Raw genomic sequence first — 53562 nt, 5'->3', positions numbered from 1 at the left:
CTTCCCCCCCCCGCGGCTCTCCGTTTGTGGGTGGCCCTCCTCCCCCGGCCCCCCGGGGGGGGGCCGGATGAGGGCCGGCCGCGCGACGTCCTCACCCGGTCAGCTCGCCCACCCGCCGCATGACCTCGCGGCAGAACGCGCCCACGCCGTCCGGGTCGTCGACGAACTGCGACGGCTTGATGCAGAAGGTGGTGTAACCCTCGGCCATCCGGGCCGGGATGTGCTCCAGGGCCGGGCCGAGCGGCGCGCAGGAGACGGCGTCGGGGAAGACGGCCCGCGTGCCGCCGGCCAGCTCCAGCTCGCCGATGTCGCGACCGGCCGCCTTCATGCCGTCGGCCAGCGCCTTCATGTCCTCGGCGGGCGGATAGCCGAGCGGGTTGAACCCGCTGCCCCACCGGGTCATCCGGCGCAGCAGGTGGGCGCTCATCCGCGCGCCGCCGAACCACAGCGCCGGCCCGCTCTCCCGGTACGCCTTCGGCTCGAAGTACACCTCGTCGAACCGGTAGTGCCGTCCGCGGTAGGTGACCGGCGAGTCCCGCCAGAGCAGCTCCCAGATCTCCAGGTGCTCGTCGAGCAGTTGCCCGCGCCGCTCGAAGGGCACGCCGAGCGCGGCGTACTCGTCGCGGCTCCAGCTCACGGTGGGCAGCACGATCAGCCGGCCCTCCGAGAGCAGGTCGAGCGTGCCGAGCTCGCGGGCCAGCGCCAGCGGGTGGCGCAGCGGGGCGAGCACCGCGGCGGCGGCCAGGCGCAGCCGGGTGGTGACCGAGGCGACGGCGGCCAGCAGGCCCAGCGAGTACGGCCACGGCGTGAACGGGTCCTGGTTGCCGGGCAGCGCGTACTCGCGGGGGTTGGCCATGCGGCCCCGGGCGCCGGCGTCGGGGCCGAGCGCCAGGTGCTCGCTGACCATGACCGAGTCGAACCCGGCGTCCTCGGCCTCGCGTGCCCACCGGACCAGCACCGGCAGGTCGCGGGCCGAGGTCATCGTCCAGTTCTCGGACAGCACGAGTTGCATGCGCGGTTGCTTCATTTTTCTTTCATACCCGAACGATCTTAAACAAGCTAGCTCTTGAACCAGCTCGTTTGGCACCTTACGATCCCTCCACAATCCGCAGAGAGGTCGCCCATGATCGCCATGAGGGCACGCGCCGTCCCGCTCGCCGTCCTGCTCGCCTTCCCGCTGTCGGTCGCCGGGTGCGGCCTGTCCGACGAGCCGCCGTCCGCCTCGTCCGGCGGCGCCGGGAACGTCATCAAGGTGGGCGGCGTCAGCTCGCTGAGCGGCGCGGTCACCTTCCCCGACTCCTCGGCCGCGGCCAAGGCCGTCTTCGACCGGGTCAACGAGCAGGGCGGCGTGAACGGCCACAAGATCGAGTACGTCAGCGCCGACGACAAGGGCGACCCGGCCGCCGCCGCCCAGGCCGCCAGGGACGTCGTCACCAACCAGGGCGTCGTGGCGCTGGCCGGCTCGGCCAGCCTGCTCGACTGCGCCGTGAACGCCCCCTTCTACCAGCAGTCGGGGATCGTCTCCGTCCAGGGCACCGGCGTCGACCCGACCTGCTTCGAGTCCCCGGCGGTCTCCCCGGTGAACACCGGCCCGTACCTCAACATGGCGATCAACCTCTACTACGCCTCCGAGGTGCTCAAACGGGACAAGGTCTGCATGTTCCTGGCGATCCTCGGCAACACCAACGACGCCTACGGCGGGGCCGTGAAGAGCTGGACCGCCCTGACCGGCAAGAAGCTCACCCTGGACGACCGCACGGTCAAGCCGGACTCCGACCCCACGCCGTTCGTGCTGCGGGCCCGGCGGGAGGGCTGCCAGGCGGTCCTGTACAACGGCACCGAGCCGATGGCGATCGCCTGGATGAAGGTCGTCAAGCAGCAGGACGTCACCGGCATCGACTGGCTGATGACCACCGCGCCCTACACCGAGGCCGTCGCCAAGGCCCTCGGCCCCGACGGGGACGGCATGTACGCCAACGCCGAGTTCGAGCCGTTCACCGAGGCGGACTCGCCCGCGCTGAAGGACTGGCGCGAGCTGATGACCGCGAAGAACGTGCCGCTCACCTCCTTCGGGCAGGGCGGCTACCTGGCGGCCACCTACTTCGTGGACACGCTGAGGACGATCAAGGGGCCGATCACCCGGGAGTCGGTGGCGGCGGCGTTCAGGGCGCTCAAGCCCGTCCAGACCCCGATGACCGGCACCCCGTACGAGTTCGGGCAGGCCGCCCGGCACTTCTCCAACCGGGCCGGGAAGATCGTCCGGCTCAAGGACGGCGCCTGGCACGTGGTCACGCCCGAGTGGGTGCGCTACCCCGGGACGCTCGGCTGATGTTCCAGGGCCTGGTCTCCGGGCTGGCCGCGGGCGGCACGTTCGCCGCCCTCGGCCTCCTGCTCACCGCCATGTACCGGCTGACCGCGACGGTGAACCTGGCCGTCGCCGCGACCGGCGTGGCCGGGGTGTACGTGATGGCCGCGCTCGCCGGGACGGGGTGGCCGTACTGGGCGGCGGCCCTGGCCGGGGTGGCGGCCGGGGCACTGGTGTCGGCCGGGTGCGGCCTGGTGATGACGCGGTGGTTCGCCGAGAGCGGGCCGCAGACCCGTACGGCGGTGTCGATCGCGCAGCTCATCGGGATCATCGCGCTGGCCTACATCGCCTTCGGCGACGAGCCGCGGGTGCTGCCGAACCCGGCCGCGGGCCGCGTCGCCACGCTGGCCGGGGTCGTGGTGACGCAGGGGGCGGTCGTGCTGCTCGCCCTGGCCGTCGTGATCGGCGCGGGCACCTCGCTGCTGCTCACCCGGACGCCGCTGGGCCTGCGCCTGCGTGCCATGGCCGAGCGGCCGGTCACCACCGAGCTGCTGGGCATCGGCACCCGCGCGCTCACCGTGACCGTGTGGGCCCTGGCCGGCGCGCTGTCGTCGCTGGTGCTGCTGGTGGTGGCGCCCGTGCGGTCGAGCGACATCCTGTCGCTGAGCATGCTCATCGTGCCCGCCTGCGCGGCGGCGCTGCTGGGCGGGCTGCGGCGGCTGGCCGGGGCGCTGGCCGGCGGGCTCGCGCTCGGGCTGCTGGAGGGGGTGCTCGCGGGGTCGGCGGTGGTGCAGCAGTACCGGGACGTGGTGCCGTTCGCGGCCATCCTGCTGATCCTCGTGTGGAGCCGGCGCAGGGAGGTGTGGGATGCGTCGCGCTGACGGGCCGGTGGCGCGGCGGACGGTCGCGGGCGTCCCGCTGGACGGGCCGGTGGCGCGGTGGGCGGTCGCGGGCGTCCTGGCGGCGGCGGCCGCCTACGGTCTCGCCGCCGGGCTGCCGGCGTACTGGGTGTTCCTGGCGATGTCGGCGGTCATCTCCGGGGTGCTGCTGCAGAGCCTCGGGGTGGTGGCCGGGCAGGCCGGGATGGTCTCCCTGTGCCAGATGGCCTTCGCCGCCATCGGCGCCTGGACCACCGCCCAGCTCAACGTCTGGGGCGTCCCCGGCGGCCTGTACGTCTGGCTGCCGCTCGCGGGCCTGGCCGCCGTGCCGTTCGGGCTGCTCATCGGCCTGCCCGCGCTGCGGCTGCGCGGCGTGCACCTGGCGATCGTCACGCTGGGCTTCGCCGCGACCGTGGACGTCGTCATGGCCGCCAACTCCTTCCCCGGCGTGAGCCAGGGCGTCGTGGTGGGCCGTCCGGCGGGGCTGACCTCGGACCGCCAGTACTTCCTGCTGTGCTGCGGCGTCTTCGCGCTGGTGGCGGTGGCGCTGGCGCTGGTGCGGCGGACCCGGCTCGGGGCGTCGTGGCGGGCGCTGAAGGAGTCGGAACGGGCCACGGCGGCGGCCGGGACCAGCGTGCCCGCCGCCAAGTTGAGCGCCTTCGCGGTGAGCGCGTTCATCGCGGGCGTGTCCGGGGCGTTGCTGGCCGGGCAGCTCGCCATGGTGGTGTCGCGCAACTTCGACCCCGGGCAGTCGCTGGTGGCCTACGCGGTGGCCGTGATGGCGGGCGCCCACCACGCGGAGGGCGCGCTCGTCGGCGGGGCGCTGGGCGTGCTGGTGAGCGAGCTGCTGCGGCGGCTCGGCGTGCCGCAGCAGTGGGCGAACGTCGTGTTCGCGGTGGGCGCGGTGCAGGCGATGACGCAGGGGTCGGGCATGAGCGACGGCCTCCGCGCCGCCCTGCGCGCCCGCCGCGCCCGCCGCTCCGACGCCCGTCACGCCGACACCGGACCGGGCGTGTCCGCGGCGGCCGGACCCGAGGCTCCGGCCCTCGCCGCGGACGGGCGGCGCGCGGCGCTGCGGATCGAGCGGGTGAGCGTGCGGTACGGCCAGGTCGTCGCCGTGGACGACGTCGGCCTCACCGTGCTCGCCGGCGAGGTGCACGGGCTGGTCGGCCCGAACGGCGCAGGCAAGTCGTCCCTGGTCGACGCGATCAGCGGGTTCGTCCCCACCGGAGGCGGCCTGGTCGAGGTCGGCGGCGTCGCCGTCGCGGGCGCCCGGGGCGGCGCGGCGGTCCACCGGCGCGCCAGGGCCGGGCTGCGCCGCACGTTCCAGCAGGACCGGGTGCCGGTGGGCCTGTCGGTGCGCGAGTACCTGCGGTTCGCCGCGCGCCGCGCGCTGAGCGACGCCGAGCTGGAGGAGGGCCTGGCCGGGCTGGTGACGGCCGCGCCCGGCGACCCGATCGCCGCGCTCGACGTGGGCGCCAGGCGACTGCTCGAAGTGGCCGGCACGCTGCTGGCCCGTCCGGCGATCGCGGTGCTGGACGAGCCCGCCGCCGGCCTCGGCCACGCCGAGAGCGAACGGCTGGGCGCCTGGCTGCGCCGGGTCCCCGCCCGGTACGGCGCCGCCGTCCTGCTCATCGAGCACGACCTGGACCTGGTCCGGGCGGCGTGCACGGGCGTGACCGTGCTGGACTTCGGCCGCGTCGTCGCCCAGGGCCCGCCCGCCGAGGTGTTCGCCGAGCCCCGCGTCCTGCGGGCCTACCTGGGCGAGGAGCCCGCCGCGTGAGCGGGCGGACGGGAGGCGACCCCATGGATCTGGTGCTGCGCGACGTGACCGTGGCCAGAGGCGGCCGGCCGGTGGTCAGGGACGTGACGCTGACCGCCGCGCGGGGGCAGGTCACCGTCCTGCTCGGCCCGAACGGCGCGGGCAAGACGACGCTGCTCGAAGCGGTCTCGGGCGTGGTGCCGGTCGCCGGGGGCGAGATCGTCCTGGGCGGGGCCGCGCTGACCGGCCGGCCGCGCACCCACCGGGCCAGGCACGGCCTGGCGCACGTGGAGCAGGGCCGCGCCGTGTTCGGCACGCTCACCACCCGCGAGAACCTGTCCCTGGCCGGCGACCCCCGGCGCGGCCTGGGGCTGTTCCCCGAGCTGGAACGGCGGCTCGACGTGCGGGCCGGGCTGCTGTCCGGCGGCGAGCAGCAGATGCTCGTCCTGGCCAGGGCCATCGGGACCGGTCCCGTGGCGCTGCTGCTCGACGAGATGTCGCTCGGCCTGGCGCCGGGCGTCGTCCGCCGGCTGCTGCCGGTGATCCGGCGGCTGGCCGACGACGGTTGCGCGGTGCTGCTGGTCGAGCAGTTCGCGCACGCGGCCCTGGCCCTGGCCGACAGCGCGTACGTGCTGTCCCACGGCACGATCACCTACGGCGGCGACCCCACGCCGCTGCGCGAGTCGGATGCCGCGCTCAAGCGCGCCTACCTTGGAGACGATTCATGACTGACGCCGATCTTCTGCTGGTCAACGGGCGGGTGCTCACGATGGACCCGGCGCGGCCGTACGCGACGGGCGTGGCGGTGCGCGACGGCGTGATCGCGCACGTCGGCGACGCCGCCGGCTGGACCGCGGCCGAGGTCGTGGACCTGCGGGGCCGCGTCCTGCTGCCCGGGATCAACGATTCCCACCTGCACGCCTGCGGCTACGGCCTGACCCGCCCGCCGTTCTGCCTGGACGTGGCGGTGGGGTCGATCGCCGAGGTGCGGGACCGGGTCGCCGCCGCGGTGCGCGCCGCAGGGCCCGGCGAGTGGGTGCGCGGGATCGGCTGGAACCCCGGCCGGCTGGCCGAGGGCCGCCTGCCCTCGAAGGCGGACCTGGACGACGTCGCCCCCCACCATCCCGTCCTCCTCCAGGACTTCTCCGGCCACACGACGTGGACGAACTCCGCCGCGCTGCGCCTGGCCGGGCTGCCCGAGGACGGCGACGGCCTGCTGCACCACGGGGACCAGGGCGTCGTCCAGCGCCTGGTGCCCCCTCCGCCGGGCGGCCTGACCCGGGTGCTGCGCGAGGTGGTGGCCGAGCTGAACCGGGCCGGGATCACCAGCTTCACCGAGCCGGGCCTCGGGCCGGGCGGCGGGGAGGCGTTCGCGGGCGGCATGGGGCCGGGGGTGCTGGGCGCGTACGGGGAGCTGGCGCGGGCGGGCGGGCTGACCGCGCGGGTGAGCGTCCTGGGCCTGCCGAGCCCGATGTCGGGCGCCTCGGTCGCCGACACCGCCGCCTACCTCGACCGCCTGCCGGACGACCTGGACGGCGTGGACGAGCGGCTGGTCCGGCTGCTGGGCGTGAAGGTGTTCGCCGACGGGATCCCGCCGTCGGAGACGGCCTGGATGCGGGAGGCGTACCCGTCGGGCGGGCACGGCTCGCTGTGCACGCACGGCGGCACGGACGCCGAGCGGGTCGCCGAGCTGGACGAGATCCTGCGCCTGGTGCACGTCGCCGGCCTCCAGGCGGGCGTGCACGTGGTGGGCAGCCGGGGCATCGACGCCGTGGCGGACGCGCTGGCCGCGATCTCCCGCGAGCACCCGAGGGCCGACCCCCGCCACTACGTGATCCACGGCCAGTTCGCCTCCGAGCAGGCGCTGGCCACGCTCGGCGAGCTGGGCTACGGCATCAACCTGCAGCCGGTGCTCCAGCGCGTCGAGTCGGGCACCACGCGCGAGCTGTTCGGCGCGCGGGCGGCCGAGCGGGAGTGGCCGGCGCGTTCGGCGCTCGACGCGGGCGTGCTGACCGCGTGCAGCTCCGACGCCCCGGTGACCGCGCCGGACTGGCGGGCGGGCGTGGCGGCGCTGGTCGACCGCGACGGCGAGGGCATCTCGCTGGAGGAGGCCCTGGCCACCTATACGATCGCCGGAGCACGGCAGGACTTCGCCGAGGGCTGGAAGGGCACGCTCACCCCGGGCAAGGTCGCCGACCTGTGCCTCAGCGCGGCGACGGCGGACGAGGACGTCGTGGCGGCCCCGGTGGACCTGACGGTGTTCGGCGGCCGGGTCGTTTGGGCCCGTTCGTGAATGGCCAGCGCAAAGATTGTTAGGTACCGAATATACTTTCGTGCCATGACGGGACACCACACGCTGCGCCAGACCGAGGAGGCCATCGGCCAGCGGCTGGGCGACCTCAACATCGACTTCGAGGCCATGTGGGCGGTGTCCAACGTCTACCGCGCCTCCTCGGCCATCCGCAACCACCTGGAGCAGACCGTCCTGCGCGACACCGGCCTGACCTGGACGGGGTTCGTGGTGATGTGGGTGGTGTGGATCTGGGGCGAGAGCGAGACCCGCCACGTCGCCGCCGAGGCGGGCATCTCCAAGGGCACCCTCACGGGCGTGGTCAAGACCCTGGAGTCCTACCGCCACCTGCGGCGCTACCCGCATCCCACGGACGGCCGCCGGGTCATGCTGGCGCTCACCGCCACCGGCGAGCGGCTGATGCGCGAGCTGTTCCCGGAGTTCAACCGGCAGGAGGCGTTCGTGGTCAAGGAGCTCGACAGCGATCAGCGGCGCGAGCTGGCCGGCTCGCTCAAGCGCGTCATGGAGCACCTGGAGAGCATCTGACCGGCAGCTCCTTGATGCCGTTGACGAAGTTCGAGCGGATCCTGCGCACCTCGCCGGCGGGCTCGATCGACGACAGGCGCGGCAGCAGCTCCTCGAACAGCACCCGGATCTCCAGCCTGGCCAGCGCGCCGCCGAGGCAGTAGTGCGGGCCTCCCCTGCCGAACGTCAGGTGCTCGTCGGCGTCCCTGCCCACGTCGAACCGGTACGGGTCGGGGAAGACGCGCTCGTCCCTGTTGCCCGAGGCGTACCACATGACGACCTTGTCGCCGGCGGCGACGCGGCGGCCGTTCAGGGTGACGTCGCGGGTCGCGGTACGGCGGAAGTGGTAGACGGGTGAGGCCCAGCGCAGGAACTCGTCCACGGCGCGCGGCATCAGCGCCGGGTCGGCGCGCAGGCGGTCGAGCTGGGCGGGGTGGTCCATGAGGGCGAGCATGGTGTGCGAGATGGCGTGCCGGGTGGTCTCGTTCCCGGCCACGACCAGCAGCAGGAAGTAGTTGTCGAAGTCGCGGTCCGACAGCGGCAGGCCGTCCGCGGGGGCCTGGTTGACGAGCCGGCTGACCAGGTCCGTGCCGTCGCCGCCGCGCCGGCGGGCGGCCAGCTCCCGGCCGTACTCGAAGACCTCCAGGGAGGCGGGGCTGCGGAAGGGCAGGTCCTTGTACTTCTCGCTCTCGCGCAGCCGGTCCGGGTCGGTGTTCTCGATGATCTGGTTGCCCCAGTCGATGAGCCGCTGGGTGTCGGGAACGTCGAGCATGCGGGCCAGCACGTTGATCGGGAAGTCGGCGGCGACCTCCTTGACGAAGTCGAACTCGCCCTTGGGCAGGGCGGCGTCCAGGGTCGTGGCGGTCAGGCCGCGCAGGAAGACCTCGTAGCCGGCCACCGCCCTGGCCGAGAAGTCGCGCAGCAGCAGCCGCCGCAGCGCGTGGTGGCGGGGGCCGTCGGTCTCCAGCATGGAACGCCGGATCGCGGCCTGCCGCTCGTCCACCTCCTCCAGGTTGGTGAAGCCTTCGGAGGTGAACGTCTCCGGGTCGCGGCCGACGGCCACGATGTCGGCGTGCCGGGTGACCGCCCAGAAGCCCTTGCCGTGCCCGTGCTCGTCCTGCCAGTGGACGGGTGACCGCTCGCGCAGCACGTCGAACATCCGCCACGGGGTCACGCCGTCGGTGAACCTGCCGGGGTCCGCGAGATCGACGTCGGCCAGGCGCATGGGCTCTCCTCATCGGTCGTTCGGCATCAAACATTACGTATGCGGGTTGGGGGCGAAAAGTGTTCTCGTCGTTCGTATGGCCCCTAATGACGGGCCGCGCGTCGGGCGGTCGTCCTGAATCGGGGCCGGCGGCGTGGTTACAGTGATCGGGTGACCACCGACGAGCACGGCCTGGCCATGACCGGCGCGAGCGCCGCCGCCGCCCGCCACTACGACCGGGCGATCCACGAGCTGCTGCACTTCCGGGCCGAGGTCGACGCCGAGGCGACCGCCGCGCTGGCCGACTCCCCCGGCTTCCCCATGGGCAACGTCCTGGCCGCCTACCTCGACCTGTTGACCACCGAGGCGGCGGACGCCCGTAGCGCGCGCACCCGGTTCGACGCCTTCCGCCGCCAGGCCGACGAGTCGTCGCTGCTGCCCCGCGAGCGCGCGCACCTGGCGGCCGTCCAGGCGCTGCTCGACGGCGACCTGACCGCCTGCGGCGCGCTGCTGGCCGAGATCACCGTCGCCCACCCGCGCGACGCGCTGGCCCTGGCCGCCGGGCACCAGATCGACTTCTTCACCGGCGACGCCCGCTCGCTGCGCGACCGGGTCGGCGGCGCGCTCACCGCCTGGCACGACGACGACCGGCACTACGGCCACCTGCTCGGCATGTACGCCTTCGGCCTGGAGGAGGCCGGCCACTACGACCGCTCCGAGGAGGTCGGCCTGCGGGCCGTCGAGCTGAACCGGCGCGACGTGTGGGGCATCCACGCGGTCGTGCACACCTACGAGATGCAGGGCCGCTTCGGCGAGGGCGTGCGCTACCTCGACGCCCGCCTGGACGACTGGTCCACCGGCACGTTCTTCAACGTCCACACCTGGTGGCACTACGCCCTCTACGCCCTGGAGACCGGCGACACGTCTCGGGCGCTCGGGGTGTACGACGCGGCGCTGGCCGGCGGGCGCACGTCCATGGAGCTGCTGGACGCCGCCGCGCTGCTCTGGCGGCTCCTGCTGGAGGGGTCCGACCAGCCCGGACGCTGGCGGGCCCTGGCCGACGCGTGGCCGCCGCTGGTGGCCGAGCCGTTCTACGCCTTCAACGACGTGCACGCGGTCATGGCGTACGTGGGGGCCGGGCGGATCGGGGAGGCGGAGAAGCTGGTCGCCTCGCGGGAGGCGTACGCGCTGGAGTCCCGTCCCGGGGTCACCAACGTCGCGATGACGTCGCGGGTGGGGTTGCCGGTGTGCCGGGCCCTGGTGGCGTACGGGCGGGGCGACTTCGGGGCCGTCGTCGACCTGCTGTACCCGATCCGGCACCGGGTCAACGAGTTCGGCGGCAGCCACGCCCAGCGGGACGCCGTGCAGAAGACGCTGCTGGAGGCGGCGCTGCGGGGCGGGCGGCACGAGGTGGCGCGGGCGCTGGTGAGCGAGCGGATCGGCGTACGGCCGTGCAGCCCGTTCAACTGGCTCAAGCAGGCCGCGCTGGCCGACGCCCTGGGCGACCGCGCCACGGCCGCCGCCGCCCGCCGACGCGCCACGACCTTGACCACCACCGCCTGACTCGCCCGTCCCCCGCCCCGTCCCCCGCCCCGTCCCCCGCCCCGTCCATCGTCCCGTCCATCGTCCGCCGTCGCCGCGCACGCGGGGGCCGAAGTGTCGGGCGCGCCGAGTAGGGTTCCCTTCATGGATCGGGAACTCACCTTGATGGTCGTCCACGCCCACCCCGACGACGAGTGCCTGAGCACCGGCGGCATCCTCGCCCGCTACACCGACGAGGGCATCCGCACCGTGCTGGTCACCTGCACCAACGGCGAGCAGGGTGACGACGCGGGCGGCGTCAAACCGGGCGAGGAGGGTCACGACGCCGCCAGGGTGGCCGAGAAGCGCCTGGGCGAGCTGCGCGAGTCCGTCGCGCACCTGGGCATCGACCACGTGGAGCTGCTCGGCTACCGCGACTCCGGCATGGACGGCTGGGACACCAACCATCACCCCAACGCGTTCGCCAACGTCCCGGTCGAGGTGGCCGCCGCCAAGCTGGGCGAGCTGATGGAGCGCTACCGCCCGCAGGTGGTCATCACCTACGACGAGACCGGCGGCGGCGGTTACGGCCACCCCGACCACGTGCAGGCCCACCGCATCACGGTGGCCGCCGTCGAGGCGACCGGCATCCCCGACAAGTTCTACTACACGGCGATCCCCAGGGCCGCGATCAAGCGCATGTTCGAGCTGATGCGCGACAGCGGCGTCGACCTGGGCGGCTTCGAGCCGTCCGACGACTTCGGCACCCCCGACGAGCAGGTCACCGCGGTCGTCGACGTCACCCCCTACGTCGAACGCAAGCTCAAGGCCCTCCAGGCCCACGAGAGCCAGGGCGAGAACATCTTCCTCCTCCGCATGCCCGAGGAGGCCCAGCACCAGGCGTTCTCCCACGAGGCCTTCGAGCGGAAGCTGAACAAGGTCGACGCCCCCGCCCACGAGGAAGACCTCTTCACCGGCCTCCGCCCCTGACCCGTCACCGCGACAACGCCCCACCGGGTTGCTAGAGGCCCGCGATGTCGATGGCCCGGTCGAGGTGTGTCTCGGTCTGGCCGGGCCAGAAGCGTTCGCAGGTGAGGTAGTCCAGTGGGTCCCGGCGCCCGTCCGTCAGGAATTCGCGGGCCGCACGGGGGTGGTTGGCCAGGGCGGCCATGACGGCTGCCATGGGGTCCCGTTCGTCCAGGGGGATGGCGCACATCGGCAGCGAGTCCGGACGAAGGTTCCGCCAGTACGGAGACCCGGGCGGCTGGCTTCGTTCATGGTCGTAGACCTTGAAGGCCAGGTCGCGCAGGAATGTGTCGGCGAAACGCCCGTACCGCAACAACTGCCCGAGCGCGAAACCGGTTTCCGGGTCGTCGAGGTTTTCGAGCAGGCGGTGGGCGTAAGGGGTCGAGATCCTGGCCGCGCAGGGGGCGCGGGAGGCGGTGCCGAGCAGCGTGCTCAGCGCTCTGGCCAGCCGGTCGAGGCTGGTGGACTGGATGGCATGCGCGCGGCGCAGACCGGCCAGAAGGCTTTTGAGCTGCCGTGGCGGCATCACGGAGGCGAACGCCACGGCGAAGTCGGGATCATTCCGGCGCTTTTCGAGTTCGGCCAGATCGTGGGAATCGATGGCGCCCTTCTTCCCCTTCGCTCCGCAGAACGACTGGACGAAGGAATCGTAACCACAAGGATGATCGGGCAGCGCTGGCCCCAAATTTCCCGATAAAGACGAAAAATCGGGCAGCAAATCTCCTCTACACACGCTCTCTCCGTACAAATCACCCGCCAGCGACGCACATCACGAAGAGATAACATTAGCGAGCCCTCGGACGGACACGAAAAAACCACATGACCGACCGGAATCCCCACCCGGGGCATCCGCCGAGGCGAGCCCCCTGAATGGCCCTCCCGCCAGGGTCAACGGCGGAACAGGACAAGCGTGATGGAATCGGTCCTATGACCATCGAGTACATCCCCGTCTCCGGCGGCGGCAGCCTGTGGGCCGAGAAGACCGGCGGCGGAGCCCCCATGGTCCTGCTGCACGGCTCCGTGCACGACAGCCGCCTCTGGGACGGCGTTCTCCCCGCACTCGCGCGCCACCACACCGTGATCCGGTACGACGCGCGGGGCCTGGGCCGTTCGACGCCGCCGACCGCGCCGTTCCGCTACGAGGACGACCTGCTCGCGGTGCTCGACCACTTCGGCATCGAGCGCGCCGCGCTGGTCGGGCTGAGCATGGGCGGCGAGGTCGCGCTCGACTTCACCTTGGAGCACCCGGAACGGGTGCGCTCCCTGGTCCTGGTCGCGGCGTCGGCCAGTGGCCACGACTGGCCGGACTCTCCCGAGACGGACGCCTACATGGCGGCGGACCGCGGGAACGACGCCGGCCGCCTGGCCGAGACGGAGCTGACGGTGTGGGCCTCGCTGGGCGACCGGGCGCCGGGATGGGCGGCGATCGAGGGCATGGTCACCGAGAACGCCAAGGTGCGGGTGGCCTCGGAGAAGGGCCACGTCCGCTTCTCCGAGGTGGGCGCCGTCGAGCTGCTTGAGCGGGTCGCGGTGCCCACCACCGTCGTCGTCGGCGATCACGACCATCCGGAGATCGACGTGATCGCCCGCCGGCTCGCCGAGGGCATTCCCGGCGCGCGCCTGGAGATCGTCGCCGCGGCCGATCACTATCTGCCGCTGCGTGCGCCGGAACGGCTCACGGAGATCATCATCCGGCGCTGAAGGAGCAGGCGGCTATATTCCTTGACAGGCATATACCTTCAGCGGAATATAGAGGCATGTCCGTCGACGCGTTCTCCGTGCTCTCCGAGCCGACCCGGCGTCGCATCCTCGATCGGCTCCGGGTGTCCGAGAGCAGCGTGAACGAGCTGGTCGAGGCGCTCGACGTCAGCCAGCCCACGGTGTCCAAGCAGCTGAAGGTGCTCAGGGAGGCGGGTTTCGTCACCTGCCGCACCGCGGCGCAGCGGCGGATCTACCGCATCCACGCGGGCCCCCTGCGGGCGCTGGACGACTGGCTTCAGCCGTACCGGGCCCTGTGGGACGGGCATCTCGACGCTCTTGAGCGGCATCTCGACAACCTGGAGCAGTGATGACCTCTGACGTGTACCGCCCGAGCCCGCCGGCCCAGGTCGGCGGCGAGGCGACGGGAGATCGCTGGACCCTCGTCTTCGTCCGCGACCTGCGTCACCCGCCGGAGAAGGTGTGGCGGGCGCTGACCGAGCCGGGGCAGCTCTCCGCCTGGGCCCCGTACACCGCCGGCCGGGATCTGTCCGAGACGGGCGGCGTGACGCTCACGATGATCGACGACGAGAACCCCCTGGACATGGCGGTCGAGGTCGTCCGCGCCGAGCCGCCGACGCTGCTGGAGCACACGTTCGGCACCGACCTGCTGCGCTGGGAGCTGGCGGCGACCGGCGGCGGCACCCGTCTGACGTTGCGGCACACCGTCCAGGACCGCGACATGCTGCCGAAGGCGGCGGCCGGCTGGCACATCTGCCTCGACGTGGCCGAGAAGCTGCTCGACGGGCGGCCGATCCCGCCGATCCGGGGCGCCGCGGCGGTCGACTTCGGCTGGTCGGAGCTCAACGACCGGTACGCGCGAAGGCTCGGCGTCCCGGACACCGGCCTGCCCCGCCACCTGAAGGACGGGAACGGCACCGCCTGACGCGAGCCCAGGACGGAGGGTGAGTGCGGGCGTGATCGCGGGCTGCGATGATGAGCTCCCATTCGGAGACGTCGATGCCGCCTCGGGCGTACGACATCGGCGGCGCGCGCCAGGAAGGCAGGCTCGATGATCGCTGTTCTGGGCGAGTGCGTCGCCGACGGCTTCACCGCCTCCGAGGGCGCGGCCGGGCGGGGCGAGCTGGGGTTGCGGGTGCTGCCGGGAGGCGGCCCGGCCAACACGGCGGTGGCGCTGGCCCGGCTCGGCACGCCGGCCCGTTTCCTCGGGCGCATCTCCGGCGACGTGTTCGGGACGCTGTTCCGTGAGCGTCTGGCGTCCTCGGGCGTGGACCTGTCGGCGGCCGTCGAGGCCGCCGAGCCGAGCACGCTCTCGGTCGCCGCGCTCGACCGCGACGGCCGGGCCGCCTACACCTTCTACGCGGGCGGCACCGCCGACTGGCAGTGGAGCCCGGACGAGCTGGCCCCGGCCAGGCTCGGCCCGGCCGCCTGCCTGCACACCGGGTCGCTGGCGCTGGTCAGGGAGCCGGGCCGGGCGGCGGTCGAGGAGTTCGCGCGCGAGGCCGCCGCGCGGGCCACGGTCTCGATCGACCCCAACGTGCGTCCCACCCTCGCCGCCCGCGAGGACTACCGGGTCGAACGCTGGTGCGGGTGGGCCGACGTGCTCAAGCTCAGCGACGACGACCTGCGCTTCCTGCTGCCCGGCGCGTCGGTGGAACAGGCCTGCGACACCTGGCACGCGGCCGGCGCCCGGCTCGTGGTGGTGACGCGCGGAGCGGCGGGGGCGCTGGTGTCCCTCGACGGGGAACGGGCGGAGGTGCCCGCGCCGGAGGTCGACGTCGTCGACACGGTCGGCGCGGGCGACTCCTTCACCGCCGGGCTCCTGCATGATCTGGGCGCGCGCGGCCTGCTCGGCGGGCGGCTCGACGGCCTCGACCTGGACACGGCCGTGGCCGCCGCGTCGTTCGCGGCCCGGGTGTCGGCGCTGACGTGCTCGGTGGCGGGCGCGAACCCGCCCTGGGCACACGCGCTGACCGGCCCCTGACGGGGCCCGGGTCAGGAGAGAGGGATCGTGGTGGTGGGGACGTTGTAGCCGCGTACCCGTACCGACGGCTGGTGGCCGGTGAGGTCGGACGTCCGGTACGTGGCGGTGATCGTCGTGGACTCCCCCGGCCACAGCGTCACGTAGTTGTCGGTGTAGGTGACCGGGACGACCTCGCGCCCGTCCGCGACCACCTCCGGGCGTACGAGGAAGGCCAGGCCGGAGGGGTTGGTCAGGGTGATCGTGACGGTCTCGGTCCCGGCGGAGACGGCGCGGACGGCGGTGGCCGTGACATTGGCCGTGGGCAGGGCGTTCAGGCCGGTGAGGTCGGCGTACGTCTTCGGCGTGGTGCGGTACCAGTTGCTCTTGTTGCCGAGCGTGTCGGGCGAGGTGGAGTACCAGTAGACGTTGTCGCTGACCTTCGCGCCGGCCGCGTCCTTGAGCTGGAGCCTGATCAGGTACGTCCCTGACAGCCCGGTCAGCGCCGGGACGGTCAGGACCTGGACGCCGGCGTTGGCGGTCGCGGTGACCGGCGCCGAGGCCGTGTACTTCTGGGCCAGGTCCGGCAGGTTGTGCACGGAGACCGTGGCGGTCAGCCCGGACCTGGTGGCGAGGGTGGAGTTGACCACGTGGACGGCCCGGGTGAGGTAGTCGTAGGCGATGTGCACGGGCTCGGTGGCCTTCTTGGTCCCGAAGTAGCCGCCGCCGGGCTTGAGGTAGTAGTCGTAGAGGTTCCAGTGGACCGACGGCCAGGCGTTGTTCAGCATCCAGAAGATCGAGCCGAACGAGCGCACGTGCTGCCTGGCGCTCCACGCCTCGAAGAAGGCGCGCGCGTTCTCGTAGTTCTGCGCCTCGGACTTGCGCGACTGGTCGGCGGCGGAGGTCGGGGTGCCGTAACGCTTGGTCAGGCCGGTGGTGTAGGGGGCGACGGTGTCGAACACGCTGCCCGGCTTGCCGGCGTGGTAGTTGTACGCCGTGCCGATGGGCCAGATGTCGGCGGGCGCCAGGAACCGCTGGAGGGTCTCCAGGGGCGGCGGCGCCTCGGTGCCCTCCTCCCCCGTGCTGCCGAACGCGCCGCCGCTGCGGCTCTCGTCCCACCACAGCACCGGCGGCTCCCACACGTACGGGCCGTCCATCTTCATGCCGGCGTCGGCGTTGGACCAGGTGGCGACGTTGTCCAGGGTCGGGTTCTGCCAGTGCAGGGCGGCGGCCACGCCTTTGTACGCCGCCAGGTGCGCGGCCGTCGGCGGCTGGTCGCTGCCGTAGGTCCACAGGAACACCGACGCGTGGTGGCGCAGCGAGCGCAGCTGGCTGTCCAGCGACGCGCGGGCGACCTGCTCCTGCTCGGCGGTCCAGGCGCTGTCGTCCTCCCAGGCGCTGCAGCAGACGAAGCCCGGCATGACCAGGATGCCCGCCTTGTCGGCCAGGTCGTACAGTTCCTCGTTGCCGAGGGTGCCCTCCAGCCTGATGGTGTTCAGGCCCATGTCCTTGACGTAGTTGATGTGGGCGGCGTTCGTCCTGGTGTCCCAGCGCTGCATCAGGTCCCACACGTACCCGCCGCCGCGCAGCAGGATCGGCCGGCCGTTGATCTTGTATCCGGCGAACGAGGTGCCGTTGACGGTGGTGCGGTAGTCGGTGACCTGGCGGATGCCGAAGTCGATCGACTTGCTGTCGGAGGCGCCCGCGGCGACCGTCAGCCGGTACAGCTCGGGGCTGCCGAACTGGTAGGGCCACCACAGCACCGGATCGCTCACGTGGAGGGGCGCGAAGGCGACCTCCTTGCGCTCGCGGGCGGCCAGCGTGACGTCCTGGGAGAAGGTGAGGTCGGGCCGGCCCGCCTTGGCGATCGTGCCGCTGACCGTGGTGGTGACGGGGGCGTTCGTGGCGTTGACGGCGTCCACGTAGACGTTCAGGTCGGCGGCGGTGCCCGACAGGGTCGTGCGCACGTACGGGTCGCGCAGGGCCACCGGGCCCGTGGTGTCCAGCAGGGTCGTGTTCCAGATGCCCGCGTTCATGTCGGGGGCCTCGGGGTTCCAGTCGACCGTGCAGGCGGACAGGTCCTTGCAGTCGTGGCGCGGCGGGGTGACCCGGACGGCCAGCGCGTTGGCCGCGCCGGGCCTGATCGCGGCGGTCGCGTCGTACTCGTGGCCGACGAACGTGCCCACCGCCGCGGCGTCGAGCTGCACGCCGTTCAGCCAGATCTGGGCGCGGTAGCTGAGGCCCTTGAACCGCAGCCAGTAGACCTGCCCGGGGGCCGTGGCCGGGGCGGTGAACTCGCCGCGGAACCACCAGTCCTGGGTGGTCAGGTCGGGCACGTTCTTGAGGTTCTGGCCGAAGTAGACATCCTGGTAGACGCCGTTGGCGACCAGGCCGGCCAGGACGGTCGAGGGCAGGGTGACCGGGTTCCAGCCGGTGGTGGCGTACCCGGGCGTGGAGATCGCCGCGCCGGTGTCGGCGAGGCCGGTGGCCGGGCGCAGCGCCCAGCCCGAGGCCAGCTCGGTCGAACCGGCCGCCGCGACGGCGCTGCCGGCGCTCACCACCCCCGAGGCGAGCAGCAGGACGAGCACGGCGAGGACGCATCTGATCGATCGGGACATGCGCAGCTCCTGAGGGGGCTCCTACGAACCGGAGAGCCAGGCGATCTGGGTGGAGCGGTAGTAGGCGATCCCCATGACGCGCCAGCGCGGGCCCTGCGCGCCCAGCCGCTGCCGGAACGCGGTCCAGTCGTGCGTGGCGTCCGGGGACCAGGCCAGCTCGGCGAGCGCGGGCAGGCGGGGGAAGGCCATGTACTCAAGGTCGGCCGACGTCCTGAGCGTCTCGGTCCACAGCGGCGCCTCGACGCCGAGCACCTGCTCGGGCGGCAGCCTCCGGAGGTAGGCGCCGGGGTTCCAGCCGTAGGCGTCCTTGACCTCGATCAGGCCCGCCCAGGTCTGCCCGAGCGGGGTGCGCCGGTTGTACTTCATGTCCAGGTACGCACGACTGGCCGGGGACATGACGACCTTCCGGCCGGCCGTCGAGACCGCCGTCTCGGTGGGGTCGCTGCCCCAGTACTGGACGACCGTGGAGGGCAGCGGGGTGGCGTTGACGACGTCGTGCCAGCCGATCACGGTCTTGCCGTGGGCGGCCACGATGCCCTGCGCCCGGTCGACGAACGCCTTGTAGTCGGCGGGCGTCGTGGAGGACGCCTCGTCCCCGCCGATGTGCAGGTACGGGCCGGGGGTGAGCGCGGCCAGCTCGCCGACCACCTGGTCGAGGAAGGTGTAGGTGATCTCCTTGGACGTGCACAGCGTGCTGAACCCGACCTCGGTGCCGGTGTAGAGCGGCGGGGCGACGCCGTCGCAGGTCAGCTCGCCGTAGGAGGCGAGAGCGGCATTGGTGTGCCCCGGCGTGTCGATTTCCGGAACGATGGTGATATTTCGGGCGGCGGCGTAGGCGACGATCTCCTGGTACTGGGCCTTGGTGTAGAAGCCGCCGGGATCGCCCCCGACCGCCGTGCCGCCGCCGTAGGAGGCCAGCCGGGGCCAGGAGTCGATCGCGATGCGCCAGCCCTGGTCGTCGGACAGGTGCAGGTGCAAGTAGTTGATCTTGTAGAGCGCGATCTGGTCGAGGTAACGCTCGACCGCGTCCACCGGGAAGAAGTGCCTGGCCACGTCGAGCATCGCGCCCCGGTACGGGTAGCGCGGCCGGTCCACGACCCGCCCGCCCGGCACCGGCCACGGCCCCGGCTGCACGGTGGCGGCCTCGGCCGCGTACGGGAGCAGCTGCCGGAGCGTCTGCACCCCGTTGAACAGCCCGGCGGCCCGGTTGGCCAGCACGACGATCCCGGTGGCGGTCACGTCGAGCTGGTACGCCTCGTCCCCGCCGGCCACCGTGCCCAGCCGCAGCGCGATCCCGTCCGCCGGCGGGGCGGACACGGTCGGGACGGGGTAGCCGGTGGACCGGCGCAACCGCCCCGCGAGCTGCTCGCCCAGCTCGGGCACGTCGGAGTACAGGGCCGTCGCGGCGGTGATCGGGTACGTCACCCCCGCCGCCGGGACCGCGCTCACCGGGGCGGGCACGATCGTCCCGAAGGCGACGGCGGCCGCCGCCGTCGCGCTGGGCGAGACGGTTACCGACGCCGAGACCGAAGTGGCGAGCAGGGTCGTCAGCACGACCGCAGCGGTGCGGATCTTCATGACCGCCTCCCGAGGGTTGCCCCCACCATACGGACGCGTCCCCTGGTAGTAAAGAACCTTTCTAATCAAAGGTCTCGGTGGGGACCGTCCGGTAGCCGTTCCACACGAAGCGGGCCGTGGTCACGGCGTCGTCGCCGTCGCCGCTGATGAGCTGGTGGATGGCGATGCCGTCAAGCTCGCGGTATTCGCACCACTCGTGGTCGGAGGTGAGCACGAGGTCGAGGCCGAGGTTCACCAGCAGGTCGAAGACCTGGCCGCGGTTGGTCCGGTCGACGCCCACGAACACCTCGTCCAGCAGGATGAAGCGGGGGCAGCCGGGGTCGGTCCGGTAGTGGGCGGCCACGGCGGCGAACAGCGGCAGGTGCAGGGCGATAGCCTTCTCGCCGCCGGACAGGGCGCCGTGCAGCTTCCTGGTCAGGTCCTGCCAGCCCTGGCCGTCGCCGCGGTCGAGGCGCACCACGAACCGGTGCCAGGCCGTGTAGTCGAGCACCTTCATGAGCTGGTCCTCCCAGCCGGCCGAGGAGTCGTCGGCGCGGGCCTCCTCGACGCGGTCCCTGAAGAAGGCGTACAGGGCCTCGCGGTCGGCCTCGCCCAGCCCGGCCGGGTCGCGCAGCAGCAGGTCGCGGGCCGCGCGGGTGGCCGGCGACTGGGTGGGGTCGACCTGCCAGACCAGGCGCACCGCGACCCGCGAGGCCGTGCGGACGCGTTCGAGCCGCTGGTTCATGCCCTCGACCAGCGCGGCGGCCTGGCGGATGCGGTCAGCCAGGTGCCGCCGCGTGTCACCGGCCAGCGTGCGGTCGAACAGGTCGCGCTCGGCCTCGGTGATGTCGCCGCGCCGATCGTCGCGCTCGTCGCGCAGCGCCCTGTCGAGCGCCGCCGCGCCCGCCCGCACGCCGCCGGCGGTGGCGGTCAGCACCTGGGCGTCCTCGTCGGGGACCAGCTCCAGCTCGGCCCGGCCGGCCAGGACCTCCCTGGCGTGGTGGAAGGCGTCCCGCAGGCGCGCCTCGGCCTCCCTGACGTCGCGCCGCTCGTACGGCACCGCCGCCAGCCGCCCGGCCACGTCCCCGGCGGCCTCCAGCACCGCCCGCACCCCGGCGTCGGGGGCGAGCCCGGCCGGCACTCCGGCGTCGGCGGGCAGGTGGCCGGTCATCAGGCGGCGGAAACGCGCGCAGACCGCCTCGCGGGCGCGTCCGGCCTCCGCGTGCTTCTCCTCGGCCCGGCCGAGCTCGCCCTTGAGCCGTCCGAGGCGGGCGTTGAGCCGGGCCGTGTCGTCGTGGACCGTCCGGATGAGGCGGCGGCAGCCCTGGTAGGCGGTCTGGACGTCCTGGAGCCGGCCGAGCACGTCCAGGTCCCCCGCGCCCGCCGTGGACTCGACGATGGCCAGCTTCTCGGCCAGCACCACGGCCGCGTCGGCCGCCTCCTCAGCCCGTTCCATCGCGCGCACGGCGAGGTCCTGGTACTCGCGGGCGGTCTCGGCCGCCTGCCCGGCGCGTTCCCTGGCCGCGCGCGCGTCGCCGCGCCGGTCGTGCCAGACGCCGCCGGTGGACTCGGCGGCGCGCAGGGCCGCCTCCAGCTGGTCGAGCGCGGGCCGGGCGGCGGGCAGGGCGTGCCGGGCGGCCAGTTCGGTCAGCCGGCGCAGCGACCTGGCCGCCTCCTTCTCGCGCTCGTGCAGGCGCCGCTCGTGCGCGCGCAGCTGGTCCTCCAGCAGGGCGACCTTGCCCACGGCCTCGTCGAGGGCCCGCGCGGCCCCGGCGTACGGCCCGCGGTCCGGCCGCCGCCGCAGCTCGGCCGCGAGCGTGTCGCGGTCGCCGGCCAGCACCCTGAACAGGTGGTCGCACTCGGCGATCGTGCCGGCCAGGTCGGACAGCCGGTCGTCCAGCTCGGCGACGCGGCGGCGCAGGGCGCGCTCGCGGGCGGCGTCGCCGATGTAGGAGGGCTCCGGCTTGACCCAGCGCCCGGCGGCCGGGCCGAGCCGCCAGGTGCCGTCGGCGCCGACGGCCGCGGGGTGGTCGAGGCCGAGCGCCGTGGGGGCGAAGGCGACGCCCGCGAGCACCCGGCCGGCCGAGACGGGCGCGCCCGGCTCCGCCGACAGCACGTCGGCCAGGCTCTGGCCGGGCGCGGGCCGGGCCAGCGCGGAGGCGGCGAAGGCGTCGTGCTCGCCGGGATCCATGCCGCCGTCGGGCAGCAGCCACACGTCGAGCAGGCCCGAGGCTTCGAGCGCCGCCTCGACGCCCGCCTGGGTGACGGGGTCGACGCCGGACCGGAAGGCCAGCGCCCGCCACAGCGGCATGCCGGGCCGTCCCGACCGGGAGGCGGGGCGGGCGGGCGAGGGGGGCGGCTCCAGCGCGGTCAGCTCGGCCAGGCGTTCGCGTTCGCGGGCCGGCTCGGCGCGTTCGGCGTGCAGCCGGTCGCGCAGGCCGGTCAGGTGGTGCTCGCGGGCGGCCAGCCGGACCTCGGCCGCCGTACGGGCCGCGCCGACCAGCTCGTCGGCCTGCTCCGGCCGGTCGGCGAGGGCCGCCAGCTCCTCGGGGTCGAGCCGGAGCTGGACGCAGCCGCGGGCCCACTCCTCCAGGGCGGCGGCCAGGTCGCGGGCGCGCTCGTCGCGGGTGGCGCCGGCCAGGTCGTGGGCGGCGCTCGCCGCCGCCAGGTCGTCGCGGGCGCGGTCGCGGTCGTGCTCGGCGGTGGCGCGGCGGCCGATCGCCTCCTCGTGCTCGACGGCCGCCACGCTGACCTCGCGGATCTGGCCGGCGCGGCTGGTGACGGCGGCGCGCAGCAGCTCACGGGCGCGGCGTACGGCCTCCTCGCCGTCGTCGCCCCGCTCCCCCTCCGCCAGGACGCCGCCGCCCTCGGGCTCGGGGACCGGGCGCTCGCACTCCAGGTGGACCGCGAGCAGCCCGGCGCGTTCGGCGGCCCGGCGGGCCTCGGCGCGGGAGCGGTCGGCCAGGCCGGTGGCGGCGCGGGCGACGGCCGCCGCGCGCAGCGACAGCTCCTGCCTGCCCGACGCGGCGCGGGCCGCCGCCCCGGCCTGGTCGCGCAGCCGGGCCGCCGACTCGTGCGCCTCCTGCGCCTGCGTGCGCAGCCGGTGCAGGTCGCGCCCCGCCCGGTACGCCTCGCTCTCCTTGAGCCCGTCGATCTGCGCGGCCAGGGCCAGCTCCTGGGCCTCCTCCTCCGACAGCCGGACGGCGGCGGCGGCCAGCTCGTCGTCGGCCTGCCGCAGCGCCTCGCGTCCGGCCTTGGCCTCGGCGGCGAGGGCGTCGACGGCCTGCCCGGCGGACAGGGCCGCGGCGGCGGCCGCCCGCAGCACCTTCTGGGCGTAGCCGCGCTGGACGCCGGCGAGCCGGTCGGCCTCCTCCACGTCGCGGTCGAGCAGGCGCAGCTCCTCGCGCCGCCGGTCGAGCCGCTCGAACCCGTCGGCGATCTCGTGGAGCTCGCCCTCGCCGAGCGGCGGCAGGGCGCTGGACAGCAGGTCGGACAGCAGGCCGGGGTCGAGGCGTTCGGAGAGCTTGGGGGTGCGCAGCTGGCGCAGCGCGGTGAGCAGGCAGTCGTAGCGCTGCTCGTTGAGCCCGGCGTAGAGCGTGCGGCGCACGACGGCGCGGTAGACCTCGGCGGACTCGTGGACCGTTCCCGTCTCGCCCAGCTCGTCGATGAGCTGGGCCCTGGTCAGCGGCTGGCCGCCGTCGCCGGTGAGCCGGACGCCGCCGGGCAGGCCGACGCGGGAGCCGGTGGTGAAGTAGGCGGCGGTGACGTTCTTGGTGTGGGCGGTGGCCTGGAGGCGCGCGCCGCAGGTGAACCAGCGGCCGTCGGAGTGCTGGAACTCCAGCCACACGTAGCCGACGCGGGTGACGCCGTTCGCGCCGTCGCCCATGAGGTTCCAGTGCATGGTCCGCTCGGTGCCGCCGAACGTGGACAGCCTGCTGGGCTTGAGGCTGGCGTCCAGCACGTACGGCAGCAGCAGTTCGAGCACCTTGGACTTGCCGCTGCCGTTGGGCCCGCGCAGCAGCAGCCTGCCCCGGTGGAACTCGAACACCTCGTCGTAGTAGCGCCACACGTTGAGGATCCCGGCGCGTACGGGGATCCAGCGCCGTTCCGTGCCCGGGGCGGTGCGCGCGGGCGTGGGCTCGGTGAGGGTCATGCGTCCTCCGTGTCGGCCGGGCCGCGATCGACCCGGTAGCGGGCTCCGGCGGGCAGGGCGGCCACCCGGTCGCCGGTACGGCGGGCCAGCCCGAACAGCGCGAGAACCTCCAGCGCGTCGGCCGCCAGCCGGGCCGCGCCCCCCTCCGACCGGTACGCCTTGGCCCAGTGGGGGAAGCGCCGCAGCAGCTCGGCGGCCTCCTCGTCGAGCCGGGCGGCGGCCAGCGGCCCGGCGGTGACCAGCAGGTCGAGCAGGAGCAGGGCGGCGACCTTGGCGTGGCTGCCGTCGTCGGGGAACCGCGTGTCGGTGGCGGTGGCCTCGGTGTCGACCAGCAGGAAGCCCTCGGCGCGCTCCTCCAGCACGAACCCGGCCTCCTCGGCGGCCCTGCGGATCATCCGGCGGCCGGTGGGCGAGGCGGCGTAGGCGGCCTGGGCCGGGGTCAGCTCGTCGCGGTAGACGACGGGCTCGTCCAGCAGGCGGCGGACGAGGGAGTGGCGGACCCACAGGGCACGCTGGGTCTCCGTGGGCTCGTCACCGCCGTAACGGACCTCAAGGGTGAGAGCGGTCGTGTCCGCCCCGGGCAGGCGGGAGGGCGGGACGGGGGCGGCGAGGAGCCTGATCACGCGGGTGGTGTCCACGCGGTAGAGCACCTTGGCCTCCTCGTCGCCGAGGTAGGCGTCGGTCGCGCCGTCCGTGGGGGTGATCGCGCCGTGCTGTTCGAGCAGCTTGAGCGCGTCGACGAAGGCGGCCCGCTCGTCGGCGCCGACGGGGTCGAACGCCGGCACGCCCGCCTCGACCGCCGCCGCCCGCGCCACCCGCCTGGCCAGCATGCCGATCGTGGTGACCGGCGCGGCGAGCAGCTCGGCCGCGCACAGGCACAGCAGCGTGTAGCGGCGGCGGTCGAACGGCGCCCCGCCCGCGCGGCGTCGGCGGGCCGGACGGGTGGCCGCCGGCCGCGACCCGACCTTGACCAGGCGGGCGTAGCCCTCGCGGGGCTCGACGACCAGCCGCCAGCCGCAGAAGTAGTCGAACCACCGGGTCAGCGGCTCCCGCCGTTTCCTGATCACCGCGAAGGCGGCGGGCTCGTCGTCCGCCGACAGGAACGGGCGGGCGAGGAGGGTCCTGATCGCGCGGGCGATCTCCTCCTTCTCCGCCCTGACGAGCTGGTTGGCCAGGCGGCTCATGCCCCTTCCGCCCTCCCGTGGCCGGGTACGCCCGGGGAGCGCACGTCGAGCAGGTAGTCGGGGCCGCGGAACCAGCCCTCGGACGTGCGCAGCACCGCGACCGCGCCGTCGCCGGGGGCCCGCAGCACGACCTCGACCCGGCCGTCGGAGGTGACGGCCCGGCGCAGGCCGGTGGCGTCGGGGCGGGCGGCCAGGGCGCGGCCCAGCAGGTCGAGCAGCCTGCCCAGGGTGTCGTGGTCGAGCGCGCCGAGCTGGGACAGGCGTACCGAGCCGGTGGTGGCCAGCGCCTGCCAGGCCGCCTCCAGCCCGGCGTGCTCCTTCTCGGCGCGGGCGCGGCGCTCGGCGCGCAGGGCGGCCACGTCCCGGACCCGCCCGGTGCGGCCCATGCGCTCGGTCCTGCCCCGCGAGCGCAGCAGCGCCGAGACCGCCACCGGCCCGGCCTCCGCCCACGGTGTCCCGGCCGGGACGAGCTCGGCGTCGGCGTGCCCGAGATGGGCGTGCCGGGACGGGCCGAGGCCGAAGGCGGCGTCCCAGAGCCGGTGGGCGTCGTCCTCGCCCGGCGCGGTGGCGAACCAGCGGGCCAGCGCGCGGAAGTCGGCGGCGGCGCCGGAGGACGGGAGCCGGGCGGCGGTGACGCGGTCGAGCAGCCCGAGCAGGGTGGCGATGGCCTCACTGGCCACGTCGTGCAACCGCCGCAGCCGGGGCCCGACGCCACTCCCCGCGCCGCTCTCAGGGGTGCCCGGGGCGGTCGGGTCGAACCATTGGCGCAGGTCGGCCCAGGCGGCGGCGCGGGCGGCCAGCCAGGGGGTGGCCAGGTCGGCGCCGGGGACCCGGGGCAGGTCGGCGCCGGCCAGCGCGCGGGTGTGCAGGACGCCGACACCGCGCCCGGCCACGCCGCGCAGCGCCCGCGCCACGGTCTCGCCGCGCTGCTCCAGCCCGGTCACCAACTCCTGGAGGTAGGTGACCGTGGCCGCCTGGGCCTCGTGGAACGTGCCAAGGTCGGCGCCGTCGGCGCGCAGCAGCCCGCGCAGCTCGCCGTTGAGCCGAACGGTGTCCCGGCGCAGCCCGTCGAGGTGGCACTCCAGCTCCCGCAGGCAGGTGAAGATCCGCCGGTCCCGGCCGGGGTCAGGGTCGGCCAGCAGCGCCTCCAGCTCCTCCAGCCGGTCGGCGACGGCGTCGAGCACGGCGGTGTGGAAGGCTCCCGCCGAGGCCGGCGCCGACGACGCCTGCCGCAGCCCGGCGTGGGCGGCCTCGCCCTGGGCGGTCAGCGCGTACCGCAGGTTCCGGCGTTCGTACTCCTCGGCGGTCGCGAACGCGCCGGCGTGGTCGAAGACCACCTCGACCAGCCCCCAGCCGGCGAGCTGCCCGAGCGCGCCGGTGAGGTCGTGGTCGCCGACGGGGGCGTACCAGCCGCGGGCGCGCAGGCGGTCGCGGACCTCGTCGGCGGTCGGCGCGGGCTCCAGGTTCTCGGCCGCCGTGCCGAGGACGTCGAGGAGGGCCGTGTGCAGATCCGCCCGTTCCGTGGTGGCGAACCGGAACAACTCCGGCGGCACTCGTGGCAGCTCCGTCATCGCGCCGTTCTCCCCTCTCGCCACGGTTTCACCGGAGCCACCGTAGCTGGAGAGACGGGCCCCGCGAGGGCCTGTTTGCGAGCGGATGCCACGGGTATGGTCGCCGCGTTCGGCTGCCGGCGGCAGGCGGCGCGGTCCGCGCCCGGTACGGCGGCATTCGGGGGGAACGGGGGCCTGTGATGGCGGAGTTCGAGGCGACGCGCGGGATGCCGGCCGACAGCATGATCGTGTTCGGGGTGGCGTCCGACGTCGAGCTGATGGACCGGTGGCTGCCGCGGGGGCTGTGGGTCAACGACAGCGGGGCCGGCACCGTCGAGGCGGGCGGCGACCTGGTCCCCGGCAGCGGGCGGCACGAAGGGCTGTTCCGCGCCCAGGAGGACCAGCTCCGGGTGGAGTGGGGCGGCCGTGACCACCCCGACTACGCGGGCTGGCTGCAGGTGAGCGATTCGGCGGCCGGCACGAGCGAGGTGACCGTCCACCTGTCGCTGCTCGACGAGCCCGGCACGAGCGCCAGGTCCGACGAGGTGCGCGAGCTGCTCGGCCGCTCGCTCGACCGGCTGGCCGACGAGGTGACCCGCCGCGTCTCCGAGGGCGGCTGAACGGCGGGCTCCTCCAAGGACGGGGGCGGGCCCGCCCTCCGGCGTCAGGCGTCCTGGCGGTCCGGGTTCTCCAGCCGGAAGAAGTTGCTCTGCCGGCCGTCCTTCTTGTGCTCCTGGTAGATGAAGTTCAGCTTCCGCTGGTCGAAGGTCTCCAGCCACTCCTCCCAGGTGATCTCCGCCAGGTCGCCCCCGCCGTAGCCGGGGAAGTCGAAGCGCAGCACGCCCGCCCTCCCCTGGTGCTCGGTGCCGGGCACGGTCGCGGGCCTGGCGCCGCGCTCGTGCGCCCATTCGCGGATCACGTCGTGGTCGGTGGTGACGAGGCTGCGGCCGGGCCGCTCTTCGTGCTCGTCGGTCGAGGTGACGTGCTGCTCGTACGTGTGCTCGCCCTCGACGGGACGGTTCTGCTGCGACATGGCGGCCTGTTCCCCCTGGTAGTCGTGCGGATGACCTGCTCGATACCCAGCCTGGCGCGCTTCTTGCAGATGATCTGTTCCACCCTGCTTAAAGGGGCTCGCAAGGTATTCCCGTCAATTTTTGATTATGCGACGTTTAATCACGATTCTCTCGCCCGTCCTCGCCGGTCTGATCGCCGCCGCCGGCCTGGCGGGCACCGCGGACGCGGCCACGCCCGGCGGGGTCAACGCCTACTACGGTCAGCGCCTGGCCTGGTCGGGGTGCGGCAGCGGGTTCCAGTGCGCGAAGCTGGCGGTCCCGCTGGACTACGCCAGGCCCGGCGGCAGGCGGATCAGCATCGCCATGGTCCGGCTGCCGGCGACCGGCCGGAAGATCGGCTCGATCGTGCTGAACTTCGGCGGGCCGGGCGGCGCCGGAACGACCATCTTGAAGTCCGACAAGACCGTCATGTCGGCCGCCGTCCGGCAGCACTTCGACGTGGTGAGCTTCGACCCGCGCGGCGTGGGCGCCTCGGCCCCCGTGCGCTGCCTGTCCCCCCTCGGCCTGGATGCCTACTTCGCCGCCGACCCCACCCCCGACAACGCGGCCGAGGTCAAGCGGGCCAAGGCGTGGGCGAAGATCTTCGCCCAGGGTTGCGCGGCCAACTCGGGCAAGCAGCTCCTGGCGCACGTCGGCACCGGCGAGGTCGCCCGCGACCTGGACGTGATGCGGGCCGCCCTGGGCGAGGCCCGGCTGACCTACTTCGGCTTCTCCTACGGCACCTACCTGGGCGCCCGCTACGCCGACCTGTTCCCCACCCGGATCCGCGCCATGGTGCTCGACGGCGCCGAGGACCCCGGCCAGACGCTCGCCGAGTTCGGCGCGGCGCAGGAGCGCGGGTTCCAGGTGGCGCGCGAGTCGTTCCTGCGCGACTGCTTCAGGGCCGCGGACTGCCCGTTCCCCCGGCACACCGTCGCCGCCGCGACCAGGCGGCTGGAGGCGCTCTACAAGCGGGCCGACCGCGCGCCGCTGCGCAACGACGGCGACAGCAGGCAGGTCAACGAGGCCATCCTGCGCGCCGGCGTCACCCAGGCCATGTACGCCAAGGACAGCTGGCCCTACCTGCGCCAGGCGCTCACCCTCGCCTTCAAGGGCGACGGCACGGCCATGCTCGCCCTGGCCGACGTCAACCACGGACGCCGTCCCGACGGGAGCTACGACAACAGCACCGAGGCGCTGGCGGCCGTCAACTGCCTGGACCATCCCGAGCAGCGCTGCGCGTACTGGCCGGTCAAGGGCAGGCGGTTCACCAGGAAGGTGCGCGCCCACGGGTCGCCGCCGATCGTGGTGGTGGGCACGACGCGTGACCCGGCGACGCCGTACGAGCTGGCCAGGCGGCTGGCCGGGCAGCTGGAGCACGGCGTGCTGCTGACCCACGACGGCGACGGGCACACGGCGTACAAGGGCAGCTCATCCTGCCTGGACCGGCAGATCGACCGGTACGTGATCACCGCCCGCGCGCCGCGCCCCGGCGCCTGCGCGAAGGTCTGAGTCCTCCACCCGCTCATGGGCGGGTGTGGGACTGGTGACGTTCGGGTCAACCCTGGCCGCGCCTGCGCGGCCGGGCACGGCCGAGCGGGAGAGATTGGGCGGACGTAGCCGGAAATTCCCGCCCGAGGAGCCCATGGAGTCGCTGCTGATCCTGCACGCGCTCGCGGCGGTCTGCGCTCCCTGGCTGGCCCGGCGCATGGGACGGGCCTCCCTCCTGCTGCTGGCCGTGGCGCCCGGCGCCGGTTTCGCGTACACGGTGTGGCTGGGCGTGCGGGGGCTGCCGGCGCGGGAGGACACCTCCTGGGCGCCCGCGCTCGGGCTGGAGCTGTCCTTCCGGGCCGACACGCTGACCGTGCTGATGATGGCGCTGGTCACCGGCGTGGGCGTGCTGGTCCTGGTCTACAGCTCGCGCTACTTCCCGGCGGACGAGGAGGGGCTGGGCCGCTACGGCGGCGCGATGACCGCCTTCGCCGGGTCGATGCTGGGGCTCGTCACAGCCGACAACCTGCTCCTGCTGTACGTGTTCTGGGAGCTGACCACCGTCTTCTCCTACCTGCTGATCGGCTACCACCCGGAGAGCCGGGCCGCCCGCCGGGCCGCGATGAAGGCCCTGACGGTGACCACGCTGGGCGGGCTGGCGATGCTGGCCGGGTTCGTGGTGATCGGGCAGGCGGCGGGCACGTACGAGCTGTCGGGGGTCGTCGCCCGGCCGCCGCAGGCCGGCCCGCTGGCCGCCGGGCTGGTGCTGGTCCTGACCGGGGCGCTGGCGAAGTCGGCGATCTTCCCGTTCAGCACGTGGCTGCCGGCCGCGATGGCCGCGCCGACGCCGGTTTCGGCGTACCTGCACGCGGCGGCCATGGTCAAGGCAGGGGTGTACCTGGTGGCCAGGCTCGGGCCGGCGTTCGGGGACGTGCCGCTGTGGCGGGCCATCGCGGTGCCGCTCGGGGTGCTGACCATGCTGCTGGGCGGCTGGCGGGCGCTGCGCGAGACGGACCTGAAGCGGCTGCTGGCCTTCGGCACGGTCAGCCAGCTCGGCTTCCTGATGACGCTGTTCGGCTCGGGCACCCAGGGCGCGGCGCTGGCCGGGGTGGGCATGCTGGCGGCGCACGCGCTGTTCAAGGCCGCGCTGTTCCTCGTCGTGGGCGTCGTGGACCATTCGACCGGCACCCGCGAGCTGCGCGAGCTGAGCGGGGTCGGCCGGTCGATGCCGTGGGTGTGCGCGGTCGCGGTGCTGGCGGGGGCGTCGATGGCGGGGCTGCCGCCGTTGGCGGGGTTCGCCGGCAAGGAGGCGGCGCTGGAGGCGCTGCTGGACCGGCCGCTCGTGCTGGCGGGGGTGGTGGCGGGGTCGGCGCTGACGGCGGCGTACACGCTGCGGTTCCTGTGGGGGGCCTTCGCCGCCAAGCCGGGCGTGCCGGCCACGCCGGTGCACCGGACGGCGGCGGCCATGTTCGGGCCCGCCGCGCTGCTGTCGGCGCTCGGCCTCGCGCTGGCGCCCTTCGCCCCCTGGTACGGCGGCGCGGTGTCGGGCTACACCGGCACCTTCCGCGACCCCGGCCACGCCGCGCACCTGGCGATGTGGGCCGGGTTCTCCCCCGCGCTGCTGCTGTCGGCCGTGGCTCTGGCGGCCGGCGTGCTGCTGTTCCTGGCCAGGGAGCCGGTGGCCAGGGCGGGCGCGGCGCTGCACGTGCTGGACTCGACGCAGATCTACTGGGCCGTCGTGCGGCGGCTGGACCGCTTCGCCATCCAGGCGACCGGTTTCGTCCAGCGGGGCTCGCTGCCCGACTACCTGGTGCTCACGCTGGTCGCCACGGTCGGCGTCGGGCTGTTCGCCGTCACGTACGGCGGCATGCCGCACCTGACCGTGCCCGTCGTCGCCTGGGAACGCGTGGAGCAGCCGGTGCTCGCGGTGCTGATCACCGCGGCGGCGGCGCTGGCGCTGTTCGCCCGCGCCTACATCCTGCTGGCCGCGGTCGTCGGCGTCATCGGGTACGGCACCGCGCTGCTGTTCCTCGCGCACGGCTCGCCCGACCTGGCGCTGACCCAGTTCCTCGCCGAGACGCTGGTCCTGGTGGTGTTCGCGCTGGTGCTGCGGCGGCTGCCGGTCAGGCCGGTCAGGGCCCGGCTGCCGCGCCTGTTCCGGTTCGGGCTCGGGCTGGCCGTCGGGGTGGTGGTCACGGGGGCGGGCCTGCTGGCCACCAGCGCGCGCGGCACCTGGGCCGTCGGGTCGCTGATGCCCGCCGCGGCGCGCGAGGCCGGGGCGCGCAACATCGTCAGCGCGATCATCCTCGACATCCGGGCCTGGGACACGCTGGGCGAGAGCACGGTGCTGGTCGTGCTGACGCTGGGCGTGACGAGCCTGGTGTTCCTGCGGCGCAGGACGTACGAGATCGAGCGGGACGACCGCGGCCGGGTGCCCGCCGAGCGCACCCGCTGGCTGTCCTCGACGCTGCCGCGCGGGCAGCGGGCCGTCGCCTTCGAGGTGGTGGCCCGGCTGACCTTCCACACGGTGCTGGTGCTCTCGGTGTTCCTGCTGTTCGTCGGGCACAGCGGGGTCGGCGGCGGGTTCGCCGGCGGCATCGTGGCCGGGCTGGCGATCACCGTGCGCTACCTGGCGGGCGGCCGGTACGAGCTGGCCGCGGCGCTCCCGGTGCACGCGGGCGTGCTGATGGGCGTCGGGCTGACCATGTCGACCGGCACGGCGCTGGCCGGGCTGCTGTTCGGACGGGCCGCGCTGGACATGCTGGCGACCGATGTGCACCTGCCGCTGGTCGGCACCCTGCACGTGTCCACGGGCCTGGTTTTCGACCTCGGCGTGTACGTCTCGGTCACCGGCATGGTCCAGGACGTGCTGCGCGGTCTCGGCGCCGAGCTGGACCGGCAGATCGAGGCGGAGGAGAGCTCGTGACGATCTCCCTGGCGCCGCTGCTGTGCTGCTGCGTGATGATCACGACGGGCGTGACGCTGCTGCTCGAACGGAGCCTGGTGCGGGTGCTGGCCGGGGTCGTCGTGCTGGGCAACGGCGTGAACCTGCTGATCATCACCGCGGGCGGCAACGCGGGCGGGCCACCCATCCTCGGCAGCACGCCGGTGCGGGCCATGGCCGACCCGCTGCCGCAGGCGATGGTGCTCACCGCCATCGTGATCACCCTGGGCGTGACGGCGTTCGTGCTGGCCATGGTGCACCGGTCGTGGCAGCTCACCGGCAGCGACGAGGTCCAGGACGACACCGAGGACCGGCGCGTGCGGCTGCGGGCCAGGCGCGGCGAGCTGAGCCACGCCCTGCGCACCCGCCAGGACGACTACCGGCGGCTGGTCGTGGAGCAGCGGGCCGAGCTGGCCCGGCTGGAGGCCGAGCAGGCCGAGCGGGAGCGGCTCCAGGAGGCCGACCTGGAGCGGCGGATCGCCCGGGTGCACACCGAGCTGGAGGAGTGGATGCGCACCCGGATGGCCGAAGGGCTGTCGGAGGAGGAGCTGCAGCGTGGCTTCGAGGAGGCCGGGCTGCGCGAGGAGGCCTCGGCCGGGGACAACGCCGAGCGCATCGAGGAGCTGCGGCGCCAGCACACCCGGCGGCGGGCCGAGCAGGCGGCCGGCGAGAAGGAGCTGCGGCAGCGCATCAGGGCCAGGCAGCGCGACGCCCGCAGGCAGATGCGCTCGGCGATGCGCGCGGAGCGGGCCCGCCAGGCGCTCGCGAACGACCCCGAACTGGAGGGCGACGACTAGTGACGGGCAGGGGCGGAGCCCATGGGTGACCTGGTCGAGCTGCGCGGGCTGGTGTGCGTGCCGGTGCTGCTGCCGCTGCTGGCCGCCGGGATCAAGCTGGCGATCGGCGGGCGGCTGCGGCACCTGCAGTCCGCCATCAGCGTGACCACGCTGGGGATCTCGCTGGCGGTGTCGGTGCTGCTGCTGGCGCACGCCGACGCGCACGGCCCGCTGGTGACCCAGCTCGGCGGCTGGCCCTCGCCGGTCGGGATCTGCCTGGTGGCCGACCGGCTCTCGACGCTGGTGCTGGTGGTGTCGTCGGCGGTGACGTTGTGCGTGATGGTGTACTCGATCGCCAACGCCTACGACGAGGCGGAGCACGACGCGCCGATGGCGATCTTCCATCCGGCGTTCCTGGTGATGGTGGCGGGCGTCGCGGACGCGTTCCTGGCCGGTGACCTGTTCAACCTGTTCGTGGCGTTCGAGATGCTGCTGAGCGGCTCGTACGTGCTGCTGACCTTCGGCGGGACCGAGTCCAGGATGCGGGCGGGGGCCACGTACACGCTGATGGCGCTGGCGTCGTCGATGTTGTTCCTCATCGCGCTGGCGGTGGCCTACGGCGCGACGGGCACGCTGTCGCTGGCGCAGCTCGCCGAGCGCTTCGGCACGCTGCCCCCGCAGGTCAAGCTGCTGGTCGAGCTGACGCTGCTGCTGGCGTTCGCGATCAAGGCGGCGATCTTCCCGGTGTCGGCGTGGCTGCCGGACTCCTACCCGACCGCGCCCGCGCCGGCCACGGCCGTGTTCGCCGGGCTGCTCACGAAGGTCGGCGTGTACTCGATCATCCGGCTGGAGGCGCTGCTGTTCCCCGGCGGGCCGGTCTCCACGCTGCTGATGTGCGTGGCGCTGGCCACGATGCTGGCCGGGGTGCTGGGCGCGGTGGCGCAGACCGACATCAAACGCATGTTGTCCTTCACGCTGGTCAGCCACATCGGCTACATGGTGTTCGGGGTGGCGCTGTCGACGGTGGCGGGCCTGGCGGGCGCGGTGTTCTACATCGTCCACCACATCACCGTGCAGACGAGCCTGTTCCTGGTGACGGGGCTGATCGAGCGGCGCACCGGCACCACGTCGGTCAACCGGCTCGGCGGGCTGATGAGGACCGCGCCGCTGCTGGGGGTGCTGTTCTTCGTGCCCGCGATGAACCTGTCGGGCATCCCGCCCATGTCGGGGTTCCTGGGCAAGCTGCTGCTGGTGCAGGCGGGCCTGGCCAAGGGCGGGCCGGCGGCGGTCGTCCTGGTGGCGGGCGGCCTGGTCACGAGCCTGCTGACGCTGTACGCGATCGCCAAGACGTGGGGCAAGGCGTTCTGGCGGGCGCCGCGCGAGGAGCGGGCCGGCCAGGTGATGGAGAGCGAGGAGGCGACGGGTGAGGAGCCGGTGGTGACGACGACCGCGCTGCCGCCCGTGCTGCTGGGCGCGACGGCGGCGCTGGTGGCGTTCGGGCTGTCGTTCACGGTGCTGGCCGGGCCGCTGGCGGCGCTGACGCAGCGGGTGGCCGCGGAGCTGAGCGAGCGGCAGACGTACATCGCCGCGGTGCTGGGGACGCCGCGGTGAGCGCGAACCCGCTCGCGCCGCGGCTGTTCGGCCGCCGGGTGCCGCTGCCGCTGGTGGCGTGGCTGACGCTGGTGTGGGTGACGTTGTGGGGCGAGGTGTCGGCCGGCAACGTGCTGGGCGGGCTGGCGACCGCGCTGGTGGTGGCCTGGCTGCTGCCGCTGCCCGTCCTGGACCCGGGGATCAGGGTGCGGCCGCTGCCGCTGGTGCGGTTCCTGCTGTGGTTCGGGTGGGACCTGGTGCTCTCGACCGCGCGGGTGGTGCTGTGGGTGGTGCGTCCGGGCGAGCCGCCCACGCGGCTGGTCCTGGTGCCGCTGCGCACGTCGTCGGAGTCGATGACCGTGATGATCATGGTGGCGCTGTCCACGGTGCCGGGGAGCCTGGTGGTGGAGGCGTACATGGACAGGAGAGAGCTGATGCTGCACGTGCTCGGGCTGGCCGGCGAGGGCGTCCCGGACGCGGTCCGCAGGGACGTGGCCGGGCTGGAGTCGCGCATCGTGGCCGCGTTCGGGACCCGCGCCGACCGGGAGGAGCTGCTGTGACGGCGGTGTACCTGGTGACGATGGCGCTGCTGGCCTGCGGGGCGGCGGCCGCGTTGTGGCGGGTGGGACGCGGGCCCTCGATGCTGGACCGCGCGGTCGCCCTGGACGTGCTGACGTCCTTGTCGATGTGCGCGGTGGGCCTGTTCGCGGTGGTCAGGGACGACTACTCGGACCTGCCGGTGTTGCAGGTGCTGTCGTTGCTGGGGTTCGTGGGGTCGGTGTCGCTGGCCCGGTTCTTCCCGGGGCGGTCGCGGTGAGCGGGATGGACGTCGCGGCGGCGGCCTGCCTGGTGCTCGGGGCCGGGCTGGCGCTGTCGGCGGGCGCCGGGCTGGTGCGCTTCCGCACGACGCTCGACCGCATGCACGCCGGGACCAAGCCGCAGGTGCTCAGCGTGCTGCTGGTGCTGGTCGCGATGTGGCTGCACCGGCCCACCTGGTGGAACGCCGGGCCGCTGCTGATCGTGGGGGCCTCGCAGGTGATCACCGTGTCGGTGGCGGCGTACATGGTGGCGCGGGCGGCCTATTCGCGTCAGTCGTCGCGGGACGAGACCGAGATGCCGCCCTCGGAGGAGGACTGATCGTTCCTGCGGTCGAGGGCGGGCTGGCCGAACCAGGTCCAGGCGGCCAGCCCGGCCAGGATGCCGGCGGTGATCCAGGCCAGGGTGGAGTGGAACAGGTAGTCGATCACCAGCATGGTGGCCGTGGTCATCGACACGACCAGGGCGAGCGCGCCTAACAGGCCGTAGGTGTTGGACCGGCGTACCAGGGTCTCCTTGTGGCCCTGCCGGAACAGCACGCGGTGCTGGGCGGTCGGCGCGATGTAGCAGATCGACGCGATCGCGGCGCTGACCAGCGCGGCGAAGTAGAGCCAGCGGTCGGTCTGGTCGAGCTTGACGAAGCCGGGCGAGAAGGGCACGGTCAGCAGGAACGCGAACAGCACCTGCACGCCGGTCACCGCGACGCGGGCGCCCTGCAGCAGCTCGACGAAGTTGCGGTCGGCGCGCTCCTCGTGCGACTCGTTCTTCACTCGGCCTCCTCGTTGGATGTTCTCCTCTTCCTTGGCGGAGGCCGGTCGAAACCTGCTTCGCGAGGGTCAGGCCAGGATTTTGGCGGGCGTGATGGGCAGGTCGCGCACCCGCCTGCCGGTGGCGTGGTGAACGGCGTTGCCGATCGCGGCGGCGGTGCCCACGATGCCGATCTCGCCGATGCCCTTGGAGCCCATCGGGTTGAGCAGGCCGTCCTGCTCGTCGATCCAGACCGCCTCGATCTCCGGCACGTCGGCGCAGGCCGGCACGTGGTACTGGGCCAGGTCGCGGTGCAGGAAGCCGCCGAACTCGTCGTCGGTCAGCGTCTCCTCCAGCAGGGCCATCCCCATGCCCATGGTCATGCCGCCGACGAACTGCGACCTGGCCAGCTTGGCGTCCAGGATGCGTCCGGCGGCGAACACGCCGAGCAGCCGCGAGAGGCGGATCTCGCCGGTCACGGAGCTGACCCTGACCTCGGCGAACTGGGCGCCGAAGGCGTGCCGGGCCAGCTCCTCGTCGGCCTTGACCTCCTTGGCGGTGTCGGCGGTCCCCTCGCCGCCGTCGGCCCGCAGCGCCTCGCAGGCCCGGACGACGGCCGACCCCCACGACGCCGTGCCCATCGACCCGCCCGCGACGGGGGCCTGGGGCAGGTCGCTGTCGCCGAGCTCGACGTGCACCCGGTCAGGGGCGACGCCGAGGCAGTCGGCGGCGATCCTGGTGAGCACGGTCCTGGCGCCGGTGCCGATGTCGGCGGCGGCCACGCGGATGACGAAGTCGCCGTCGCGCACGGTCGCGGTGGCCCGCGACGGCCCGCGTCTGGCCGGGTAGGTGGAGGCGGCCACGCCGGTGCCGACCAGCCACTCCCCCTCGCGCCTGACGCCGGGCGCCGGGTCGCGGCGGTCCCAGCCGAAACGGCGGGCGCCCTCGCGCAGGCAGGTCACCAGGCTGCGGGAGCTGAACGGCAGCCCGCTCTCCGGCTCGGTCGTGGGCTCGTTGACGATCCGCAGCTCGACGGGGTCGATCCCGGCCGCCTCGGCCAGCTCGTCCATCGCCGACTCCAGGGCGTACATGCCGGGGCACTCGCCGGGGGCGCGCATCCAGGACGGGGTGGCCACGTCGAGGCGGACGACCCGGTGGGCGGTGCGCAGCGCGGGCGTGGCGTACATGACGCGGGCGGGGGCGGCGGCCTGCTCGGCAAACTCCACGAGCCTGCTGGTCTGCACGTACGCCGTGTGCTCGACCGCGGTGAGCCGGCCGTCGGCGTCCGCGCCGAGCCGCAGCCGCTGGACGGTGGGCGTGCGGTAGCCGGTGAGGTCGAACATCTGCTGCCGGGTGAAGGCGACCTTGACCGGGCGGCCGGCGGCCCTGGCGGCCAGGGCGGCGAGCACGGCGTTCGGCCTGGTGGTGCCCTTGGAGCCGAAGCCGCCGCCGACGTGCCTGGACACCACCCGCACCCGCTCGGCGGGCAGGCCGAAGGTGGCGGCGATGGTGTCCCGGTCGCCGCTGGTGCCCTGGGTGGCGTCGTAGACCAGGAGCCGGCCGTCCTCGGCCCACAGGGCCACCGCGGCGTGCGGCTCCATCGGGTTGTTGTGCAGGGGCGGCGTCGTGTACGTCACGTCGACGGTCGCCGCGGCGGCGGCCAGCCCGGCGTCCACGTCGCCCTTCTCGGTGTCCGGTGCGAGGTTCGGGTTGACGACGTCCGGCCGGTACAGGTCCGGATGGTCGGCGCGCAGCCGTACGTCGTGGGCCTGCGGCTCGTAGGTCACGCGTACGGCGTCGGCGGCGGCGCGGGCCTCGTCGTAGGTGCCGGCGACGACGGCGGCCACGAGCTGGCCCCGGTAGACGACGTCCCGGCCGCGGAACAGCGCCAGCTCGGGGTCGGCGTCCCCGGACAGGCCGGGCGGGTCCTCGACGGACAGCACGGTGAGCACGCCCGGCATGGCCAGCGCCGCGTCCGCGTCCACCCGCGCCACCCGGCCCCTGGCGATCGTGGCCTGCACCGGGTAGCAGTGGGCGACCCCCTCGACCGGGTACTCGGCGGCGTACGTGGCCAGCCCCGTGACCTTGACGCGCCCCTCGATGCGGTTCACGGCGTCAGCTCCTCCAGCGTGCGGACGATCAGGTTGCGCGCCAGCGGCAGCTTGAACGCGTTGCGCGGCAGCGGGCGGGCCTGGTCGAGCTCGGCCTCGGCGGCCCGCAGGTACGCCTCGCCGGTGGCCGGGCCGCCGATGATCGCCCGTTCGGCGCGTTCGGCCCGCCAGGGCGCGTGGGCCACGCCGCCGAGCGCGATGCGGCACTCGGTCACCACGCCGTCCCAGCGCACGTCGAGCACGGCGGCGATGGACACCAGCGCGAACGCGAACGAGGCCCGCTCGCGGACCTTGCGGTAGAGGGAGGCGCCCGGGGGCGGCGCGGGCAGCTCGACGGCGGTGATCAGCATGCCGGGGTCGAGCACGGTGTCGCGCTCGGGCGCGTCGCCGGGCAGGCGGTGCAGGCCGGGCATGGGGATGATCCGGTCGCCCGCCGGGCCGGTAACGTGCACCTCGGCGTCGAGCGCGGCCAGCGCCACGGCCATGTCGGAGGGGTGGGTGGCCACGCAGGCGTCGGAGGCGCCGAGGACGGCCAGGTTGGCGTGGTCGCCCTCGATCGCGGGGCAGCCGGTGCCGGGCTCACGCTTGTTGCACGGCCTGGTCACGTCCTGGAAGTAGGGGCAGCGGGTGCGTTGCAGCAGGTTGCCGGCCACCGTGGCCATGTTCCTGACCTGGCCGGAGGCGCCGGTCAGCACGGCCCGGGAGAGCATCGGGTAACGGCTGCGGACGAGCGGGTCGGCCGCCAGGTCGCTGTTGCGCACGGCCGCGCCGATCCGCAGCCGGTCGCGTACGGGCTCGATGGCGTCCAGCGGCAGGCGGCTGACGTCCACGAGGTGGTCGGGCGCGGCCACGCCCAGGCGCATGAGGTCGACCAGGTTGGTGCCGCCGCCCAGGTACATCGTGCCGGGGCCGTACCTGCTGACCGCGTCCGACGGGCTCTGGGCGCGGGCGTAGTCGAACGGCTTCACGGGGCCACCTCGCCGATCGCGGCCACGATGCCGGGGTAGGCGCCGCACCTGCACAGGTTTCCGCTCATGCGTTCCCTGATCTCCTCGGGTGTCAGGCCGGGATCGAGGAGCAGGTCGGCGGTGACGGCGCTCGGCCCCGGCTCGCCCAGCATGCCGACCGCCGAGCAGAGCTGGCCCGGCGTGCAGTAGCCGCACTGGAAGGCGTCGTGCTCGATGAACGCGGCCTGCAGCGGGTGCAGCTCCTCGCCCGAGGCCAGCCCCTCGACGGTGGTGATCTCGCAGCCGTCCACCGCCACGGCCAGCGCCAGGCAGGAGTTGGCCCGGCGTCCGTCGATGAGCACCGTGCACGCGCCGCACTGGCCGTGGTCGCAGCCCTTCTTGGAGCCGGTCAGGCCGAGCCGCTCGCGCAGCAGGTCGAGCAGGGAGATCCTGGGATCGACGGCCACGGTGTGCGGCACGCCGTTGACCTGCACGTCTACCTGCACGCCTACCTGCTCGGTGATGTCCATAGGCGCTCGCCTACCCGGCCGCCGCCCCGGACAATCACGGGCTCGGACATGTGGCGGTAAAGGTGACGGTGTCCAGGTGTCGGCCCCCCGGCGGCGGGTAGCCGGGAGGAGGAGTCGGGCCGCGGAGGGGTGCATGGGGCGAGCGTTCGACGAGTTCGACGAGCAGGTGGCGGAGTCCGAGGCGGTGCTCACCGTCAACGCGGGGTCGTCGAGCCTGCGTCTCGACCTCGTGCAGGGCGGTTGCGTGCTGGACAGCGCGCACGCCGAGCGGGCCGCCGACCCGGGCTCGGCGCGCGAGGAGCTGGCGGCCTTCCTCGGCGGCCACTTCGACCGCGACATCCGGGCGGTGGCGCACCGGCTGGTGCACGGCGGCGACGTCGTACGCGCGCCCACCCTCGCCGACGACGAGACCGTGGAGGCGCTGCGGGGCGTCGTGAGCCTGGCGCCGCTGCACCTGCCGCCCGCGCTGGCGCTGCTGGAGGCGGCCCGCGAGCAGCTTCCCGCCGTGCCGCACGTGCTCTGCCCCGACACCGCCTTCCACGCCGGCCTGCCCGACGCCGCCGCGGTCTACGCCCTGCCGCGCGAGTGGCGCGACCGGTACGGCCTGCGCCGCTACGGCTTCCACGGCCTGTCCTACGCCTGGACCGCCGACCGGGTGGCCGAGCTGCTCGGCCGGCCGCTCGCCGAGCTGGAGCTGGTGCTGGCCCACCTGGGCGGCGGCTCGTCGGTGTGCGCGGTGTCGGGCGGGCGCAGCCTGGACACCTCGATGGGGTTCACCCCGCTGGACGGCGTCCCCATGAGCAAGCGCTCGGGCAGCGTCGATCCCGGGATGCTGATGTGGCTGCTGTCGCAGGGCCACCTGTCGGCCGACGAGCTGGGCGAGGGCCTACAACGCCGTTCCGGGCTGCTCGGGCTGTCCGGCGGCCGGTCGGGCGACACCCGCGAGCTGGTCGAGGCGGAACGCGCCGGCGACGCCGAGGCCGCCCTGGCCCTGGAGGTGTTCTGCCACCGCGTGAGCCGGGAGATCGCCGCCGCCGCCACGTCGCTGCCCAGGATCGACGCGCTGGTGTTCACCGGCGAGATCGGGTGGGACCAGCCCGAGGTGCGCGAGGCGGTCTGCCGCCGTCTCGGGCTGCTCGGCGTGCGGCCGCCCGAGCTCGGCAACCGGCACGACGACGGGCCGGTCAGCGGGCCGGACGCCGCCGTGCCCGTCCTGGTCGTCCAGGTGCGCGAGGAGCTGGAGCTCGCCCGCGAATGCCTGGGCGTCTTCCGGCCGGCAGAGGAGGACGGCTATGGATGACGTCACCCGCTCGGCGCTGCGGCTGTCGGGCGAACAGGACCTCGACCCGCTGCTGGACCGCGTCGGCGAGGCCGGTCTCGTGCTGATCGGCGAGGCCAGTCACGGCACGCACGACTTCTACACCTGGCGGGCCGCCCTCACCCGCCGCCTGATCGCCGAGAAGGGCTTCGGGTTCGTCGCCGTCGAGGGCGACTGGCCCGACTGCGAGCGCGTCGACCGCGCGGTCACCCGCGACGGCGAGGACCCCTTCGACGCCCTGTACGCCTACCGGCGCTGGCCCGCGTTCATGTGGGCCAACGAGGAGGTCGCCGAGTTCTGCCGCTGGCTGCGCCGCTGGAACTCGGCCCTGCCGCCGGCGGAGCGCGTCGGCTTCCACGGCCTCGACGTCTACAGCCTGTGGGAGTCCCTGCGCGCCGTGCGCCGCTACGCCGCCGACAACCTGCCCGACCAGCTGGACACGGTGATGGAGGCCCTGTACTGCTTCGAGTCCTACGGCCACGACCCTCAGCGGTACGGCCTGGAGACCCGCCTGGTCCCCGACTCCTGCGAGAACGAGGTCGTGCAGCTGCTCAGGGCGCTCGTGGCGGCCGCGCCCGCCGACGACGACGGCTTCGCGGCCCGGCAGAACGCCGAGGTCGTCGCCGGGGCGGAGAGCTACTACCGCGCCATGGTCGGCGGCGGCCCCGACTCGTGGAACATCAGGGACGTGCACATGGCCGACACCCTGGACCGGCTGACCGCCTTCCACGAGGCCAAGGGCGTGGTGTGGGCGCACAACACGCACGTCGGCGACGCCCGCGCCACCGACATGGCCGCCGCGGGCATGACCAACCTCGGGCAGCTGGCCCGCGAGCGGCACGGCGAGGACGTCGTCCTGGTCGGCTTCGGCGGCTACCGGGGGACGGTCGTGGCCGGGGCGGGCTGGGGCACGCGGGCGCACGTCATGCCCGTCCCGCCGGCCAGGCCCGGATCGCTGGAGGCGCTGCTGCACGACGCGCTCGGAGGCGAGCGCGCCCTGTTCGTGACGCCTCCTCGGCCCCGTCCGCACTGGTTCGACCAGCCGCTGGACCACCGGGCGATCGGCGTGGTCTACCGGCCCGAGCGCGAGAAGTGGGGCAACTACGTGCCCACCGCGCTCGGCGACCGCTACGACGCCTTCATCTATCTGGACGTCACCGAGGCCCTGCACCCGCTGCACGCCGAGCCCTGGGACGACGTCGAGCCGGAGACCTATCCCAGCGCCATGTGACGGACTGTCGGTGGCAGGTGGTTTGATCGCTGCTGTGGAGGCCTCGGTCGAGCAGCTCGTCTACGTCAGGGACGACGAATACACCGTCGCGCGCATGAGCGCCGAGGGCGTGCCCGACTTCGTGGCCACGGGCCGGGCGCTGGCGGGCGCGCAGCCGGGCGAGACACTCCGGCTCACCGGCGACTGGAGCCACCACGCGCGCCACGGCAGGCGCTTCGCGGTGGCCTCCTGCGAGCGGGTGGTGCCGGCGACGGTCCGGGCGATCCGCGTCTACCTGGGGTCGGGGCTGATCCGGGGCATCGGGCCGCGGCTGGCGTACGCGATCGTCGAACACTTCGGCGAGGAGACCCTCAAGGTCATCGACGCCGAGCCGGGGCGGCTGACCGAGGTCGTCAACATCGGGCCGCTGCGGCAGGCGCAGATCGTCCAGGCGTGGCAGGAGCAGAAGGCCGTCGCCGCGCTGATGGTGACGTTGCAGGGGCTGGGCGTCAGCCCGCTGCTCGCGGCCAAGATCCACCAGGTGTTCGGCGGCGAGGCCGAGGAGGTCCTGGCCACCGATCCCTACCGGCTGATCGGCCGGGTCAGGGGCATCGCCTTCCGCGTCGCCGACCGCATCGCGCTCCAGCGGGGGGTGCCCGAGCGCAGCCCCCAGCGGATCAAGGCGGCGCTGCTCGACCGGCTGGAGTCGGCGGCCGTCCGCGACGGCCACTGCTTCGTGCCGGTGCCCCATCTGGTGGCGCGGGCGGCCGAGCTGATCGAGCTCGATCCCGAGGCGGTAGGGCCGATGGTCGACGCCCTGGTGGCCGAGCGGCGGGTGGTGGTCGAGGCCGACGAGGAGCAGCCGGGGCGGGCGGTGGCCTACGCCAAACACGTCCACGCCCGCGAGCGGCAGCTCACCGAGCAGCTCACCAGGCTCATGCGGGCCCCCTCCACGCTGCCGCTGCGCCCCTTCCGCGAGGACGAGAGCCTCCACGACGACCAGCGCGCGGCCGTCAACATGGCGCTGACCTGCACGGTCTCGATCATCACCGGCGGGCCCGGCTGCGGCAAGAGCCACACGGTCAGGGCCGTGGCCGCCACGGTCAGGGCCTCGGGCGGCACGGTCACGCTCACGGCCCCCACCGGCAAGGCGGCCAAACGCCTGTCGGAGCTGACCGGCCTGCCCGCGATGACCATCCACCGCATGCTGGCCCACCAGCCCGACCCCGATCCCTCGACGCTGTTCGAGGAGGCGCCCGCGCAGGCCGACCTGATCGTGGTCGACGAGGCGTCGATGCTCGACCTCCACCTGGCCACGCGGCTCACGGCGGCCGTCCCGCCGGGCAGCCATCTGCTGCTCATCGGCGACAGCGACCAGCTGCCCAGCATCGGCGCCGGCGACGTGCTGGCCGACCTGCTGCGCGTGGAGGCCATCCCCCGCGTGCGGCTCACCCACGTCTTCCGCCAGGCGGGCGGCAGCGGCATCGTCGAGGCCGCCCACCTGATCCGGGCCGGCCGGATGCCGGCGACGCCGGGGCGCGGCGGGTTCTGGTTCGAGGAGCTCGACGATCCGGCGCGGGTCGCCGAGCGGGTGGCCCATCTGGCCATGGAGGCGATCCCCCGCAAGCAGGGCGTCTCGCCCGACCAGGTGCAGGTGCTGTGCCCGATGCGCAAGGGCGAGACGGGCGCGGTGACGCTCGGCCGGCTGCTGCAGGACCGGCTCAACCCGGCGGCCGACGACAAGGCCGAGCACTGGTCGGGGGCGTCGGTGTTCCGGGTGGGCGACCGGGTCATGCCCATCCGCAACAACTACGACAAGGGCGTCTTCAACGGGGAGACCGCCACGGTCACCGCCGTCCTCCCTCAGGACCGTGTGGTCGAGGTCCGCACCGACGACGGCGAGACCGTCCAGTACGGGTTCGGCGAGCTCGACGACCTCACCCACGCCTACGCGATCAGCGTGCACCGCTCGCAGGGCAGCGAATACCCGTTCGTGGTGGCGCCGATCGTGGCCGAGGCCGGCGGGATCATGTTGCGGCGCAAGCTGCTGTACACGCTGGTGACGCGGGCCAAGGCGTGGGTCGTGCTGGTGGGGCAGCGCGAGGCGCTGGAGCTGGCCGTCCACCGCGTGGGCCGCCCCCGCAACACGGGCCTGCCCCGCCGCCTGTCCCAGAGCCTGGCGGACTGACGGCGGGCCGTCCCCGGCCGGGTCAGGGCCTGGCGGGCTGATGGCGGGTGTGCCCGGCCGGGTCAGGGCCGGTGGACGAGGGCCGTGGCGAGGAGTTCGGCCAGGTGGCGGCCCTGCCGTCCGGTGCCGGCGGCGGCGATCTGGGTGCGGCAGGAGAAGCCGTCGGCGAGCAGTTCGTCGTCCGGCTCCGCCGACCGTACGGCCGGCCAGAGCCCCTGCTCGGCGCACGCCTGCGCCACCTCGTGATGCCCCCGCTCGAACCCGAAGTTCCCGGCCTGCCCGCAGCAGCCGGAGTCGAGCACGCTGGTCCGGATGCCGAAGCGGTCGAGCACGGCCCGGTCGGCGTCGTACCCCATGACGGCGCTCTGGTGGCAGTGCACCTGTGCGATCGCCTGCCCGCCGGCCGTGTCGGGCCGCCAGTCGGCCGCCCGCGTCTCCAGCAGCTCGGCCAGGGTCAGGAACCGCTCCGACAGCAGCCGGGTCTCGGGCGTGTTGAGCAGTTCGGGCCCGTCGGAGCGGAACACGGCCGCGCAGCTCGGCTCCAGGCCCACCACCGGCACCCCGGCCTCGGCCCACGGCGCGAGCGCCCCCACCGTACGCGCCAGCACCCGCCGCGCGATCCCGAGCTGCCCGGTGCTGATCCACGTCAGCCCGCAGCACAGCGTCACGGGCGGCACCACCACCTCGAACCCGGCCGCCTCCAGCACGTCCACGGCGGCCCGCCCGATGTGCGGGTCGAAGTGGTCGGTGAACGTGTCGGCCCACAGCACCACCCGCCCCCGCGTGCCGGGCCCGCCCCGGGGACGCCGCCGGAACCAGTCGGTGAACCGCTGACGGGCGAACCTCGGCAGGTCGCGCTCCGGCGTGATCCCCGCGACGGCCTTGACCAGCCGCGACAGCCCGGGCGCGGAGCCGGCGGCGTTGACCAGGCCGGGCGCGGCCGAGGCGAGCGCGGCCCACACCGGCAGCCAGCCCATCGAGTAGTGGGAGCGCGGCCGGACGCGGCGCCGGTAGTGGTGGGCGAGGAACTCGGCCTTGTAGGTGGCCATGTCCACGTTCACCGGGCATTCGGAGCGGCAGCCCTTGCAGGACAGGCACAGGTCGAGCGCGTCGCGCACGGCGGCCGAGCGCCAGCCGTCGGTGATGACGTCGCCGCGCACCATCTCCTCCAGCAGCCGGGCGCGCCCGCGCGTGGAGTGCTCCTCCTCGCGGGTCACCCGGTAGCTGGGGCACATCACGCCGCCCTCGAAGGTGTGCTTGCGGCAGGTGCCGGTGCCGACGCAGCGCGTGGCGGCGTGCCCGAAACGTCCGTGGTCGTTGGGGTACTGGAAGAACGTCTGCCGTGGTTCGAGCGGGTAGAAGCGGCGCTGGGCCAGGTTCTGGTCCAGGTGGCGGGGGTGGACGACCTTGCCCGGGTTCATCCGGTCGCGCGGGTCGAAGATGGCCTTGAAGCGGCCGAACACCTCCACGACCTGCTCGCCGAACATGACGGGCAGCAGCTCGGCCAGCGCCTGGCCGTCGCCGTGCTCGCCGGACAGCGAGCCGCCGTAGGAGGCGACCAGTTCGGCGGCCTCCCGGGCGAAGGCCCGGTACCTGGCGATGCCGTCGTCGGTGTGCAGGTCGAGCGGGAGCCGGCCGTGCACGCAGCCTTGGCCGAAGTGGCCGTACAGGGCGGAGTCCTGGTAGTCGTGCGCGCGCAGCAGCCGCTCGTAGTCACGCAGGTAGGCGCCCAGCCGCTCGGGCGGCACGGCCGCGTCCGACCAGCCCTCGTACGTCTGCCGCCCGGTCGGCGGGTACGCCTCCACGCCGAGCCCCGACTCCCGCCACCGCCACAACCGGTCCTCCCTGGCCGGGTCGCCGAGGAAGGCGTGCGTGGGCGTGGGCGCCTCGGCCCGCTCCCCCACGTCGCGCATCATCGTCTCGGCCCGCTCGCGTGCCTGCTCGGGCGTGTCCCCGCCGAACTGCACCAGCAGCCAGCCGCCGCCCTCGGGCAGGTCCTGGAGCGCCGCGTCGCCGGGGTGCTCCAGCTTGGCCAGCCGGTACATGGTCTCGTCCATGGCCTCCAGCGCGATCGGCGCGTGCCGGGCCACGGCGGGGACGGCGTCGGCGGCGGTGAAGACGTCCTCGAACCCGAGCACGGCCAGCGCCCTGGCGGGCGGGGACGGCACGACGCTCAGCTCGGCGCGCAGCACGGTCACCAGCGTGCCCTCGCTGCCGACCAGGGCGCCGGCCAGGTCGAACCCGTTCTCGGGCAGCAGCCGGTCGAGGTTGTAGCCGGAGATGCGGCGTTCCAGCCGGGGATAGCGGGTGCGGACCAGTTCCATGGTCTCGTCGCGCAGGTCGCGCACCTGGCGGTAGATCTCGGCCAGGCGGCCGCCCTGGGCCTGGATGCGGTCGTACTCGGCGTCGCTGGTCGGCCCCACCCAGGCGCGCACCCCGTCGTAGGTGAGGATCTCCAGGCGGAGCACCGACTGCGCCATCTTCCCGTACGCCTGCGCGGAGGCCCCGCACGAGTTGTTGCCGATCATGCCGCCGATCGTGCAGGCCCGATGGCTGGACGGCCTTGGCCCGACCATCAGCCCGTGCGGCTCCAGCTCGTGGTCCACCTGGTCGAGCACGGCCCCGGCCTGGACGACGATCCGGCGGGCCGCCACGTCGACGGACTCGACCGCGCCGCAGTGCTTGGACCAGTCGATCACCACCGCCGCGTTGCAGCACTGCCCGGCCAGGCTGGTGCCGCCGCCGCGCGAGAGCACGGGGACGTCCCTGGACCGGCACACGGCCACCGCCGCGACCCCGGCGTCCAGGTGGCGCGGCACGACGACGCCGATCGGGACCTGCCGGTAGTTGGAGCCGTCGCGCGCGTAGGCGGCGCGGCTGCCCGCGTCGAAGCGCACCTCGCCGTCCACGGCCTCGGCGAGGCGGCGGCTCAGCGTCTCGACGTCGATCTCACGGGACGGCGGCGTGTGCGTGACGGGCGCGTTGACCAGGCTCTTCATGCCCGGCCCTTACCCTGGCCGGCTCACGGGCCGCCCAACGGCCGCCCAAGCCAGGTTCTAGACCCCGAGCAGGTCGGTGAGGTCGTCGGCGTGCTCCTCCTCCTCTTCCAGGATCGACTCCATGAGCCGGCGGGTGGTGGGGTCGCCCTCGCCGAGCCAGCGGATGATCTCCTGGTAGGTGGAGATGACGATGCGCTCGGCCCACAGGTTGGCCTCCAGCAGCGCCTTGAGGTCGGTGTCGGCGGGCACCTGGTAGTCGGTGTGCGAGCGCTGGACGAGCTTGGCCGGGTCGAAGTCGGGCTCGCCGCCGAGCTGGCTGACGCGTTCGGCGGCGCGCAGCGCGTGGTCGAGCTCCTCCTTGGCGTGCTCGGTGAACTCCGCCGCCACCTGCGCGCGGTCGATGCCCTTGGCCGAGATGGCGTGCCTGGTGTACCTGAGCCAGCACACCACCTCGGTGGCGATCACGTCGTTGAGGATCTCGATGACCTTCGCCGGGTCGCGGCCGAAGGTCTGCGTGATCGGCCCTTCGTCCATCTTCTGGCGCACCTGCTCGCGGATCCTGGTGACGTCGAGCACGAAGTCGTCCGTCTGCGTCATGATGTGTCCTTCCCCCGGCGATTTCCCCTGGTCAACGGTATCTTCGCCGGACCTTCCCCAGAGGTTGCGACACGGGCGGACCGCAGGCGGGGCGCCAGCGCGAGGGTGATCGCCGCCGAGGCCGCCGCCAGCACGGCCATGGCCGTCCCCGGCGAGGTGCGCTCGGCCAGGGCGCCGGCGAGCGCGGCGGCCACCCCCTGCGTGGCGATCATGCCGGAGGAGTGCAGCCCGAGCGCGTGCCCGCTCAGCTCCGGGGGCGTGAGCGCCATCAGCCGGTCCTGGAGCAGCAGGGTGGCGGCGAACCCGGCCGAGGCGAGCGCGACCAGCACCGGCGACGGGTAGGCCACGAACGCCAGGTACGGCAGCGCGAGCAGCAGGTACAGCGGCGTGACCAGCCGTGCCCGCCAGCGCGCCGGCACGTACCGGCCGGCCAGCACGTCGCCGGCGAGCATCCCGGTGGCGGCGCAGGCGAACAGCAGCCCGGCCCGTTCGGGCGCGAGCGGCACGAACAGCGACTCGCAGCCGACGATCAGGCCGTTCGGCAGCCAGAGGGCGAGGTAGACGCTCCTGCGCGGGCGGGAGCACCACAGGCGGGCGTTGTCGCGCCAGGTCTCGGCGGGCGAGGGCCGTCCGGCCGCGCGCGGGCGCCGCCGTCCGAGCCCGAGCCCGGCCAGGGCGGCGGCCAGGTGGAGGGCAGCCGCGGCGAGCAGCGTCCCGCGTGGCGACAGGACCGTCACGAGCACGCCGCCCGCGCCGAACCCGGCGATCTGCACGATGCCGGAGGACATGTTGAGCAGCGACCGGCCGAGCAGGTATCCGTCCTGGTCGAGCAGCTCGTTGAGCAGCCCGTACCGGACGCCGCCGCCGAGCGCGGACAGCGCGCCGAGCGCCAGCACGACGGCGAGCATCCCCCACACGGGCAGCCCGGGGACGGCCAGCACGGCGGCGGCGAGCGCGGACACCAGCGCCAGCCCGGACAGGGCGGCGCGCGGCGGCAGCCGGTCGGCCGCCGACAGCAGCGTCGCCGCCCCCGCCACCTGGGCCAGCGCCGGGCCGAACATGGCCAGCCCCGACAGCAGCGGCGATCCGGTGTCGGCGTAGACGAGGGTGCCGAGGGCGAGCCCGCTCACCGTCTGTCCCGCCACCTGCCCGGACGAGACCAGGAAGAGCGGGGTGAATCCGGACCTGCCGAACAGATCCCGGTACGTACGCATGGAACGGCAGTCTCCGTGACCGGCGGCGACGGGCGATACTGTTTCGCGCACCCGCGAAACAACGTCCGGCAGGCGGCGAAAGGAGGGGATGACGTGGATTTCTGGCAGGTGGACGCCGACACCCTCGCGGGCGGCCGGTTCGTCCTGTCGCCGCTGGCCGAGACGATCGCCGCGCTGAAGACGCTGGACCGCGGCGTCGCCGCCCACCCCGGTGAGGACGCCTGGCTGGCCGCCCACCTGCCCGCCTACCGCGCGGAGCAGGCCGCCGACCCGGTCACGGCGCTGCTCGTCCGCGCCGCGCTGGGCCGTACGTGGAACGCGACGTTCCTCACGCCGACGCCCGAAGGGGCGGGTGAGGCCGCCTTCGAGGAGGAGGTGGCGAGCGTCCGCGAGACCCCGCCCGAGCGGGCGCGCGAGGACCTGACCGAGTCGCTGGGCGGCCCCGTGCCCTCGGCGCTGCGCCGCGACGACCTGCCCGAGCGCATGGCCGCCCGGCTGGAGTGGGTGTGGCGGGAGACGGTGCTGCCCACCTGGGCGCGGCGTCGCCGGATCATCGAGGCCGACGTCACGGCCCGCACCGCGCGGCTGGGCCGGGGCGGCTGGGCGGCGGCCCTGGACGGCATGCGTCCCGGCCTGCGCTGGCTCGGCGACGGCCGGCTGCGGGTCAGCGTCCACGACAACCCGCCGCGCGACCTGCCGGGCGCCCGGCTGATGTTCGTGCCGGTGACGCCGCGCCAGGGCTGGGTGAGCTGGCACGGCTCCCGCCGCTGCGCGATCGTCTACCCGTGCTCGGGGCCGCTGGCCGACGTCGGCCCCCCTCCCGCGCCGGACGCGCTGGGCAGGCTGCTGGGCGGGGCGCGGGCGGGCGTACTGGTGCTGCTGGAGACGCCTATGAGCACCACGCAGCTCGTCGCGCTCACCGGCCAGGGCCTGGGCTCGGTCGGCCGCCATCTCAAGGTGCTGCTCGACGCGGGGCTGGTCGGCCGTGTCCGGACCGGCCGTTCGGTCCTGTACCACCGTACGGAGCTCGGCGACGCACTCGTACGGACACAAACCTGCGCAGCGCCAACGGCGTCTGGCTGACCGTCCACGTCCCGCCCGGCTACCTGCATCTCCCTTCCTGACCCCGGCCCCCACGACAGTGGGAGGGGGGGTTGGCTAGGCTGTGGGCCGGAGGAACGATCACCCATGCGCGCACGCGATCTCGTCGCGGACTTCCCGACGGTCACGCTCGACACGTCGGCGCTCGACGCCGCCCGGCTGCTGGCCGAGCGCGACCTGCCCGGCCTCATCGTGATCGACGACGACGGCCGCCCCCACAGCATCCTCCCCGGCACGCAGGTGCTGCGGCTGGCCGTGCCGCCCTACTGCCAGGACGACCCGGCGCTGGCCCGGGTGGTGGACGAGGCCCACGCCGACCGGTTCCTGCACCGGCTCGGCACGCGTACCGTCCGCGAGTGCCTTCCGGAGCGGCCGCGCGAGCTGCCGGTGGCCGACATGAAGGCGACGGTGCTCGAACTGTCGGCGCTCATGGCCCGCACCCGCAGCCCCCTGGTGGCGATCGTGGACGGCGGCCGCGTGGCCGGAGCCGTCACCCTCCAGTCCCTCCTGGACCACGCCCTCACCCTCTGACCGGCCGGTCCGTGGCCGGTAAGAGGCCGGTCCGTGGCCGGTGACGCGCCGGAGGGCGCCGCCGATCTCCGGCCTCGGGCGTCGTAGGCTGGTGCGCATGGGGAAGACCGCCGCCCGACAGCCCGTCCCTGCCCGGCGCGCCGACGCCGAACGCAACATCGCCGCCATCCTGGAAGCCGGGACGCGGCTGCTCAGCGACGACCCGGGCGCGAGCGTGGCCGAGATCGCCAAGGCCGCCGGCGTCGGCCGGGTCACCCTGTACGGCCACTTCCCCTCCCGCGAGGCCCTGGTGGACGCCGTCCTCGATCACACCGTCGGGCTGGCGGACGCCGTGCTGGCGGACGAGTCCCTCGACACGGCCCCCGCCCCCGAGGCGATGGCCGGGCTGCTGCACTCGTCGTGGGAGATCCTCAACCGCCACCGCCGCCTCTTCGTGGCCGCCGACCGGGTGCTGCCCACCGAACGCATCCGCGAGCACCACGACCGCCCGCTGCGCCGGGTGGAGCGACTGATCGCCCGCGGCCAGGACGACGGCGACTTCCGTACGGACCTGCCGCTGGAGTGGCTGGTGACGACGTTCTTCGCGATCATCCACAGCGCGGCCCAGGAGCGGGAGGCCGGGCGCCTGGCCGCCGAGCAGGTCGAGCCGGTCCTGACCCGCACCATGCTCTCCCTCCTCGCCGCGCCCGCTTCGGCATAACCTCCCGCCCTTCCGGCTCCCCGCACGTCCCCGGCCGCCGGGACACCCTACCGGCGTACCGTTTTGTTGTGCTTAACTTGAACATCAGTGTTCGAGTTAAGGAGTCACGGATGAGTCATCACGTCGGGACGCGGGCTGCCGCGCCCGTTCGGAGCAAGGGCTGGGCGGTGCTGGTGCTGTTGTGCCTGGCGCAGTTCATGCTGATCATCGACATCACCGTCGTGCAGGTGGCGCTGCCCACCATCGGCGCCGACCTCGCGCTCGGACGTGAGGCGCTCACCTGGGTGGTGACCACGTACACGTTGTGCTTCGGCGGCCTGATGGTGCTCGGCGGGCGGCTCGCCGACGCGGTCGGCCCCCGCCGCACGCTGCTGGCCGGGCTGACGCTGTTCACCGCGGCCTCGCTGGCCTGCGGCCTGGCCGGCGACGGCACCACGCTCATCGCCGGACGGGCCCTCCAGGGGGTCGGCGCGGCGCTGCTGTCCCCCGCGGCCCTGGCCGTCGTCACCACCGTCTTCCAGGGCGAACGCCGGGCCCGCGCGCTCGCCGTCTGGGCGGCCGTCGGCGGCTCGGGCGCGGCCATCGGCGTGCTCCTCGGCGGCGTCCTCACCGACGGGCCCGGCTGGATGTGGGCGTTCTTCGTGAACGTGCCCGTGGGCCTGCTGGTCCTGGCCGCCGTCCCGGCCGTGGTCCCGGCCGCCCGCCACGTCCCGGGGGCTCACGGTGGCGGGCGCGTGGACGTCGTGGGCGCCCTGCTCGTCACCCTGGCGACCGCCCTGTTGATCTACGGGCTCGTCGCGGCCGGCGACGGCGGCTGGGGCGCCGTGGGAACCGTGCTGCCGCTGGCCGGGGCCGCGCTCTCGTACGTGGCGTTCGTGCTGGTCGAGCGGTCCGTGCGGGCGCCGCTCATGCGGGTGGAGACCCTGGCCAGGCGGCCCGTCGTCTCGGGTGCGTTCGTCATGCTGGTCGCGACCGGCCTGATGCTGGGCCTGTTCTTCCTCAGCTCCCTCTACCTTCAGCACGTCCTGGGCTTCAGCCCGCTGCGGACGGGGCTCACGTTCCTGCCCGTCGCCGTCGCCATCACGCTCGGCGCGCACCTCGGCGGCCAGCTCATCGGCAAGGTCGGCGGCCGGCCGGTGGCCGTGGCGTCGTTCGCGCTGACCGCCGTGGGGGCGGCGCTGATGACGCGGGTCTCCCCCGAGGCGGGGGCGTTCACCACTCTGGTGCCGGGGTTCGTGCTGGCCGCCGTGGGGATCGGGCCGGCGTTCGTGACCGCCACCACGACGACGATGGCCAACGTCCCGCCCGGCGAGAACGGCGTCGCCTCCGGGGTGATCAACACCTTCCACGAGCTGGGCGGCTCGATCGGGGTGGCGGTGGTGTCCACGGTCGCCGCGTCCAGCCTGGGGCCGGGCGCGGGCGTCGGCGGCTTCACCTCGGGGCTCGTGCTGTGCGCGGTCGTCGCGGGGGTGGCGGCCGTGATCTCGCTGGGCCTCGTGCCGCCCGGCAGGCCGGCGGGCGCGTTCGTCGGCCACGGCCACGGTCACTAGCACGGTCACCAGCACGGTCACCAGCACGGCCACTGGGCACTGGCGCGGTCACCGACGGGATGTCCCCGGCGACTCCGGGAGGCTATTCTGCTTGCGTGACTGCTCCGCCCCCCCGCGGGACGCGGCTTCTCGACACCTCCGGCCTCCGCCGGGGCTGGTCATGGCCTGGCGCCGGGCGGCGCGCCTCCTCCGCCGGCGGCGTCCCGCCGGACGCGCGGCGGGCCACGGCGATGCCACCGCTGACGCTCCTGCGCCGGGAGCGGCCGGGCGTGACCGTGATCGTGGTGTCCGGCGAACTCGACGCCACCAACCGGGGCCAGTTCGAGAGCTTCCTCAGGGAACGTCCCGAGCCCGGCCACGTCGTGTTCGACCTGGCGCGGGTGCCGTTCGTGGACAGCTCGGGCCTGCACGTCCTGCTGGCCTTCGCCACCGACCAGCCCAGGAGGTCGGGCGCGGTGCGCCTGGCCGCGGTGCAGCCCCTTCCCGCGCGGTTGCTGGACATCACCGGGGTGCTCGCGCACGTCCCGGTGCACGACACCGTCGAGGAGGCGGTGGCCGCCGCCAGGGCCGCCGCGGAACGTTCCGGGTGACCGGCGGGCGCGCGGGGGCATTCTTGGCTAACTTCGGGGCTAGCGCGCGTCTGGGCGCAGGCGGCTACTCTTCCGCTACCCAGGGTTGAAGTTCTTCCATGCCGGGCGAGCACGGAACGAGGAACACGACATGAGCGACCCCACGGTCGGCACCGCACGTTCGGGCGGGCGCGGCAAACGCGTCCGGGGCCCGTCGGAGGTGGGTGAGACGGAGCTGCGTCAGCTGCTCGGCGGGCTGACGGCGGTCCGGGACGGCGACTTCCGCACCCGTCTGCCCGAGGACGCCGACGGGCTGCTCGGTGAGATCG

Annotated in this window: 44 protein-coding genes; 28 read left to right on the top strand and 16 right to left on the bottom strand. The window is 74.0% G+C overall.

Going from position 1 to position 53562, the window contains the following annotated elements:
• Positions 1–91 precede the first annotated feature (91 nt).
• A complete protein-coding gene (locus tag AB0J97_RS46900; protein WP_357707575.1) occupies positions 92–1027 on the bottom strand; it encodes a TIGR03619 family F420-dependent LLM class oxidoreductase in 936 nt (311 codons plus the stop codon).
• Positions 1028–1123: 96 nt separating this feature from the next.
• Between AB0J97_RS46900 and AB0J97_RS46895 the strand changes: the two genes are divergently transcribed.
• Genes AB0J97_RS46895 through AB0J97_RS46870 form a run of 6 tightly spaced genes read left to right on the top strand, consistent with a single transcriptional unit; the run spans position 1124 to position 7781 of the window.
• The gene (locus AB0J97_RS46895) at positions 1124–2329 is read left to right on the top strand and encodes an ABC transporter substrate-binding protein (RefSeq protein ID WP_364102527.1); all 1206 of its coding nucleotides are present in this window, start codon (positions 1124–1126) and stop codon (positions 2327–2329) included.
• On the top strand, positions 2329–3186 hold the full coding sequence (locus AB0J97_RS46890) for a branched-chain amino acid ABC transporter permease (protein ID WP_364102524.1): 858 nt from the start codon (positions 2329–2331) through the stop codon (positions 3184–3186). Before AB0J97_RS46895 ends, AB0J97_RS46890 begins: the two co-directional genes overlap by 1 nt.
• Positions 3173–4966 carry an ATP-binding cassette domain-containing protein gene (locus AB0J97_RS46885; protein ID WP_364102521.1) on the top strand — a complete coding sequence of 598 codons (1794 nt, stop codon included), beginning with the start codon at positions 3173–3175 and terminating at the stop codon, positions 4964–4966. Before AB0J97_RS46890 ends, AB0J97_RS46885 begins: the two co-directional genes overlap by 14 nt.
• Entirely contained in the window at positions 4963–5673 is a 711-nt protein-coding gene (locus AB0J97_RS46880; protein ID WP_364102518.1) for an ABC transporter ATP-binding protein, read from the top strand. Before AB0J97_RS46885 ends, AB0J97_RS46880 begins: the two co-directional genes overlap by 4 nt.
• Entirely contained in the window at positions 5670–7238 is a 1569-nt protein-coding gene (locus tag AB0J97_RS46875; RefSeq protein ID WP_364102515.1) for an amidohydrolase family protein, read from the top strand. Before AB0J97_RS46880 ends, AB0J97_RS46875 begins: the two co-directional genes overlap by 4 nt.
• Positions 7239–7283: 45 nt before the next feature.
• Complete coding sequence (locus tag AB0J97_RS46870; RefSeq protein WP_357707562.1) at positions 7284–7781, top strand: MarR family winged helix-turn-helix transcriptional regulator; 498 nt, start codon at positions 7284–7286, stop codon at positions 7779–7781.
• Here AB0J97_RS46870 and AB0J97_RS46865 read toward each other — a convergent pair.
• Positions 7756–8985, bottom strand: a complete 1230-nt coding sequence (locus AB0J97_RS46865) for a cytochrome P450 (RefSeq protein ID WP_364102511.1) — start codon at positions 8983–8985, stop codon at positions 7756–7758. The genes AB0J97_RS46870 and AB0J97_RS46865 overlap by 26 nt on opposite strands.
• Before the next feature lie 150 nt (positions 8986–9135).
• Here AB0J97_RS46865 and AB0J97_RS46860 point away from each other — a divergent pair, with 150 nt between their 5' ends.
• Entirely contained in the window at positions 9136–10527 is a 1392-nt protein-coding gene (locus AB0J97_RS46860; RefSeq protein ID WP_364102508.1) for a tetratricopeptide repeat protein, read from the top strand.
• Between the two features lie 123 nt (positions 10528–10650).
• Positions 10651–11475, top strand: a complete 825-nt coding sequence (locus tag AB0J97_RS46855; protein WP_364102505.1) for a PIG-L family deacetylase — start codon at positions 10651–10653, stop codon at positions 11473–11475.
• A gap of 31 nt (positions 11476–11506) precedes the next feature.
• On the opposite strand, the gene AB0J97_RS46850 is transcribed toward AB0J97_RS46855, so the two are convergent.
• Positions 11507–12229, bottom strand: a complete 723-nt coding sequence (locus tag AB0J97_RS46850; RefSeq protein WP_364102502.1) for a hypothetical protein — start codon at positions 12227–12229, stop codon at positions 11507–11509.
• A gap of 209 nt (positions 12230–12438) precedes the next feature.
• On the opposite strand from AB0J97_RS46850, the gene AB0J97_RS46845 reads away from it, so the two are divergent.
• The 4 genes from AB0J97_RS46845 (at position 12439) to AB0J97_RS46830 (ending at position 15214) form a co-directional block, all read left to right on the top strand.
• Positions 12439–13212: an alpha/beta fold hydrolase gene (locus AB0J97_RS46845; RefSeq protein ID WP_364102499.1), complete on the top strand. Its 774-nt coding sequence runs from the start codon at positions 12439–12441 to the stop codon at positions 13210–13212.
• A gap of 56 nt (positions 13213–13268) precedes the next feature.
• The gene (locus AB0J97_RS46840) at positions 13269–13580 is read left to right on the top strand and encodes a metalloregulator ArsR/SmtB family transcription factor (RefSeq protein WP_357707549.1); all 312 of its coding nucleotides are present in this window, start codon (positions 13269–13271) and stop codon (positions 13578–13580) included.
• The gene (locus AB0J97_RS46835) at positions 13580–14155 is read left to right on the top strand and encodes an SRPBCC family protein (protein WP_364102496.1); all 576 of its coding nucleotides are present in this window, start codon (positions 13580–13582) and stop codon (positions 14153–14155) included. Before AB0J97_RS46840 ends, AB0J97_RS46835 begins: the two co-directional genes overlap by 1 nt.
• Before the next feature lie 126 nt (positions 14156–14281).
• On the top strand, positions 14282–15214 hold the full coding sequence (locus tag AB0J97_RS46830) for a carbohydrate kinase (RefSeq protein WP_364102493.1): 933 nt from the start codon (positions 14282–14284) through the stop codon (positions 15212–15214).
• Positions 15215–15225: 11 nt separating this feature from the next.
• Here AB0J97_RS46830 and AB0J97_RS46825 read toward each other — a convergent pair whose 3' ends face one another.
• From AB0J97_RS46825 to AB0J97_RS46805, 5 genes are all read right to left on the bottom strand, one after another.
• Positions 15226–17808 (bottom strand): glycoside hydrolase family 2 protein, encoded by a 2583-nt coding sequence (locus AB0J97_RS46825; protein WP_364102490.1) that lies wholly within the window; start codon positions 17806–17808, stop codon positions 15226–15228.
• A 21-nt stretch (positions 17809–17829) separates the two neighbouring features.
• Positions 17830–19386, bottom strand: coding sequence for a beta-N-acetylhexosaminidase (locus AB0J97_RS46820; RefSeq protein WP_364102487.1), 1557 nt, complete (start codon positions 19384–19386; stop codon positions 17830–17832).
• 61 nt (positions 19387–19447) lie between these two features.
• Positions 19448–23518, bottom strand: coding sequence for a TIGR02680 family protein (locus tag AB0J97_RS46815; protein ID WP_364102484.1), 4071 nt, complete (start codon positions 23516–23518; stop codon positions 19448–19450).
• Entirely contained in the window at positions 23515–24702 is a 1188-nt protein-coding gene (locus AB0J97_RS46810) for a TIGR02678 family protein (RefSeq protein WP_364102481.1), read from the bottom strand. The genes AB0J97_RS46815 and AB0J97_RS46810 overlap by 4 nt, the downstream gene beginning before the upstream one ends.
• A complete protein-coding gene (locus tag AB0J97_RS46805; protein ID WP_364102478.1) occupies positions 24699–26273 on the bottom strand; it encodes a TIGR02677 family protein in 1575 nt (524 codons plus the stop codon). The genes AB0J97_RS46810 and AB0J97_RS46805 overlap by 4 nt, the downstream gene beginning before the upstream one ends.
• Before the next feature lie 179 nt (positions 26274–26452).
• Between AB0J97_RS46805 and AB0J97_RS46800 the strand changes: the two genes are divergently transcribed.
• The gene (locus tag AB0J97_RS46800) at positions 26453–26872 is read left to right on the top strand and encodes an SRPBCC family protein (RefSeq protein ID WP_357707529.1); all 420 of its coding nucleotides are present in this window, start codon (positions 26453–26455) and stop codon (positions 26870–26872) included.
• Between the two features lie 44 nt (positions 26873–26916).
• Here the strand turns inward: AB0J97_RS46800 and AB0J97_RS46795 are convergent, their stop codons facing one another.
• On the bottom strand, positions 26917–27285 hold the full coding sequence (locus AB0J97_RS46795; protein ID WP_364102475.1) for a hypothetical protein: 369 nt from the start codon (positions 27283–27285) through the stop codon (positions 26917–26919).
• A gap of 127 nt (positions 27286–27412) precedes the next feature.
• Between AB0J97_RS46795 and AB0J97_RS46790 the strand changes: the two genes are divergently transcribed.
• The 7 genes from AB0J97_RS46790 to AB0J97_RS46760 all read left to right on the top strand — a co-directional run bounded on the left by AB0J97_RS46790 (position 27413) and on the right by AB0J97_RS46760 (position 35242).
• Positions 27413–28816: an alpha/beta hydrolase gene (locus AB0J97_RS46790; RefSeq protein WP_364102472.1), complete on the top strand. Its 1404-nt coding sequence runs from the start codon at positions 27413–27415 to the stop codon at positions 28814–28816.
• 133 nt (positions 28817–28949) lie between these two features.
• Positions 28950–31721: a Na+/H+ antiporter subunit A gene (locus AB0J97_RS46785; protein ID WP_364102469.1), complete on the top strand. Its 2772-nt coding sequence runs from the start codon at positions 28950–28952 to the stop codon at positions 31719–31721.
• Positions 31718–32536 carry a Na(+)/H(+) antiporter subunit C gene (locus AB0J97_RS46780; protein WP_364102466.1) on the top strand — a complete coding sequence of 273 codons (819 nt, stop codon included), beginning with the start codon at positions 31718–31720 and terminating at the stop codon, positions 32534–32536. The genes AB0J97_RS46785 and AB0J97_RS46780 overlap by 4 nt, the downstream gene beginning before the upstream one ends.
• Before the next feature lie 21 nt (positions 32537–32557).
• Positions 32558–34126: a Na+/H+ antiporter subunit D gene (locus AB0J97_RS46775; protein WP_357707517.1), complete on the top strand. Its 1569-nt coding sequence runs from the start codon at positions 32558–32560 to the stop codon at positions 34124–34126.
• Entirely contained in the window at positions 34123–34665 is a 543-nt protein-coding gene (locus AB0J97_RS46770) for a Na+/H+ antiporter subunit E (RefSeq protein WP_357707515.1), read from the top strand. Before AB0J97_RS46775 ends, AB0J97_RS46770 begins: the two co-directional genes overlap by 4 nt.
• A complete protein-coding gene (locus AB0J97_RS46765) occupies positions 34662–34922 on the top strand; it encodes a monovalent cation/H+ antiporter complex subunit F (RefSeq protein WP_357707514.1) in 261 nt (86 codons plus the stop codon). Before AB0J97_RS46770 ends, AB0J97_RS46765 begins: the two co-directional genes overlap by 4 nt.
• A gap of 5 nt (positions 34923–34927) precedes the next feature.
• Positions 34928–35242: a monovalent cation/H(+) antiporter subunit G gene (locus AB0J97_RS46760; protein ID WP_357707629.1), complete on the top strand. Its 315-nt coding sequence runs from the start codon at positions 34928–34930 to the stop codon at positions 35240–35242.
• Here AB0J97_RS46760 and AB0J97_RS46755 read toward each other — a convergent pair.
• The 4 genes from AB0J97_RS46755 to AB0J97_RS46740 form a co-directional block, all read right to left on the bottom strand.
• On the bottom strand, positions 35194–35691 hold the full coding sequence (locus AB0J97_RS46755) for a DUF6328 family protein (RefSeq protein WP_357707512.1): 498 nt from the start codon (positions 35689–35691) through the stop codon (positions 35194–35196). The genes AB0J97_RS46760 and AB0J97_RS46755 overlap by 49 nt on opposite strands.
• 66 nt (positions 35692–35757) lie before the next feature.
• Positions 35758–37779 (bottom strand): xanthine dehydrogenase family protein molybdopterin-binding subunit, encoded by a 2022-nt coding sequence (locus tag AB0J97_RS46750; protein WP_364102461.1) that lies wholly within the window; start codon positions 37777–37779, stop codon positions 35758–35760.
• Complete coding sequence (locus AB0J97_RS46745; protein WP_364102458.1) at positions 37776–38747, bottom strand: xanthine dehydrogenase family protein subunit M; 972 nt, start codon at positions 38745–38747, stop codon at positions 37776–37778. The genes AB0J97_RS46750 and AB0J97_RS46745 overlap by 4 nt, the downstream gene beginning before the upstream one ends.
• On the bottom strand, positions 38744–39256 hold the full coding sequence (locus AB0J97_RS46740; protein WP_357707504.1) for a 2Fe-2S iron-sulfur cluster-binding protein: 513 nt from the start codon (positions 39254–39256) through the stop codon (positions 38744–38746). Before AB0J97_RS46740 ends, AB0J97_RS46745 begins: the two co-directional genes overlap by 4 nt.
• A gap of 133 nt (positions 39257–39389) precedes the next feature.
• Between AB0J97_RS46740 and AB0J97_RS46735 the strand changes: the two genes are divergently transcribed.
• The 3 genes from AB0J97_RS46735 to AB0J97_RS46725 are packed head-to-tail and all read left to right on the top strand — an operon-like array spanning position 39390 to position 43972.
• Positions 39390–40556 (top strand): acetate/propionate family kinase, encoded by a 1167-nt coding sequence (locus tag AB0J97_RS46735; protein ID WP_357707503.1) that lies wholly within the window; start codon positions 39390–39392, stop codon positions 40554–40556.
• Entirely contained in the window at positions 40549–41805 is a 1257-nt protein-coding gene (locus AB0J97_RS46730) for an erythromycin esterase family protein (protein WP_364102454.1), read from the top strand. Before AB0J97_RS46735 ends, AB0J97_RS46730 begins: the two co-directional genes overlap by 8 nt.
• A gap of 34 nt (positions 41806–41839) precedes the next feature.
• Complete coding sequence (locus AB0J97_RS46725) at positions 41840–43972, top strand: ATP-dependent RecD-like DNA helicase (RefSeq protein WP_364102451.1); 2133 nt, start codon at positions 41840–41842, stop codon at positions 43970–43972.
• A 62-nt stretch (positions 43973–44034) separates the two neighbouring features.
• Here the strand turns inward: AB0J97_RS46725 and AB0J97_RS46720 are convergent, their stop codons facing one another.
• The 3 genes from AB0J97_RS46720 to AB0J97_RS46710 are packed head-to-tail and all read right to left on the bottom strand — an operon-like array spanning position 44035 to position 48782.
• Positions 44035–46971, bottom strand: coding sequence for an FAD-linked oxidase C-terminal domain-containing protein (locus AB0J97_RS46720; protein WP_364102448.1), 2937 nt, complete (start codon positions 46969–46971; stop codon positions 44035–44037).
• Positions 46972–47028: 57 nt separating this feature from the next.
• Positions 47029–47568, bottom strand: a complete 540-nt coding sequence (locus AB0J97_RS46715; RefSeq protein ID WP_357707494.1) for a DUF892 family protein — start codon at positions 47566–47568, stop codon at positions 47029–47031.
• Positions 47565–48782, bottom strand: a complete 1218-nt coding sequence (locus tag AB0J97_RS46710) for an MFS transporter (RefSeq protein WP_364102445.1) — start codon at positions 48780–48782, stop codon at positions 47565–47567. The genes AB0J97_RS46715 and AB0J97_RS46710 overlap by 4 nt, the downstream gene beginning before the upstream one ends.
• Positions 48783–48875: 93 nt before the next feature.
• Between AB0J97_RS46710 and AB0J97_RS46705 the strand changes: the two genes are divergently transcribed.
• The 5 genes from AB0J97_RS46705 (at position 48876) to AB0J97_RS46685 (ending at position 53254) form a co-directional block, all read left to right on the top strand.
• Positions 48876–49865, top strand: coding sequence for a helix-turn-helix domain-containing protein (locus tag AB0J97_RS46705; protein ID WP_364102442.1), 990 nt, complete (start codon positions 48876–48878; stop codon positions 49863–49865).
• Between the two features lie 105 nt (positions 49866–49970).
• Positions 49971–50414, top strand: coding sequence for a CBS domain-containing protein (locus AB0J97_RS46700; protein ID WP_357707488.1), 444 nt, complete (start codon positions 49971–49973; stop codon positions 50412–50414).
• A gap of 97 nt (positions 50415–50511) precedes the next feature.
• The gene (locus AB0J97_RS46695; protein WP_364102439.1) at positions 50512–51114 is read left to right on the top strand and encodes a TetR family transcriptional regulator; all 603 of its coding nucleotides are present in this window, start codon (positions 50512–50514) and stop codon (positions 51112–51114) included.
• Between the two features lie 110 nt (positions 51115–51224).
• Positions 51225–52664, top strand: a complete 1440-nt coding sequence (locus AB0J97_RS46690) for an MFS transporter (RefSeq protein WP_364102436.1) — start codon at positions 51225–51227, stop codon at positions 52662–52664.
• Between the two features lie 95 nt (positions 52665–52759).
• Positions 52760–53254, top strand: a complete 495-nt coding sequence (locus tag AB0J97_RS46685; RefSeq protein ID WP_364102433.1) for an STAS domain-containing protein — start codon at positions 52760–52762, stop codon at positions 53252–53254.
• Positions 53255–53562: the final 308 nt, after the last annotated feature.

Source organism: Nonomuraea sp. NPDC049607 (assembly GCF_040675375.1).
Classification (GTDB): Bacteria; Actinomycetota; Actinomycetes; order Streptosporangiales; family Streptosporangiaceae; genus Nonomuraea.
Note: the sequence above shows the minus strand (reverse complement) of the source record. Positions and strands in the feature narration are given on the sequence as shown.

Coding starts and splice junctions, on each gene's coding strand:
- AB0J97_RS46900 (WP_357707575.1), bottom strand. CDS start 1,027: ATGAAGCAACCGCGCATGCAACTCGTGCTGTCCGAGAACTGGACGATG.
- AB0J97_RS46895 (WP_364102527.1), top strand. CDS start 1,124: ATGATCGCCATGAGGGCACGCGCCGTCCCGCTCGCCGTCCTGCTCGCC.
- AB0J97_RS46890 (WP_364102524.1), top strand. CDS start 2,329: ATGTTCCAGGGCCTGGTCTCCGGGCTGGCCGCGGGCGGCACGTTCGCC.
- AB0J97_RS46885 (WP_364102521.1), top strand. CDS start 3,173: ATGCGTCGCGCTGACGGGCCGGTGGCGCGGCGGACGGTCGCGGGCGTC.
- AB0J97_RS46875 (WP_364102515.1), top strand. CDS start 5,670: ATGACTGACGCCGATCTTCTGCTGGTCAACGGGCGGGTGCTCACGATG.
- AB0J97_RS46870 (WP_357707562.1), top strand. CDS start 7,284: ATGACGGGACACCACACGCTGCGCCAGACCGAGGAGGCCATCGGCCAG.
- AB0J97_RS46865 (WP_364102511.1), bottom strand. CDS start 8,985: ATGCGCCTGGCCGACGTCGATCTCGCGGACCCCGGCAGGTTCACCGAC.
- AB0J97_RS46855 (WP_364102505.1), top strand. CDS start 10,651: ATGGATCGGGAACTCACCTTGATGGTCGTCCACGCCCACCCCGACGAC.
- AB0J97_RS46845 (WP_364102499.1), top strand. CDS start 12,439: ATGACCATCGAGTACATCCCCGTCTCCGGCGGCGGCAGCCTGTGGGCC.
- AB0J97_RS46840 (WP_357707549.1), top strand. CDS start 13,269: ATGTCCGTCGACGCGTTCTCCGTGCTCTCCGAGCCGACCCGGCGTCGC.
- AB0J97_RS46835 (WP_364102496.1), top strand. CDS start 13,580: ATGACCTCTGACGTGTACCGCCCGAGCCCGCCGGCCCAGGTCGGCGGC.
- AB0J97_RS46830 (WP_364102493.1), top strand. CDS start 14,282: ATGATCGCTGTTCTGGGCGAGTGCGTCGCCGACGGCTTCACCGCCTCC.
- AB0J97_RS46825 (WP_364102490.1), bottom strand. CDS start 17,808: ATGTCCCGATCGATCAGATGCGTCCTCGCCGTGCTCGTCCTGCTGCTC.
- AB0J97_RS46820 (WP_364102487.1), bottom strand. CDS start 19,386: ATGAAGATCCGCACCGCTGCGGTCGTGCTGACGACCCTGCTCGCCACT.
- AB0J97_RS46815 (WP_364102484.1), bottom strand. CDS start 23,518: ATGACCCTCACCGAGCCCACGCCCGCGCGCACCGCCCCGGGCACGGAA.
- AB0J97_RS46810 (WP_364102481.1), bottom strand. CDS start 24,702: ATGAGCCGCCTGGCCAACCAGCTCGTCAGGGCGGAGAAGGAGGAGATC.
- AB0J97_RS46805 (WP_364102478.1), bottom strand. CDS start 26,273: ATGACGGAGCTGCCACGAGTGCCGCCGGAGTTGTTCCGGTTCGCCACC.
- AB0J97_RS46800 (WP_357707529.1), top strand. CDS start 26,453: ATGGCGGAGTTCGAGGCGACGCGCGGGATGCCGGCCGACAGCATGATC.
- AB0J97_RS46795 (WP_364102475.1), bottom strand. CDS start 27,285: ATGTCGCAGCAGAACCGTCCCGTCGAGGGCGAGCACACGTACGAGCAG.
- AB0J97_RS46790 (WP_364102472.1), top strand. CDS start 27,413: ATGCGACGTTTAATCACGATTCTCTCGCCCGTCCTCGCCGGTCTGATC.
- AB0J97_RS46785 (WP_364102469.1), top strand. CDS start 28,950: ATGGAGTCGCTGCTGATCCTGCACGCGCTCGCGGCGGTCTGCGCTCCC.
- AB0J97_RS46775 (WP_357707517.1), top strand. CDS start 32,558: ATGGGTGACCTGGTCGAGCTGCGCGGGCTGGTGTGCGTGCCGGTGCTG.
- AB0J97_RS46760 (WP_357707629.1), top strand. CDS start 34,928: ATGGACGTCGCGGCGGCGGCCTGCCTGGTGCTCGGGGCCGGGCTGGCG.
- AB0J97_RS46740 (WP_357707504.1), bottom strand. CDS start 39,256: ATGGACATCACCGAGCAGGTAGGCGTGCAGGTAGACGTGCAGGTCAAC.
- AB0J97_RS46735 (WP_357707503.1), top strand. CDS start 39,390: ATGGGGCGAGCGTTCGACGAGTTCGACGAGCAGGTGGCGGAGTCCGAG.
- AB0J97_RS46730 (WP_364102454.1), top strand. CDS start 40,549: ATGGATGACGTCACCCGCTCGGCGCTGCGGCTGTCGGGCGAACAGGAC.
- AB0J97_RS46720 (WP_364102448.1), bottom strand. CDS start 46,971: ATGAAGAGCCTGGTCAACGCGCCCGTCACGCACACGCCGCCGTCCCGT.
- AB0J97_RS46715 (WP_357707494.1), bottom strand. CDS start 47,568: ATGACGCAGACGGACGACTTCGTGCTCGACGTCACCAGGATCCGCGAG.
- AB0J97_RS46710 (WP_364102445.1), bottom strand. CDS start 48,782: ATGCGTACGTACCGGGATCTGTTCGGCAGGTCCGGATTCACCCCGCTC.
- AB0J97_RS46700 (WP_357707488.1), top strand. CDS start 49,971: ATGCGCGCACGCGATCTCGTCGCGGACTTCCCGACGGTCACGCTCGAC.
- AB0J97_RS46695 (WP_364102439.1), top strand. CDS start 50,512: ATGGGGAAGACCGCCGCCCGACAGCCCGTCCCTGCCCGGCGCGCCGAC.
- AB0J97_RS46690 (WP_364102436.1), top strand. CDS start 51,225: ATGAGTCATCACGTCGGGACGCGGGCTGCCGCGCCCGTTCGGAGCAAG.